Annotated in this window: 51 protein-coding genes (1 of these 51 only partly in view); 20 read left to right on the top strand and 31 right to left on the bottom strand. The window is 68.6% G+C overall.

All coding sequences use genetic code 11. The annotated features are described in order from the left end of the window. Positions 1-338 precede the first annotated feature (338 nt). Positions 339-1,589 carry a ricin-type beta-trefoil lectin domain protein gene (locus ACFQUZ_RS20085; RefSeq protein ID WP_377444377.1) on the top strand — a complete coding sequence of 417 codons (1,251 nt, stop codon included), beginning with the start codon at positions 339-341 and terminating at the stop codon, positions 1,587-1,589. A 192-nt stretch (positions 1,590-1,781) separates the two neighbouring features. On the opposite strand, the gene ACFQUZ_RS20090 is transcribed toward ACFQUZ_RS20085, so the two are convergent. The 3 genes from ACFQUZ_RS20090 to ACFQUZ_RS20100 are packed head-to-tail and all read right to left on the bottom strand — an operon-like array spanning position 1,782 to position 4,124. Continuing rightward, entirely contained in the window at positions 1,782-2,759 is a 978-nt protein-coding gene (locus ACFQUZ_RS20090) for an ABC transporter permease subunit (RefSeq protein ID WP_377444380.1), read from the bottom strand. Positions 2,760-2,808: 49 nt separating this feature from the next. Beyond that, positions 2,809-3,708 (bottom strand): ABC transporter ATP-binding protein, encoded by a 900-nt coding sequence (locus ACFQUZ_RS20095; protein ID WP_377444383.1) that lies wholly within the window; start codon positions 3,706-3,708, stop codon positions 2,809-2,811. Continuing rightward, entirely contained in the window at positions 3,705-4,124 is a 420-nt protein-coding gene (locus ACFQUZ_RS20100) for a GntR family transcriptional regulator (protein ID WP_377444385.1), read from the bottom strand. The genes ACFQUZ_RS20095 and ACFQUZ_RS20100 overlap by 4 nt, the downstream gene beginning before the upstream one ends. A gap of 476 nt (positions 4,125-4,600) precedes the next feature. Here ACFQUZ_RS20100 and ACFQUZ_RS20105 point away from each other — a divergent pair, with 476 nt between their 5' ends. Further along, complete coding sequence (locus ACFQUZ_RS20105; RefSeq protein ID WP_377444387.1) at positions 4,601-5,149, top strand: dihydrofolate reductase family protein; 549 nt, start codon at positions 4,601-4,603, stop codon at positions 5,147-5,149. A gap of 378 nt (positions 5,150-5,527) precedes the next feature. Here ACFQUZ_RS20105 and ACFQUZ_RS20110 read toward each other — a convergent pair whose 3' ends face one another. After that, positions 5,528-6,370, bottom strand: a complete 843-nt coding sequence (locus ACFQUZ_RS20110) for an EamA family transporter (protein WP_377444390.1) — start codon at positions 6,368-6,370, stop codon at positions 5,528-5,530. Between the two features lie 273 nt (positions 6,371-6,643). Here ACFQUZ_RS20110 and ACFQUZ_RS20115 point away from each other — a divergent pair, with 273 nt between their 5' ends. From ACFQUZ_RS20115 to ACFQUZ_RS20130, 4 genes are all read left to right on the top strand, one after another. Beyond that, positions 6,644-8,191, top strand: coding sequence for an MFS transporter (locus tag ACFQUZ_RS20115; protein WP_377444393.1), 1,548 nt, complete (start codon positions 6,644-6,646; stop codon positions 8,189-8,191). Between the two features lie 262 nt (positions 8,192-8,453). Next, entirely contained in the window at positions 8,454-9,497 is a 1,044-nt protein-coding gene (locus ACFQUZ_RS20120; protein WP_377444396.1) for a hypothetical protein, read from the top strand. Then, complete coding sequence (locus ACFQUZ_RS20125; RefSeq protein ID WP_377444399.1) at positions 9,485-10,669, top strand: sensor histidine kinase; 1,185 nt, start codon at positions 9,485-9,487, stop codon at positions 10,667-10,669. The genes ACFQUZ_RS20120 and ACFQUZ_RS20125 overlap by 13 nt, the downstream gene beginning before the upstream one ends. After that, entirely contained in the window at positions 10,666-11,271 is a 606-nt protein-coding gene (locus tag ACFQUZ_RS20130) for a response regulator (protein ID WP_377444402.1), read from the top strand. The genes ACFQUZ_RS20125 and ACFQUZ_RS20130 overlap by 4 nt, the downstream gene beginning before the upstream one ends. 262 nt (positions 11,272-11,533) lie before the next feature. On the opposite strand, the gene ACFQUZ_RS20135 is transcribed toward ACFQUZ_RS20130, so the two are convergent. Both ACFQUZ_RS20135 and ACFQUZ_RS20140 read right to left on the bottom strand, forming a co-directional pair. Next, entirely contained in the window at positions 11,534-11,884 is a 351-nt protein-coding gene (locus tag ACFQUZ_RS20135; RefSeq protein WP_377444405.1) for a DUF1330 domain-containing protein, read from the bottom strand. Between the two features lie 96 nt (positions 11,885-11,980). Continuing rightward, a complete protein-coding gene (locus ACFQUZ_RS20140) occupies positions 11,981-12,655 on the bottom strand; it encodes a winged helix-turn-helix transcriptional regulator (protein ID WP_377444408.1) in 675 nt (224 codons plus the stop codon). Between the two features lie 224 nt (positions 12,656-12,879). On the opposite strand from ACFQUZ_RS20140, the gene ACFQUZ_RS20145 reads away from it, so the two are divergent. Together ACFQUZ_RS20145 and ACFQUZ_RS20150 are read left to right on the top strand one after the other, a co-directional pair. Continuing rightward, a complete protein-coding gene (locus ACFQUZ_RS20145) occupies positions 12,880-14,289 on the top strand; it encodes an MFS transporter (protein WP_377444693.1) in 1,410 nt (469 codons plus the stop codon). Between the two features lie 213 nt (positions 14,290-14,502). Continuing rightward, positions 14,503-14,937, top strand: a complete 435-nt coding sequence (locus ACFQUZ_RS20150; protein ID WP_377444411.1) for a VOC family protein — start codon at positions 14,503-14,505, stop codon at positions 14,935-14,937. A 1,138-nt stretch (positions 14,938-16,075) separates the two neighbouring features. On the opposite strand, the gene ACFQUZ_RS20155 is transcribed toward ACFQUZ_RS20150, so the two are convergent. Both ACFQUZ_RS20155 and ACFQUZ_RS20160 read right to left on the bottom strand, forming a co-directional pair. Then, positions 16,076-18,013 carry a BTAD domain-containing putative transcriptional regulator gene (locus tag ACFQUZ_RS20155; protein WP_377444414.1) on the bottom strand — a complete coding sequence of 646 codons (1,938 nt, stop codon included), beginning with the start codon at positions 18,011-18,013 and terminating at the stop codon, positions 16,076-16,078. A gap of 247 nt (positions 18,014-18,260) precedes the next feature. Beyond that, on the bottom strand, positions 18,261-18,725 hold the full coding sequence (locus tag ACFQUZ_RS20160; protein WP_377444417.1) for a MarR family winged helix-turn-helix transcriptional regulator: 465 nt from the start codon (positions 18,723-18,725) through the stop codon (positions 18,261-18,263). Between the two features lie 84 nt (positions 18,726-18,809). Here ACFQUZ_RS20160 and ACFQUZ_RS20165 point away from each other — a divergent pair, with 84 nt between their 5' ends. The 3 genes from ACFQUZ_RS20165 (at position 18,810) to ACFQUZ_RS20175 (ending at position 21,748) form a co-directional block, all read left to right on the top strand. After that, complete coding sequence (locus ACFQUZ_RS20165; protein ID WP_377444420.1) at positions 18,810-19,691, top strand: alpha/beta fold hydrolase; 882 nt, start codon at positions 18,810-18,812, stop codon at positions 19,689-19,691. A gap of 495 nt (positions 19,692-20,186) precedes the next feature. Beyond that, positions 20,187-21,137, top strand: a complete 951-nt coding sequence (locus ACFQUZ_RS20170; RefSeq protein ID WP_377444422.1) for an ArsR/SmtB family transcription factor — start codon at positions 20,187-20,189, stop codon at positions 21,135-21,137. A gap of 296 nt (positions 21,138-21,433) precedes the next feature. After that, positions 21,434-21,748 carry a hypothetical protein gene (locus tag ACFQUZ_RS20175; protein ID WP_377444425.1) on the top strand — a complete coding sequence of 105 codons (315 nt, stop codon included), beginning with the start codon at positions 21,434-21,436 and terminating at the stop codon, positions 21,746-21,748. 287 nt (positions 21,749-22,035) lie between these two features. On the opposite strand, the gene ACFQUZ_RS20180 is transcribed toward ACFQUZ_RS20175, so the two are convergent. The 9 genes from ACFQUZ_RS20180 to ACFQUZ_RS20220 form a co-directional block, all read right to left on the bottom strand. Further along, the gene (locus ACFQUZ_RS20180; protein WP_377444427.1) at positions 22,036-23,457 is read right to left on the bottom strand and encodes a serine hydrolase domain-containing protein; all 1,422 of its coding nucleotides are present in this window, start codon (positions 23,455-23,457) and stop codon (positions 22,036-22,038) included. After that, positions 23,447-24,625, bottom strand: coding sequence for a glycosyltransferase family 4 protein (locus tag ACFQUZ_RS20185; RefSeq protein WP_377444430.1), 1,179 nt, complete (start codon positions 24,623-24,625; stop codon positions 23,447-23,449). Before ACFQUZ_RS20185 ends, ACFQUZ_RS20180 begins: the two co-directional genes overlap by 11 nt. Then, a complete protein-coding gene (locus tag ACFQUZ_RS20190; RefSeq protein ID WP_377444433.1) occupies positions 24,610-26,001 on the bottom strand; it encodes a TfuA-like protein in 1,392 nt (463 codons plus the stop codon). Before ACFQUZ_RS20190 ends, ACFQUZ_RS20185 begins: the two co-directional genes overlap by 16 nt. A gap of 7 nt (positions 26,002-26,008) precedes the next feature. Then, complete coding sequence (locus ACFQUZ_RS20195; protein WP_377444435.1) at positions 26,009-27,154, bottom strand: YcaO-like family protein; 1,146 nt, start codon at positions 27,152-27,154, stop codon at positions 26,009-26,011. A 31-nt stretch (positions 27,155-27,185) separates the two neighbouring features. Further along, positions 27,186-29,012 carry an asparagine synthase (glutamine-hydrolyzing) gene (asnB, locus tag ACFQUZ_RS20200; protein ID WP_377444438.1) on the bottom strand — a complete coding sequence of 609 codons (1,827 nt, stop codon included), beginning with the start codon at positions 29,010-29,012 and terminating at the stop codon, positions 27,186-27,188. A 41-nt stretch (positions 29,013-29,053) separates the two neighbouring features. Beyond that, on the bottom strand, positions 29,054-30,394 hold the full coding sequence (locus ACFQUZ_RS20205) for a SagB family peptide dehydrogenase (protein WP_377444440.1): 1,341 nt from the start codon (positions 30,392-30,394) through the stop codon (positions 29,054-29,056). A gap of 107 nt (positions 30,395-30,501) precedes the next feature. Beyond that, positions 30,502-32,472, bottom strand: a complete 1,971-nt coding sequence (locus ACFQUZ_RS20210) for a hypothetical protein (RefSeq protein WP_377444443.1) — start codon at positions 32,470-32,472, stop codon at positions 30,502-30,504. Further along, complete coding sequence (locus tag ACFQUZ_RS20215) at positions 32,469-33,116, bottom strand: TOMM precursor leader peptide-binding protein (RefSeq protein WP_377444446.1); 648 nt, start codon at positions 33,114-33,116, stop codon at positions 32,469-32,471. The genes ACFQUZ_RS20210 and ACFQUZ_RS20215 overlap by 4 nt, the downstream gene beginning before the upstream one ends. A 32-nt stretch (positions 33,117-33,148) precedes the next feature. Next, a complete protein-coding gene (locus ACFQUZ_RS20220; protein WP_377444449.1) occupies positions 33,149-34,501 on the bottom strand; it encodes a YcaO-like family protein in 1,353 nt (450 codons plus the stop codon). A 278-nt stretch (positions 34,502-34,779) separates the two neighbouring features. Here ACFQUZ_RS20220 and ACFQUZ_RS20225 point away from each other — a divergent pair, with 278 nt between their 5' ends. From ACFQUZ_RS20225 to ACFQUZ_RS20240, 4 genes are all read left to right on the top strand, one after another. Continuing rightward, positions 34,780-35,022, top strand: coding sequence for a hypothetical protein (locus ACFQUZ_RS20225; RefSeq protein WP_377444452.1), 243 nt, complete (start codon positions 34,780-34,782; stop codon positions 35,020-35,022). Between the two features lie 86 nt (positions 35,023-35,108). Further along, positions 35,109-36,653, top strand: a complete 1,545-nt coding sequence (locus ACFQUZ_RS20230) for a class I adenylate-forming enzyme family protein (protein WP_377444454.1) — start codon at positions 35,109-35,111, stop codon at positions 36,651-36,653. Between the two features lie 138 nt (positions 36,654-36,791). Next, the gene (locus ACFQUZ_RS20235) at positions 36,792-37,358 is read left to right on the top strand and encodes an acyl carrier protein (protein ID WP_377444457.1); all 567 of its coding nucleotides are present in this window, start codon (positions 36,792-36,794) and stop codon (positions 37,356-37,358) included. Positions 37,359-37,460: 102 nt separating this feature from the next. Beyond that, on the top strand, positions 37,461-38,549 hold the full coding sequence (locus ACFQUZ_RS20240; RefSeq protein ID WP_377444460.1) for a serine hydrolase domain-containing protein: 1,089 nt from the start codon (positions 37,461-37,463) through the stop codon (positions 38,547-38,549). Between the two features lie 360 nt (positions 38,550-38,909). Here ACFQUZ_RS20240 and ACFQUZ_RS20245 read toward each other — a convergent pair whose 3' ends face one another. From ACFQUZ_RS20245 to ACFQUZ_RS20260, 4 genes are all read right to left on the bottom strand, one after another. Further along, positions 38,910-39,713, bottom strand: coding sequence for a hypothetical protein (locus ACFQUZ_RS20245; protein WP_377444463.1), 804 nt, complete (start codon positions 39,711-39,713; stop codon positions 38,910-38,912). Continuing rightward, a complete protein-coding gene (locus ACFQUZ_RS20250) occupies positions 39,710-40,168 on the bottom strand; it encodes an RNA polymerase sigma factor (protein WP_377444466.1) in 459 nt (152 codons plus the stop codon). Before ACFQUZ_RS20250 ends, ACFQUZ_RS20245 begins: the two co-directional genes overlap by 4 nt. A gap of 281 nt (positions 40,169-40,449) precedes the next feature. Then, positions 40,450-41,901 carry an MDR family MFS transporter gene (locus ACFQUZ_RS20255; RefSeq protein ID WP_377444468.1) on the bottom strand — a complete coding sequence of 484 codons (1,452 nt, stop codon included), beginning with the start codon at positions 41,899-41,901 and terminating at the stop codon, positions 40,450-40,452. A 567-nt stretch (positions 41,902-42,468) separates the two neighbouring features. Continuing rightward, positions 42,469-43,683 (bottom strand): Tm-1-like ATP-binding domain-containing protein, encoded by a 1,215-nt coding sequence (locus tag ACFQUZ_RS20260; protein WP_377444470.1) that lies wholly within the window; start codon positions 43,681-43,683, stop codon positions 42,469-42,471. Between the two features lie 52 nt (positions 43,684-43,735). On the opposite strand from ACFQUZ_RS20260, the gene ACFQUZ_RS20265 reads away from it, so the two are divergent. Then, positions 43,736-45,283, top strand: a complete 1,548-nt coding sequence (locus ACFQUZ_RS20265; RefSeq protein ID WP_377444473.1) for a PLP-dependent aminotransferase family protein — start codon at positions 43,736-43,738, stop codon at positions 45,281-45,283. 10 nt (positions 45,284-45,293) lie between these two features. Here the strand turns inward: ACFQUZ_RS20265 and ACFQUZ_RS20270 are convergent, their stop codons facing one another. From ACFQUZ_RS20270 to ACFQUZ_RS20315, 10 genes are read right to left on the bottom strand one after another with little or no spacing between them, the layout of a single operon-like run. Then, positions 45,294-46,553 (bottom strand): amidohydrolase family protein, encoded by a 1,260-nt coding sequence (locus ACFQUZ_RS20270; protein WP_377444476.1) that lies wholly within the window; start codon positions 46,551-46,553, stop codon positions 45,294-45,296. Then, positions 46,546-46,668 (bottom strand): hypothetical protein, encoded by a 123-nt coding sequence (locus tag ACFQUZ_RS20275; RefSeq protein WP_377444479.1) that lies wholly within the window; start codon positions 46,666-46,668, stop codon positions 46,546-46,548. Before ACFQUZ_RS20275 ends, ACFQUZ_RS20270 begins: the two co-directional genes overlap by 8 nt. Further along, on the bottom strand, positions 46,665-47,564 hold the full coding sequence (locus ACFQUZ_RS20280) for an alpha/beta fold hydrolase (protein WP_377444482.1): 900 nt from the start codon (positions 47,562-47,564) through the stop codon (positions 46,665-46,667). The genes ACFQUZ_RS20275 and ACFQUZ_RS20280 overlap by 4 nt, the downstream gene beginning before the upstream one ends. Further along, complete coding sequence (locus tag ACFQUZ_RS20285; RefSeq protein ID WP_377444485.1) at positions 47,561-48,415, bottom strand: NAD(P)-dependent oxidoreductase; 855 nt, start codon at positions 48,413-48,415, stop codon at positions 47,561-47,563. Before ACFQUZ_RS20285 ends, ACFQUZ_RS20280 begins: the two co-directional genes overlap by 4 nt. A gap of 40 nt (positions 48,416-48,455) precedes the next feature. Next, the gene (locus ACFQUZ_RS20290; RefSeq protein ID WP_377444488.1) at positions 48,456-48,758 is read right to left on the bottom strand and encodes an NIPSNAP family protein; all 303 of its coding nucleotides are present in this window, start codon (positions 48,756-48,758) and stop codon (positions 48,456-48,458) included. Then, positions 48,755-49,426 (bottom strand): cysteine hydrolase family protein, encoded by a 672-nt coding sequence (locus tag ACFQUZ_RS20295; RefSeq protein ID WP_377444491.1) that lies wholly within the window; start codon positions 49,424-49,426, stop codon positions 48,755-48,757. Before ACFQUZ_RS20295 ends, ACFQUZ_RS20290 begins: the two co-directional genes overlap by 4 nt. After that, positions 49,423-50,070: an MmgE/PrpD family protein gene (locus tag ACFQUZ_RS20300; protein ID WP_377444493.1), complete on the bottom strand. Its 648-nt coding sequence runs from the start codon at positions 50,068-50,070 to the stop codon at positions 49,423-49,425. The genes ACFQUZ_RS20295 and ACFQUZ_RS20300 overlap by 4 nt, the downstream gene beginning before the upstream one ends. Then, on the bottom strand, positions 50,067-51,407 hold the full coding sequence (locus tag ACFQUZ_RS20305) for an MmgE/PrpD family protein (RefSeq protein ID WP_377444496.1): 1,341 nt from the start codon (positions 51,405-51,407) through the stop codon (positions 50,067-50,069). The genes ACFQUZ_RS20300 and ACFQUZ_RS20305 overlap by 4 nt, the downstream gene beginning before the upstream one ends. Then, complete coding sequence (locus ACFQUZ_RS20310) at positions 51,404-51,772, bottom strand: cupin domain-containing protein (protein WP_377444498.1); 369 nt, start codon at positions 51,770-51,772, stop codon at positions 51,404-51,406. Before ACFQUZ_RS20310 ends, ACFQUZ_RS20305 begins: the two co-directional genes overlap by 4 nt. After that, positions 51,769-52,686 (bottom strand): phosphoenolpyruvate hydrolase family protein, encoded by a 918-nt coding sequence (locus ACFQUZ_RS20315; RefSeq protein WP_377444501.1) that lies wholly within the window; start codon positions 52,684-52,686, stop codon positions 51,769-51,771. The genes ACFQUZ_RS20310 and ACFQUZ_RS20315 overlap by 4 nt, the downstream gene beginning before the upstream one ends. Before the next feature lie 329 nt (positions 52,687-53,015). On the opposite strand from ACFQUZ_RS20315, the gene ACFQUZ_RS20320 reads away from it, so the two are divergent. The 4 genes from ACFQUZ_RS20320 to ACFQUZ_RS20335 all read left to right on the top strand — a co-directional run. Continuing rightward, complete coding sequence (locus ACFQUZ_RS20320) at positions 53,016-54,296, top strand: ABC transporter substrate-binding protein (protein ID WP_377444504.1); 1,281 nt, start codon at positions 53,016-53,018, stop codon at positions 54,294-54,296. Positions 54,297-54,386: 90 nt separating this feature from the next. Further along, a complete protein-coding gene (locus tag ACFQUZ_RS20325; protein WP_377444507.1) occupies positions 54,387-55,235 on the top strand; it encodes a carbohydrate ABC transporter permease in 849 nt (282 codons plus the stop codon). Beyond that, positions 55,222-56,073, top strand: a complete 852-nt coding sequence (locus tag ACFQUZ_RS20330; protein WP_377444510.1) for a carbohydrate ABC transporter permease — start codon at positions 55,222-55,224, stop codon at positions 56,071-56,073. Before ACFQUZ_RS20325 ends, ACFQUZ_RS20330 begins: the two co-directional genes overlap by 14 nt. Then, positions 56,070-56,709, top strand: the 5' portion of a protein-coding gene (locus tag ACFQUZ_RS20335; protein ID WP_377444513.1) for an NAD(P)-dependent oxidoreductase. It continues 239 nt past the right edge of the window; the window shows 640 of its 879 coding nt (coding positions 1-640); it begins with the start codon at positions 56,070-56,072; its stop codon lies beyond the right edge, outside the window. The genes ACFQUZ_RS20330 and ACFQUZ_RS20335 overlap by 4 nt, the downstream gene beginning before the upstream one ends.

Here is a 56,709-nt window from a genome sequence, read left to right on the forward strand (position 1 = left end):
ACCAGACCATGACCATTGACCCCTGCAACCTGCAACTGCTCTACCAGGGACGCAGCCCCAACTCCGGCGGCGACTACGGCCTCCTGCCGTACCGGCCGGGCCTGCTGACCCTGCAACGCTGACGATCGGACAACGCTGGGGCGGGCGGGCTCGGCAAGAAACCGGGCCTGCCCGCCCCTCACTCACCCCATCACCAGGAGGTACCGACAATGCGACGACAGGCGAATCACCCCCCGCCCTCGGGAAACACCCATCATGACCGAGCACCCCGCCGGTTCCGGGGACGGCTGTTCACGCTCGCCGCGGCCGGGATCGCAGCCGCAATCGGGTTGTTCACCATGACGGTGGCGACGGGGTCGGCGTCGGCCGCCGACAACCCGTACCAGCGGGGCCCGGACCCGACCCGGGCCAGCGTCGCCGCCGAGAACGGCCCCTTCGCCAACACGTCGGTAAGCGTCCCGACCGGATACGGCTTCAACGGCGGCAGAATCTACTACCCGACCGACACCAGCCAGGGCACGTTCGGGGCTATCGCGATCTCGCCGGGTTACACCGCGTTGTTCTCCGTCGAACTGGCCTGGATGGGACCGTGGTTGGCCTCCCACGGTTTCGTCGTGATCGGCATCGAGACCAATAGCCGCAACGACTTCGACACGGCCCGGGGCACCCAGTTGCTCGCCGCGCTGGACTACCTGACCCAGCAGAGCCCGGTACGCGACCGGGTCGACCCCACCCGGTTGGCGGTCGCCGGTCACTCCATGGGCGGCGGCGGCGCGCTGAGCGCAGCCATCCGACGCTCGTCGTTGAAGGCAGCGGTCGGCATCGCGCCGTACTCGCCGTCGTCGAACCTGGCCAACGACCGGGTACCCACGATGATCTTCTCTGGACAGGCGGACACGGTGGTCACCCCGTCCTACGCCAGCGGCCTGTACAACAGCCTGCCGGCCACGACGGAGAGCGTCTACCTGGAGGTCGCGGGTGCGGATCACGGGTTCATGGTCGGACGGTCGAACCCGGTGATGATCCGGACCATGCTGCCGTTCGTGAAGATATTCATCGACAACGACGCCCGGTACAGCCAGTTCCTCTGCCCGCTGATGGACTCCAGCGGCGTGGTCACCTACCGCAGCACCTGCCCGCTGCTGCCCTCGACACCGACGGACCCCACCCCCACCAACACGCCGACACCCACCGACCCGCCCGGCTCCGCCAGCGAGATCGTCGGCACCCAATCCGGCCGCTGCATCGACGTACCCAACGCCTCCCGCGACAACGGCACCCGGGTACAGCTCTACGACTGCAACAAGCAAACCAACCAGGCCTGGACCTACACCGCCACCAAACAACTACAGGTCTACGGCAACATGTGCCTCGACGCCGCAGGCACCGGCAACGGCACCGCAGTCCAGATCTACAGCTGCCACAGCCAAACCAACCAACAATGGAACATCAACTCCAACGGCACCATCAGCGGCGTCCAATCCGGCCGCTGCCTCGACGTCTGGAGCACCAACAACGGAGCACGGGTGCAGCTCTACGACTGCCACGGACAACCCAACCAACAATTCCGGCTCGCCCCCCTCGCATGATGACCATGACCGCCTCGACGGGTGCCACGTTCACGGGCGCACGGATCTACCAGCCGCAGGACGAGACCCACCGAAGCTGAACCGGCCGGACTGGAACGGGCGGGCACGGGTGTTACGCCGTGCCCGCCCGGATCGTCCGGGCTGATACCGGAGAGGGCACACCCACTGACCAGCATTCAACGACTCACGACACTAGACAGTACGGCGCCGTACCCGCCACACCACCACGCCGATCAGGACCGCCGCGACGGCCACGAACAGGGCCGCTTCGATGAGCTGGAACGTCCAGAACCGGTCGGCCGGGTGGTAGACCCCGAACTGTTGGATGCCCCGCGCGTGCAGGAACTGGTTGAGGTTGGTGCCGGCCCGGTTGGCGGCGGCCTCCAACTCGTCGAACTCGGTCCAGCTCAGCCTGCGCCCGCTGGCGTCCGCGTAGCCGTGTTCGATGACCCAGGACGCGTCGCTGATCACGGACCGGCGCCCCGCCTGGTCCGTCGAGCCGCCGCCGGGGACCGGCTCCATGGTGGTGAGCGGCGTGGCGTACGCGGGACGGGCCAACAGCGCCACCGCCATCCGAGCGGCGAGGAACGCCCCGAACGCGACGCCGAACGCGGGCAGGCTGCGCCGCAGGATCGCCCCGGCGGCGGTGGCGACGCCGAACGCGAACAGCGCGTACGCCACCGGAACAAGTCCCTCCAGGTCGAAGGCGTCGTACTGGAACCGCCCTTCCCACGCGTCGAATGGCTGACGGAACCAGGTGAGCACCGCGGTGAACATCCCGGTGAGCGCGACGGTGACGCCGGCCAGTGCCGCGAGCTTTGCCGCCAGCCAGCGCATTCGCGGCACGGCCTGCGTCCAGGCGAGCTGCCAGGTGCCGTCCTCCAGTTCCCGCGCGAGCAGCGGCGCGCCGAGGAACGCACCGATAACGACGGGGACCAGATAGAAGCCCGCCAGGAGGTTCTCGACGTACCCGTACTCCTCGTCGAGCCGACGGAAGGCGGCCGCGCAGTCCTCGTTGACACCGGCCTCCCCCGCACACCGGGCTGGACCGCCGGGGAACAGGTCGTGGGCCTGCGTCCCGAGCACGAGCAGGGCAACGCCGAACATGCCGACGAGCAGACCGAGGACGCAGACCTCGGTCCGATGCTGGCGCCAGATCAGCCACGTCATGCCGCCCTACCCTTGCGTTCGCTGCGGGGCTCGCAAGCTCGCTCCTCGCTCACCCGGCCACCGCCGACGTGACCGCGGTGCTCGGCTCGGACGGCCGGCGCAGGTACGCCAGCACCAGATCCTCCAGCGCGACCGGCTGGGCCTGCCACCCCGGCGCGGCCGGGATCGCGCCGTCGCGTACCAGCAGGGTCGTGTGCCGGTCGCTGTGGACGGCCTTCACGACGGTGCCGCCCCGGTCGAGGTCGGTGGCCGTGCGCGGACCGACGAGCAGCCGGTGCTCGGCGAGGAGGGTGTCGATGTCACCGGTGAGCGTGACCCGGCCCTGGTTGAGCACGACCAGGTGGTCGCAGACGCGCTCCAGTTCGTGCACGACGTGGGAGGAGAACAGGACGGTCACTCCACCTTCGGCCACCGCGCCCATGAGGACCTGCAGGAACTCGTGCCGGGCCAGCGGGTCGAGGCTGGCCACCGGCTCGTCGAGGACGAGCAGGTCCGGCCCCTTCGCCAGGGCCAGAGCCAACGCGACCTGGGCCTGCTGTCCGCCGGAGAGCGTGCCGGCCCGGCGGTCGAGCGGGATGCCCAGCCTCGCCAACCGGCGCTCGGCCAGCCCCTGGTCGAACCGCAGGTTGCAGGCGCGACCGAAGCGGAGCATCTCGGCGACGGTGAAGCGCTTGTACAGCGGGTGGTCCTGGGCCAGGAACCCGACCCGGGACAGAGTCCGCGGGGGGCTGGCGGTGACGTCGTGACCGAGGACCTCGACCGTGCCGGTAGTCGGTGCCAGCAACCCGACGACCAGGCGCAGCAGCGTGGTCTTGCCCGCGCCATTCGGCCCGACCAGGGCGATCACGCCGCCCGCCGGCAGCGCCAGGGTGCAGTCACGCAGCGCCCAGCCCTTCCGGTACCGCTTGCCCACACCGTCGGTGCGCAGCGCGAACTCGGTCGCTGTCACGCCACGTCCTCATCCCTCGTCTGCTGGCGGACGGAATCCCTCGTCTGCTGGTGGACGGACGTAAAGAGCGCGTTGACCGCCTGCTCGTCGAGGCCGGCCGCGTAGGCGCGGCGCAGCCAGGTCGCCAGCCCGCGACCCAGCGACGTGTACGTCGATGCCGACATCGCCGCCGACTGCTGGTCGTTGACGAATGTGCCCTGGCCGGGTCGGCCGATGACCAGGTTCTCCAGCTCCATCTGCCGGTACGCCTTGGCGACGGTGTTCGGATTGATCGCCAGGTCCTCGACCACCTCGCGGATGAGCGGGAGGCGGTCGCCGGGTTGGAGAAAGCCCAGCAGCACCGCCTGGCGGACCTGCTGGACGAGTTGCAGGTACGGCGGCACGCCGGAGTGGGTGTCGAGCCGGAACACGAACACGGTAGCTCCTTACTGCTTTCCTAGTGCCATAGTAAAGCAGGAGGTTGGCGTCCAGCGAACCGACGCGCCCGCACGACCGCGACACTGGATCCGGGCACACGCCTGCCCCGACCGCCAGCGGCAACCCGCGCGATCGGTGACAACGGACCGGTGATGAGGAGGCTGGGTGCGTGGACCCAGCGTCGGCAATGAAGCGGTCGCTGGAAGGGTCGCAGCCGGGACTTATGTCATGGGCAACGGATTACATCCTCACCTGGCGGCGCGCTGCCGAGACGACAAGAGTGTTGGTGACAACGCGGGTGATGACGACGACGGCAGAATCGAGGACATGGGCGGTATGCGCCTATGTCCTGCGCCTGCGAATCGCGCTGAGCCAGATTTGAGTATCGCGCTGAGTGTGCCTACAGGAAATAGCTGAAAGCACGCTGGGCGGCCAGATCATCGCCGGAGTTCACCAGTACACGCAGGAGGCACACGTGCGCAAGATTGTCAATTCGACCTTTGTCAGTCTCGATGGCGTCATCAATCACATGGAGGCGTGGCACTTCACCTACTCAGACGGCGACGCCGAGCGGGTCGCCACCGAGCACCTCATGGCGGCCGACGCATTGCTGATGGGCCGCAAGACGTACGAGGTGTACGCCGGTTCGTGGCCGAACCGAGACGGAGACTATGCCGACAAGATCAACAGTATGCAGAAGTACGTCGTCTCCGGAACCCTCGACAAGGCCGACTGGGCAAACACCTCAATTCTGAGCGGGAACGTTGTCGAGGAGATCGCTGACCTGAAGAGCCAACCGGGCGGGGACATCGTCATGCATGGCTACGGTCCGGTGGCGAAGGCCCTGGTCCGCGATAATCTGCTCGACGTACTGCACCTCTGGGTTCACCCGGCTCTGGCCGGCGTCGGCACCCTCGAGGAGGACATGGTGTTCGCCGACGGACTGAACGTTCCGTTCAAGCTGCTCGGCACTCGGACACTGGATTCGGGCATCGTCATTCTTACTTACTCGTGCGTCCGGTAGCACCGGTTGGTGCGTGATGCGGGCGTGGGCCGAGTCGAGGACTCGGCCCACGCGCCTGCCCGAGGGTGGCGGCTCGGTAGGCAAGGCCTGCGACGCCGTTCATCGCAGGTGGAAACCCATGAGGCACTCGCGGCGGCGGCGCGGCGACCGCAACGCCGCACCGCAGACCAGGCGGGTGCGGTCCGCTTGAGATTGTCCCGGAAGAGCTACGACGGTACGCCCCGCGATGATGGCGAACCCGTCCAACGGTGCCGTCGACCACGGCGTGTCCGGCACCATGCTCGGGGGTGCCAGTACGGTGGCCCGCACGTCCGCGTACTGCCGTGCCGATCCGTCCCCGCAGTCGTAGAAGCGGGCTGTTCCTCGGTGGCGAATACCTCAGCCCGCGGCGATGCAGGCGACGGCGATGCCGCTGAGCACCAGTCCAACGCTCTGTGGACGGCCGACGCGTTCGCGTAGGAACAGCATCGACAAGGCGACGGTGAAGACCGGGTAGAGCGACACGACGACACTCGTGACGGAGAGCTGGCCTGCCTGTGTCGCGACCATGAACACCGCGGTGCCGGTCGCGCCGAGCACGCCGATCGGCAGGCCAACCCACGCCCGCGCGGTTGACGGCACCCACGTCTGGCCCAGCATCACGGCTGCGACGACGGTGAACAACCCGGCGGCCACGTTCTGCAGAGCCAGCGGAAACATCCCGGCCGAGGACGGAATCTGGCCGACTGCGGCGAACAACCCCCCAAAGCCCATCCCCGAGAGGATGCCGTCCCGCAGCGCCGAAGCGTGACCAGCCGGCCGCGGCGCCTTCCCGGACGAGGCTGCCACCAGCCAGATGCCGGGGAGCGACAGCGCGATACCGGCCCACACCATCATCTGCGGTCGCTCCCCACCCACCACCGCGGTCATCACGGGAACCGTGGCGGCGACCACGGCCGATGACGGTGCGACCAACGCGCTGTGACCGGTGGATAGGCCTCGGTACAGGAAAACGGTGCCGGCCGCGCTGCTCGTTCCGGCGAGCACGGCCCAGGCGAGGTGTGCGACCACCATGGTGCCCGGCGAATTGGCCGCGACGATCAGCATGGCAAGACCACCGCCGACCTGGCCGGTGAGGACGATGGCCCAGGGGGTCACCAGCCGGGAGGCGCAGCCTCCGACGAAGTCGCTGACGCCGTAGGCCATCGCGGCCACGAGGGCGAGCCCGACTGCGAGCGTCATGACGCTACACCGATCTGATGGGTCGGCCGGACAACAACGGCACACCGGGTGCTCGTCGCGGTCCGGCCCCGGTGTCGTCCGCGAGGCTTCATGGTTCCCCCTTCTCCGGCGTCGATGCTGCGGCGAGACGGTGCCGGCTGGTAGGTCCACATGTCATGGGTGCACCACTCGAAAACGTCCCGGTGACAATCGTCATCTCCGGCGGATGACAATGCGCTCTGCCGGCAATGGCGCCTTCGCAGCAGGGTGGTGGTTCATGCGAAAGGAATGCACATGAGCGTGACCAACCATGCTGTCGGCGGAGTACGGGCCACCCGCCGTGAATGGCTCGGCTTGGCCATTCTGGCCCTGCCGACGCTTCTGCTCTCCGTCGATGTCAGCGTGCTGTACCTGGCGCTGCCGCAGCTCAGCGTTGAGCTCGGCGCTGACAGCACCGAGCAGTTGTGGATCCTCGACATCTACGGGTTCCTGCTTGCCGGTTTCCTGGTGACCATGGGTAACCTCGGCGACCGCGTTGGTCGCCGACGGTTGTTGCTCATCGGCGGGGGCGCGTTCGGTGTGACCTCGCTGATCGCCGCGTACTCGACCAGCCCGGAAATGCTCATCGCGGCTCGGGCACTGCTCGGCGTCGCCGGTGCGACACTCATGCCGTCGACGATGGCGTTGATCAAGAACATGTTCCGGAACCCGCAGCAGATGGGGGTGGCGATCTCCGTCTGGATGAGTTGCTTCATGGGGGGTATGACCGTCGGGCCGTTGGTCGGTGGCGTGCTGCTCGAGAACTACTGGTGGGGGTCGGTCTTCCTGCTCGGCGTACCTATCATGCTGTTGTTGCTGGTAGCCGGGCCGGTGCTGCTGCCGGAGTACCGCAAGGCGTCCGCCGGTCAGCTCGACCTCATCAGCGTGGCGCTGTCCCTTGCAGCGATCCTGGCCGTCATCTACGGCTTGAAGGAGCTGGCCCGGTCCGGCTGGGATCCCACGCTCGGCCTGATCACGGCGACCGGATTCGGGGTCGGCACGCTGTTCGTGCGGCGGCAGCGCGCCCTCGCCGATCCGTTGCTCGACCTCACGCTGTTCCGCGCCCGAACGGTGAGTACCGCGCTCGCGGTCATGCTGTTCACCGGCGTGGTGATGGCTGGCGTGGCGCTGTTGTCGACCATCTACCTGCAGGTCGTCGCCGGGCTGTCACCGCTGGCCGCCGGGCTGTGGCTCATTCCGCAGAACATCGCCATGGTGGCCGGCATGACTGTGGCGCCGATCCTCAACCGGCGCTGGTCCACGTATGTCGTCATGACCGTCGGGCTGATCGTGGCCACCTGCGGCCTGCTGATGCTCACCCAGGTCGATGGCGGCGGTGGCCGCGGGACACTGGTCACCGGGCTCGTCGTGGCCTGCTTCGGCGTCGGCATGCCGATGGTGCTCACCATGAGCCTGATCATGAGCGCTGTGCCGGCGGACCGCGCCGGGTCTGCCGCATCAGTGTCCGAGACCGCCGGTGAGTTCGGCGTCGCACTGGGTGTCGCCACCCTCGGCACTCTCGGTGCGGCCCTGTACCGCACGCGGCTCAGCGATGCCCCGCTCCCCGGCGTCCCGGCGGAGGTGACCGCGACCGCGGGAGAGGGCATCGGGGTAGCGAAGGCCCTGGCGGGTGAGCTGCCGCCGGAGACCGGAGAAGCCCTCTTCGCCGCCGCGCGGGCCGCGTTCGCGGTGGGCCTCAACGGCGTGGCGATGACCGGCGTCGTGATGCTGGCGGTGCTGACAGTCGTCACCGGCACGGTGTCCGCCGCGCCGCGGGCCTGGGCGGCCGGCGCCCACCGATGACATCAGACTCAGGATGACGGCATCTGGTTGTCGCGGTCAAAGCGGACTAAAAGGGCGTTAGTGACGTGGAGCGGAGATGGGAGTAATGGCAACCCGTACCCGGTCTCGGCTCACCGCTCGGTGCATCGAATCGCCGTTGTCGGCCCGTCGGAGGACCCGCTACGCTGCGCCGATGCGACCGCGGCGCGACCAGGATGGAGGGCGGCTCGCCGAAGGTCCGGCGGGCGGTCCGGTCCGTGCACCGGGGTACGGACCGGATCCCATGCCGTCGTCGCCGAACGTGCTGTGGGGTCGGGTGGGCGGTGGCTTTCCGGCGCCCGCCCGGCTCGACCGGCTGCTGCGACACGCCCCGACGGCGGCAGTCCTGTTCACCTCGATCCTGGTTGCCGTACAGCTGCCGTGGGTGGTGCTGCCCGTGGACGGGGCCGGGGCCGACCCACGGCGTGGCGTCTGGGCCCTCGCCTCCGCCGTTCTGCTGCTGGTCCCGCACTGCGCGCAGGTCAGGGCCGCTACCGCAGGCGTTCGTCTCCGCGGCGGTCCGTGGGCCCTGGCGTTCATGGTGGCGGTGGTGCTGGCGGTGTTGCCCGTGGTTGGCGCCCACTGGCTGCCGGTGCTCTACGCGCCGGCGGTCTCGGCGCTGCTCGTCCTGTCCCGGCCGTGGGCCGTCCCGGTGGCGGTGGCGTTGCTCGTCGGGGTCGTCCCCCTCGGGCTGCTTATGGGCGTCGACGGATTCACGGCGATCTGGTACGTCTTCGCAGCGGTCTTCCGAGGCATCGCGGTGTACGCGCTGATCAGCCTGTCCGGTTCCGCCACCCGGCTGCAAAGCGCACGCACGGCGCTCGCGTCGGAGGCGGTGCTTGTCGAGCGACAGCGCCTCGACTGGGAGATCCGCCGCCGGCTCGACGTCGCGTTGCAGCAGATCGCCCATCGAGGTGGGCGGGCGGCCAACGAACGAGACCCGGCGTGGCGGGCGGGCGAGTTGCGGGCCGTGACCGCCGTCGCCCGCCGGACGCTCACCGAGACACGGCGGCTGGTCGGCCGGCATCACGTCACGTCGTGGCGCACGGAACTGGATACCGCGGTGTCGCTGCTCGCGGCGGCCGGGATCAGCGTCGCCGTCAGCACACCCGCGAGCCTGCCCGACGCGGACGACGCCGAGTTCCGGGCCGCCCTCCGGGAGTCGGTCGCGCGCCTGCTGGACGACCAACCGGCCGGTGCCTGCCGGATCGAGGTGACGGTGCGGGATGACCGTCCCAGGGTCGAGGTACGCGGGCTTGCCGGAGGGGAACAGCCATGGTCCGGGTGAGTGCGGCGGGTGCCGTCAGCGGAGAGGGCAGCCTGCCTCCACTGACGCGCCGGCAGAGCCGGTTGCTCCTGTTCGGTATCCACCTGGCCGTCGCTTTCGTTCACGTCGGTCTGACGGCTTCGATCATGATCGAAGAAGGAGCGCCGTGGTGGACGCCGACATCGGCCCTTGTCCTGGGCGTTGTGCCGATGCTGCTCAACCTGCGGCACAGTCTCGCGTTCGCATCCGGCCGGCGCCCCGCGGGCTGGTACTGGACGTTGACGGCAATGATCGTGATTCTCGCGGTGCCGATACCGTGGTGGCCGTACATGTGGACGTACTCCGGTGTCTACGTCATCGCCTCCGCAGGGCTGCTGTTGCCCGGTTGGGCGGCCGTGGCGACGACGGCCGTGGCGCTCACTGTGAACGTCGGGTGGTACTTTGTGCACTTCCACGATCTGTGGATGGCCGCGGGTGGTTGGCTATGGGTCGTGGCTTACGGGCTGTACGCGCTCGGGGTGTCCGTTGCCGGTGCCGCCGCTCTGTTCTTGTCTGCGTGGCTGACCCGCGCGTTGGCCGAGCTGTCGGCGGCCCGGGCGGCGCTGGCTGAGGCCGCGGTGCAGGGTGAGCGACGGCGCATCCTCCGCGACCTGCACGACCTGCTCGGCCAGAGCCTGTCGGCGGTGTCACTCAAGGGCGATCTGGCGCTGCGGCTGCTGCCCAGGGACCCGGAAGCGGCCCGTGCGGAGATGATCGGGCTGGTGTCGGTGGCCCGCACCGCGATACGCGACGCGCGTACCGTCGCGCGTGACACCCGGCGGGTCTCGCTCCGCACGGAGATCGACGGGGCGGTAGCCCTGCTGGCGGCGGCGGGAGTCCAGGCCGACGTACGGCTGGCGGAGGAGCCGATGTCGAGCCAGGTGGAGGAGCTGCTCGCCTGGGCGGTACGGGAGGGGACGACGAACATGCTTCGCCACAGTGAGGCCCGCCGGTGCTGGATGCGTGTTGACCGACAGGGCGACCGCGTCCGGCTGGAAATGGTCAACGACGGCGCCCGGGCCGGTGGGGGCGAGGGCAGCGGACTGGCCGGGTTGTCCGACAGGGCCCGCGCGCTGGCCGGTTCGGTGCGGTCCGGATTGATCGGTGGCGGCCGTTTCCGGCTGGCCGTTGAGGCTTTCGGCGGTGACCGGTGATCCGTCTGCTGGTCGCCGAAGACATGGCGATCCTGCGCAAGGCACTCGTCGCGCTTCTGTCGCTCGAGTCGGACTTCGAGGTGGTGGCGGAAGTCGAACGAGGAGACTTGATCCTGCCGCGGGCGCTGGAGACCCAACCCGACGTCGCACTGCTCGACATCGATCTGCCCGGCCTCGACGGACTCAGCGCCGCCGGCCAACTCCATCAGCAGGTGCCCAACTGCCGGGCAATCGTGCTGACTGGGCTGAGTCAGCCCGGCAACCTCCTGCGCGCCTTAACCGTTCACGTCCGGGGTTTCATCGTCAAGGACGCGCCGGCCGACGCACTGATCGACGGCATCCGCCGGGTGATCGCCGGCCAACGGGTCATCGATCCCGATCTCGTTGCCATCGCCATGGAAACCGGCGCCAGCCCGTTGACACCGCGTGAAGCCGACGTGCTGCGTGCCGCAGCCGACGGCCTGTCCACCGCCGACATTGGCGAGCGGTTGTTCCTTTCTCCAGCGACCGTCCGCAACTACCTATCCAACGCGATAGCCAAGACCGGCACGCACAACCGCATCGGCGCGATTCGCACGGCCCGCGACGCCGGCTGGATCTGACGAGAGCCGGCGGCGTCGTTTCATCCATCTCCCCCGTCAGCGCACCCTACGGCCCAATATGGCCGAACGTGCAGGCCGGGAATGGTAAGCGACTGGCGATTGGCTGCCCGGCTAGAGGCACTTATGCGAAGCCTCGGCCAAGCCGCCGTCGAGGCCGGCATGACCGTCGCCTGGTTCACCATCGAAAGGCTTCGGCGTCATGGTTCGCCGACACCGCCCAGGTGACTCCGTCGCACGAGCCATGGCGCCTTCGGCTCGGGCTTCAGCGTGCACCGTTGATCTGGGCACGCATTGTGGCAGCCGTCATTGACGCGTCGTAGCCCGGCTCCACACCCGCGACGATCACCGCCTCGCCCTCGATGTTGCCGGTTCGCAACGGCAGAATCGTCTGGTACTCGGCCGAGTCGTACCATGCGTGAGCGCTGTCGGTGTCGGGGAACTCGATGATGACTATCGTGCCTGGCCACGTTCCTTCCAGGACGTCGACCGTTCCGCCGTGCACCAGGAAGCGACCGTTGAAGGGGTCCAACGTCGCCTGGATCCGCTCGAGGTACTCGAACACCTCATCGTTTCCGGTCGGCGTTCTCAGGTGGGCGATGGCGTAACCAGCCACGTCTGGTCCAATCCTGCGTCGGTGAATCCGTCAGTCCGCGAGGCGGCGGCGACAGACGCTAACCCGGTCCGCCCTCACGATGACGACAGCCGCGCGTCACGGCCGCTTCCGCTGCATGGCGGGCTCGGGCGATGGGAACAGCCGGAGGAATCGCTCGACGCGCTCGTGACTGCCCGACAGCCGCACATCGCCGGAGGCTATCGCGTCGTCCAGGCCGCGATCCTCCCAGAGCAGCGCGTTGAGCGTTGCTGGCGCGGTCTCGACGATGGCGTCCGGCTGGTCCGTCTCGCCCCGCCGAATCTGGATCACCCCGGCGGACAGCTGAACGCGGAACGTGTCCTCTCCCATTCGCAGGCCCAGGTCGATGGTGAGCCCGTCAGCCAGTTCCGGGTCGAACATCGTCTTCAGCGCCAGCATGAGTGAGTCGGAACTCAACGCGGCGTCGTGGCGCAGCGATGGCGATCGGACCCCCCACCGACCCAGGGCCGTGATCACCGGCTCAAGCTCACGGCCCCACGTGGTCAGCTCGTACACCCAGGTGGCGGCGGGCGGGGGAAGCTTGCGGCGACGCGTCACGCCGGCCTCCTCCATCTCGCGGAGCCGTTGAGCCAGCACATTCGGGCTCGCGCCCGGCAGGCCCATCCGCAGGTCGGTGAACCGTTTGGGACCGAACAGCAGTTCGCGGACCACCAGCAGCGCCCAGCGCTCGCCCACGAGGTCGAGAGCGTGAGAGGCGGCGCACCCGTCGTCGTATCTACGCTTTCTGGCCATCCCCCCACCCTATCAGCGAAGGTCCTCGATTCAATGCTGGAAGTTGTAATTTAGGACCTACTACTAGCATAATGCTACTTCCAGAGATGATTCAAGGATCACCGGAACTGGGAGAGCAGATGACAGGTGCGCGGAACGATCGAACATCCCAGCCGGCGACAGCGACCGGGCCGCCCGATCCACGACGTTGGAAGGCGTTGGCGCTGCTTGGCACGGCCTTCTTCATGGTCATCCTGGACGCGACAATCGTGCTCACCGCGATCCCGTCGATACAGGAGGACCTGAACTTCACGGTGGCCGGCGTCCAATGGGTGCTCACGGGGTACGCCGTGACCTTCGGCGGCCTCATGCTGTTCTTCGGCCGCGTCGCCGACCTCGTCGGACGACGCGGTGTCTTTCTTGTGGGCGTCGCGCTGTTCGTCGTTTCGTCGTTACTGTGTGCTGTCGCCTGGACCGGCGGCTGGCTTCTCGCGGCCCGCGCGGCACAGGGCGTCTCGGCCGCCATCATGGCCCCGACCGCGCTGTCCATCGTCGTGTCGGTGTTCCGCGACCCGACCGAGCGCAACCAGGCGTTGGGCGTGTGGGGCGCGTTGGGCGGCATCGGCGCCACGGCTGGTCTGCTACTGGGTGGCGTCATCACCGCCAGCCTTGGCTGGGAATGGCTCTTCTATATCAACGTCCCGATCGGCATCACCATCCTTCTGCTGGTGCCCGCGCTCATCGACACGAGTCGCACGAAGAGCACCTCGCGCCGGTTTGACGCGGCCGGCGCGGTCACGAGTACGTCGGCGCTGGTCCTGTTGATCTACGCCATCATCAACGCACCAGAGGCTGGCTGGGCGAGTGTCCAAACCATTGTCGAACTCGCTGTCGCGGCGTTGCTGATCACACTCTTCCTCGTGATCGAGGCCCGATCGACGGCACCACTGGTGCCGCTGCGGATCTTCAAGCTGCGCGGCGTAGCGGCCGGCAACCTGACGATCCTTGCGGTCGGACTCTCGGTCGACGGCATGCTGTTCCCGTTGACGCTGTACGTGCAACAGGTTCTCGGCTACTCGGCTCTTCAGTTCGGCCTGACCAGTGCGCTGATGACCGTGATGTCCATCCTGGGCGCGTTCGCCGGCCAGGCGTTGGTGACCAAGCTGGGTTTGCGGCCGATCGCCGTGCCGGCCCTGCTGCTGATCGTGATCGGCAGCTCCCTGCTGACTGCGGTCTCGGTCAACGGCACGTTCTTCGGCGACCTTCTCTGGGGCCTGCTGATCTTCGGACCGGGCTTGGGCGCCGCGTTCGTAGCATCCCAGATCGCCGCCCTGAACGACGTCGCCGAGGAGGAGTCCGGACTGGCCGCGGGCCTGGTCGACACCTCGTTCAACATCGGTAGCGCCCTCGGCATCGCCATCGTGATGTCGGTGGCTCTGTCGGTCGCTGGCGGGGTGGCAACCGACGATCCCGCCGTCGCCCTGACGGAAGGCCTCCAATCCGCCTTCCTCGTCGCGACGATGTTCGCGATCCTCGGCTTCCTCGCCGCGTTCGCCCTGCCCGGACGACCCGCCGACCCGGCGAGCACGAGCGCGGGGTCGGCGGTGAGCTTCGACAAGGCTGCCTCCAGCGTGGCGGGGTCGACCCAGCGGTGATGATCGCTGGCGGCGGTGGAACTGACGCCAGCTGGGCCCTGAGCAGGGTCGTTGCCCTTGGCTCCGCTCCGGGCGGTTCATTTCGGGTTTCCTCGAATCGATGGTCCCTCGCCCAGGCGGTCACGGATGCTCGACCCGACCCGACCCGACCCGACCCGACCCGACCTGACTTGGAGTCGCGGTGACATTCCACGCAGGGAGAGGATCAACGCCATGCTGACCAGCTTCTATCCGGTGCTCGGCTCGCACGACGTCGCGACCGCCAAGGACTTCTACACTCGACACTTCGGGTTCGAGGTCACCTTCGAGGCAGACTGGTACGTCAGCTTGCGCCGCGCCGACGCACCGCAGTACGAACTCGGGCTGCTCGATTTCACCCACTCGACAGTGCCCACGGCCTACCGCAAGCCCGTACAGGGCATGCTGCTCAACTTCGAGGTCGACGACGTCGATGCCGCGCACCAACGCCTCGTCGGGGAGGCCGGACTGACCGAGGAACTCACGCTGCGTAGCGAGGAGTTCGGGCAACGGCACTTCATCGTCGCCGCCCCGGACGGCGTACTCATCGACGTCATTACCAACATCCCGCCGGCCGGCGGCTACGTCGACCAGTTCGCACCCGGCATCGCCGAACAGCACTCGCCCTGACCTGGGCCGCCGACCTCGCAGCGCCGTGCAGGACGAACGAGACGTGGTCGATGGCGAGGGATCACCACCGGCGATGCGTACGGACGTCCGCACCCCCAGGTCGAGATTCGCTCTGTGCCAATGGCGCGTAGCGGTCGTGCCGGTTGCGGGCACACCTGGAGGGCGTCGCGCCCACGAGCGGAGCGGCCCGTCCCAGTCCATAGAGCAGTAATGTGTTCCAAACATCAGGCTTCCACCGCCGGATCGATCGTTCGAATTTTTGTGTAAGCAAGGCTGCGACGAATGCCGGCCGACGATTACATGGGATAACCTGCCAAGTGGCCAGGAGTCGAGTAGCCGGAAAGACAATACGGAACAGAATCCTTGCCGGACTTGACTCGCTCGCCAATCTACAGGCTCATCCAACCAACATCTGAAAGGTTTGACATGCGACTCGTGCGAGTGGCCATAGGGGGCGCAGCCACCCTCGCCACTGTTATCGGACTCGGTTTGGTAACCGCCAGCCCCGCCGCCGCAGGCGGGACCTGGCGGGCGTACGGCAACACCAATCCGATAACCTCCAGCTCCAGCACATGGCGTTGCACCGTGAGCAAGGTGGTGGACAACAGCGCCGTATACGGCAAGGTCATCGCGCAGGTTTGTGCTATCAGGTCGTCGAGTGGAACCGGCGTGCAGTCAGCCGTGATCGTACGCAACAACAGATCCAGCTCGTGGTACCCGTGGGCACAGTCGGACCTTATGGCGTACCCAAGTCGATCGTCTGAAGACAGGCTGGGCCAATGGCGGTGTTCGTCGTCCGGGATCGCGCCGAACACCTGGTCAGTCTGCTTCGGGGACACCATTATCCATAGCGGTCCGGTCAACTCGGGCGGAAGCGTCGAGAGCGTCTACCTCGGCATTTCTCCGTACGTCTGAGCCTCATTACAGCACGTGATCCGCAAGCCGGCGGGCGCACGCATCCATTTACCTGATTGCTGACCGACAGCCCCGGTTGAGATCCTCTTCAGGAGAAGAAGATCTCGACCGGGGTTGTCGTGGGTGGTCGATGCGCTAATGGTTGTGCCGCACACCGGGTACGCCCTACACGGCTCAGGCGGCCGGTGACGTTGAATCGGTCGACATGGAGAGCCGGCCACCATTACTGACGGCAGGTCGGAGCCTGGTACGAGGTGCGTCCGAGAGCCTCGGCCTCCTGATCGTGATCAGCCAGCCGTTGGCCGGCCACCTGGCCCGGACCTGCACTGCCGGTTGCCGCCCGCGTTAACCAAGCCACATGACCGTGACGGGCGGGCTGCTCCTTCTCACGCCGTTGTCGTGCAGGGTCCGACGTCGTCAGGTGCGTCACCGGTACCGGTAGCGACCCGGACGATGGGTCCATGTCAACGGCCGCGACACGCACCAGCGGGGAAAGACGGTAACGGTTATGACCTTCCAGTCCCAACAGATTGTGGGCGACCAGCCGGTCGAGGGAACGACGGACGGCCGTGGGCGGTATGGCCGTCAGTTCTGCCACCGTGTTCGATGAGAACACCTCCCCCACCTCGACCGCCAGTCGCCGCAGAAGCAGCGTAGTCTGCGGATCGAGCGACCGCGTCGACCACAACTGGACCGTCCGGAAGTCGACGAGGTCGACGTCAACGGCGGCGGCATCGAGCCGATTCTCGTCCTCGATGAGGTCCCGCACCAGGAGGGGTACGTCCACTTGGGGCAGACGCGCCACCTTCTCCGCGACGATCCGTAGCGCCAGTGGGGTCCGGTCGCACAGTTCGACGAGTTGTCGGACCTCGTGCGAGTCGGGGTCGATCCGGCTGCCGATGACCGCGCCGAGGAGGGCACTCGCCTCGCTGGGGCCCAGCCGTGGCACGGCCACCCGCCTGACGGCATGCCGGGTGGCCAGCCCTCTCAACTGGTTGCGGCTGGTGACAATCGTCAGGCAGCTGGCGCCGGGTAGCAGTGTGCGGATCTGGTTCGAGCTCGCGGCGTTGTCGAGCACGATCAGCATCCGCGGCCCGCTTGTGCGCAGCCGAAACATCGCGGCCCGGGCCTCCGTGCCGTCCGGGATCTGGTCGACAGGAATCCCGAGGCTCTGTAGCAGGACACGGAGCGCGTCAACCGGCTCCACCGGGTTCGTGGGACCAAATCCTCCCAGGTCGACGTGCAGGTGCCCGTCGGGGAACCGATGGGCATTCAGCGTGGACCAGTGCAACGCCAGCGCGCTCTTACCGATTCCGGCCGGCCCGTCGATGACGATGGTGCGCGGCGCGGCAGGGGCAGCCGAGTCGATGCCATTCATGACGTCGTCGATCGCGGTCATCTCGTGGTCGCGTCCGGTGAACTGTGGGTCGTCCGGCGGAAGGCTGCACGGGTGGGCGGGAGGGAGCCCGTGGACGGTGAGGTTCGCGCGTGCCGACAGCAACTCGTGCAACCCGCGGCCCGTGAGAATCTGCTGGTGGATCTTCCGGAGTTCGACACCCGGGTCGATGCCGAGACCATGCGCGAGCTGGTGCGACACCGCGTGATAGGCCTCCAGAGCCTCGGCCTGCCGTCCCTGCCGGTGCAGCGCCGCCATCAGCAGTACCCAGAAGTGCTCGCGCAGTGGGAACTCAGCGGTCAGGGCGCGCAGCTCCGCCACCACGCCGTCAACGTGACCCAGCGACAGGTCCACCTCCAACCGTCGCTCCACGGCGCGGAGGCGTTGTTCGGTAAGTGCCAGGACGTCGTACTCCTGGATGATCGCCGAGGACACATCGGCGCAGGCAGGACCACGCCATAGGTGCAACGCCCGACGCAGCAACTCACCCTCTCGCTCCAGATCCGTCGTCGCGGCCGCCTCGGCGAGCAGGCGCCGGAACACGAGCAAATCAAGATCATCAGACTCCACCCGCAGGAGATAACCCGCGGGCATCGTGACGACGGAGCCGTCCCACGGCACCTCACGCCGGAGCCGGACGATATTCGTCTGCAACGCGCGGCGCGGTGAGGCCGGGGCCTCACCATTCCACAGTCGGTCGGTCAGCTGGCTCACGCTCATCTGCTGGTTGGGATGCAGTAGTAACGCCGCGAGCAGGGTCCGCACCTTCTCCGAAGGGATGGCACACATCCGACCGTCCTGCATCGTCGCGACCGACCCGAGGATCACGTAACGCATGCTTCTCCTACCAGGCTGCACCCGGCACGGCAGTGGTGGAAAGCCGGGTCGAGCAACGGTATGAATCAGGTGTACGAACGCGCAAAGACTTCTGGAACTCTCGAAATGTGTGCCGGCCGTTCAGTGCGGTGCCCGTCGCCGGATTTCGCCTGACGTTTCCGGTGGTCCTGCCCACTCAGCTGTCGCGGTTTGCTGTCGAACGGTCCATGAGGATCCTGCACAGGTTGGCGAAGGTCGTGGCCTGATCGTCGTCGAGGAGGTCGGCGAAGTGGGTGTGCACCAGCGCCAGGTGTACCGGTGTGGCCTTGTCGATTGCCCGGCGACCGGCCTCGGTGAGCACGATGTCGTCGCCGCGTCCGTCCAGCTCGCAGCGCTCCCGCGTGATCAGGCCCCGCTGTCGCATCCGGCCGAGTTGTCGGGACAGTCGGCTGTTGGACCAGCGCATGCGTACGGCGAGGGCGTTGACCCGTACGCAGTGCTCCGCCGGGTCGCGCAGCACCGCGTCGGTCTCGGCGAGCACCTCGAAGTCGGCCACGGAGAGGCCGGTCTCCGCTTCGAGATCGTGCGCGACCTTGGTGTCGAGTGTCAGGCGCAGTGCGCGGTAGGCGGTCCAGGCCGACTGCCAGGGCTCTTCCTGCATGAGCTGCAACGTACCAACTCGTTGACATGTAAGCGAAGGCGCCTTTACGGTATCGCTTACATGTAAGCGATCTGGGGAGATGATATGCAGAGCATCCACGTCAACGGTGTCGACCTCGGAGTACGGACCGACGGCGACCCCGCACATCCGGCACTGCTACTCCTGCACGGCGCGGGCCACTCGAGCGCCGCCTGGGATGAACGGTTCTGCGCCCGCCTGGCCGCCGGTGAGCGGTTCGTGATCCGCCTCGACAGCCGCGACGCCGGCATCTCCACCACGTACCCACCGGGCCAGCCCGACTACGCCCTACGCGACCTGGTGGCCGACGTCGTCGGGACGCTCGACGCGCTCGACGTACGCAGCGCGCACGTTCTCGGCATGTCGCAGGGTGCCGCGACAGCCCAACTCCTCGCGATCGAACACCCCGAGCGCGTCACGTCGCTGGCGCTGCACGCCTCCACCCCCGGCGGCCCCGGACACCACAATCCCGACCTACCCGGCCCGACCCAGGAGATCAACGCCCTCTTCACCGCGACGCCGGCCGAGCCGGACTGGTCCGACCGCACCGCCGTGATCGACCACCTGGTCGCCGCCGAACGCCCCTTCGCCGCCGCCAGCCGCCCCTTCGACCTGACCGCCACCCGCGCCCTGGCCACCAGGCTGTACGAGCACGCTCGCGCCATCGCCGCTCAGGTGAACAACCCGTTCCTCATCGACGCCGGCGCGCCGTGGCGCGACCAACTGTCCTCGGTCCACGTCTCGACGGTCGTCTTCCACGGCAGCGACGACCCGTTCCTCCCACCCGCGCACGGCGAGGCGCTCAGCCGCGAGATCTCGGGCGCACGCTTCGTCAGCCTGCCCGGGACCGGACACGAGATCTTCCCCGAGCACACCTGGGACACCGTCCTCGCGGTTCTCGCCGACCTGCACAGGCTCCCGTCTCGTCCGCGTCCGCGGAGAGGGTGAACCGGTCGGCGTAGTGGATCTCAGGCAAGGAGGTGAGCGGGCGAACGGGTCCGGGAACAGTGCGTGTTCCCACGACACTGTCCACAAGACCGATGGTCAATCTGACCGTCTCCGATCATGTCTACGGCACCGGACAAGCTGCGCGTTCGAGCTGGCCGTGTCTTGCGGCGTCGGACACGATCGCGGGCCGATCTGGCCCATCGTGCGTCGGGTCGGCGTCATTGTCCGCGCGGGGCCCCATGCAGTCCATCAGTTCGAGGATCTGCGAAACGACTTGACCAGCACGTCCAGACGAAGGATGCTCTGGTGCCGTCAGCCTGAAGCAGGGCGGGCGCTTACCTGACGATAACCGCCACCATGGTGGAAGTCGTGCCGGCCCTGCCGCGCATCGTTGGCGTCATGCCGGCGGACGTGGAACGCCACAAGCGGCCGAGGGGGGTCGCACTGAATATGATCAAGACAGCGCAGCCGCGCAGCGAGGTGACCTTCGGATGTTTGGATGATCTCCGCGTCGACGTGAAGATCATGCCGATGGCGAGTGTCCTGTCCCTGTTGGCCGATGCCGCAGGCCGGCCGCAGGGAGTCCCCCCACTCCTCCGGTCGGCAGTACGATCCAACCTTCCCTACGAGGCGACGCGGCTGCTCACTCCCATGTTCGGCCCCTCGGCGTCGAGCATCCCGCACTGCCTGACACCGTCGGTTTCGGTCCGTGACGTGGACTTCGAGAGCCACCTCAACCAGATCGCCACTGCCGCCCACGAGCGGCTCCCCGATCAGGTTACGGCTCTTTACGGCGAAGCGACCCCCGGTCACTGGGATTGGGCGCTGCGCCGTCCGGGCCGATGGGTGGACGCATACATCGCCATGCTGCGGTCTGCGTGGGAGGTTCTCCGTCCGCACTGGCAGCGGGCGCAGCCTCTGCTGGAGCGGGAGATCGTCCGGGTGGGGACCGCGTCGGTGCGCGACACGTTCGACGGTGTCCTCGCACACATCAACCCGCGGTGGCATTACCGCGACGAGTCCCTGTTGATTCCCGACCGCCACCCGGAGCGCTTCGCTCTGGACAACAGACGGCTGGTCCTGACCCCGACCGTGTCAGGCGTCGGAGCCTCGGTCTTCGATCCCGACATGGCGGACATGTTGTGGCTGGGCTACCCGCTACCGAACCTCTGGACCGTCTGGAGGTCGGAGCCGGCCGGCTGTGGGCAGGACCCCCTCGTCCTCGTGCTCGGCCCCATGCGGGCCTCCCTGCTGCGTCACGCCGGCTCGGGGCTGGGCATGAGCCAGCTGGCCGACCTGCTTCACTGCGCCCCCAGCGTCGTCACCTACCACTGCACGTCACTCGTCGACGCCGGTCTGCTCTACCGCGAACGTCGGGGTCGCCACACGCACGTCCGTCGCACCGAGCGGGGCAACGCCATGCTGGACCTCCTGGCGGGCGGATAGCCCCGGCTGTGACAGTCCCGGGCGGCAGGGGTCCGCAATCGCCTCATGCGGTTCGAGCGCCAGATCGCGCCCGTTGTTGTCGTCGGCTCCGGGGTAGCCCGCCGGTAGCAGCGATGGCCGAACCGCCACCGACGGCCTGGTCCAGGTGAGCTACGCGCCGTTCCTCCGAGACGTCACCAATGGAATTGGCGGGACGCATGAACTGACGTCGTGGTGACAACACGCCGAAGCCGCACTGAAGCGGTGCAGTGCTTCGATATCTGGCGAGACGGTTCCTGAGGAACGGAGAAATTGCCATGCATATCCGCCAAGTCAAACGCACGATGTGGCACCTTGCCATGAGCGCACTGGCCGGGGTTGCGCTTCTTGGGATGGCGGCAGCGCCTGCCCATGCCGCCACGGCTGCGAGCCCTGGTTCTGCTGCCAGCACGACCCTACAGGCGGCCGACTACTCCACCTCGGCGTACACGCTCTACGGTGGCCGCTGGTCGGACATTGACGGCTGCTTCCGGGCTGGCGAACGTTGGATCAACTATGAGGGCGCGGACAACTATTCGTGCCTGTACGACAAGCAGTACAACTACTACGACCTGTGGGTCTACTACTACTGAGACCCGCCTACTGACAAAGGTGTGAGGAGTTCGGGCGGGGTGTGTCGCCGCCGCCTGTAGCGAAGTCTCCGGCGACGGTTGGGCGAAGGTCGACCTGACGCCGGAGACCTCGTAATCATGTTGGCGGTGATGAGACGGGCCGACAAGCGGCGAGTGAAAGGGATCCTCGCGCTCCGGAACCGGTGACCGGCTGGCCGCCACTCGCGAATGTCGGCACCTCGTTTTGACGGCGGCGCCATTCTCTCACGTCGCCGACACCTCGCCTGGCTGGCCAGCGCGCGGCAATGTCAGTGCTGTCCCAGACGCTGATACGGAAGGCCGTTGAGAAGGACATGGGTGGGCGTCTGCGCCGACCCGACTATCGACAAGGTGGACCGGGTGGAGTCCGGGTCGGGCGCCCACGGGATGTGATTCGGTGCACCGGTGGGTGCGACGTAGACGTGGCCGGCGAGGTGTGTGTAGCGCACGCTGGCGACACCGTCGGTCACTCGCAGCCCGTTCGCCTCGGCGCTGATCGTGATCGTCCGGCCCGCTGGCCGGCCGTAGATACCCGCCGCCACAGCAGCCTCCGCGGCGACGGCGAGGTCCGGCGTACTCCCCAGGCCGTTGTCGCGAAGCCATGACCGTCTGCCCGCTCCGAGCAGATGAAGGAGCTGGTCGAAGTACTTCTGCCGCCGCGGTCGCAACGCGGGATCCTCACCCCGGTTGTCCAGCCACGCTGCCCCGATTCCCAGGTCGGGTATGAGCTGCAGCTTGCTCCAGTTGCCATCGTAGTGGCCTTCGTGGCCGACGCTCAGCGCGTTGCCGTACCGGGGTCCGATGGCTATTGCCATGCCGTATCCCCGCACGATGTCCAGGCCCACGTCGACGCACGGCTCATGAAGTTGCCTGGCGGCGGTGGCGGTGAGCAGGGGCCGACCGCGGTTTCCTGGGTCACCGCCGAGGTGGACGACGCCGAGGCGAGCGAGGTCCTCGACGCAGCTGAAGGCACCGGAACTGGGCGCCGTCATCAGGTTGGCGTCGAACCTTCGCCGTACGGCCAGGCGTCCCGATGGGGTCGCGACGTGCTGCTGGCAGAGTGGGAACGTCATGGCGGCGAATGGATCCAGTGTGGTGCGACGCATACCGGCCGGCTCGAACAGCAGCTCGCGCATCGCCTGGACAAAGGGTTTCCGCATGATGCGCTGGATGACGTAACCGGCGACCACGATGCCGAGTTCGCTGTAGCCGAAGACCTGTCCGGGTTCGGCGAATCGCGGCGCACCGAGACAGGCTCCGAGTACGTACTGCTCGAGCGGGTCGCGCCACGTCGCTTCCGACAGGAGCGGAACGGGTCCGCGGACGATGCCCGCGGAGTGGCTGAGCAGATGTCGCAGCGTGGTGTGTGCGAAACGGTCGCGTCCGGGAACGTCCGGCAGGTGGCGGGTGATCGGCTCGTCGATGTCGGCGTGGCCCCTCGCCACGAGTACGCCGGCGGCGGTTCCGGTCATCACCTTCGACAGGCTGTGTACGACGCCGACCGTTGTGGGCGTCATGGCCGTGTCGGGGCTCTCGATCGAGCTGACGCCTCTCGCGGCTCGCACTGTCACGCCCTTCGACGTGAAGAGGCTCACCGCGACGCCGGGAACATCAACGGACTTCAGGAAGTCATCGAGGATCGCTTGCACGTCGCGCGTGTCGACGTGGCGGTGCGGGGGATCAACGGTCACCGCGACCGACCGTCCCGTGGTTCGCGCCCGCGTCAATCGTCGCGCGGTAGGTCCGCTCCAGCCAATCGACGTATGCGGCGTTGTCGAAGCGCTCCGCGCGCAGCAGCCCTTGACGCACGAGTGTCGCCCGCAGGGAGGCGTCTGACAGGATGCGTCTGGCGGCGGATTCCAGCGCGCCCGGGTCGCCGGGGGGCACCATGAGCCCGGTCTCGCCGTCGACCACGGTTTCCCGCATTCCACCGGACCGAGACACGACAAGTGGAACGCCGCACGCCATCGCCTCCAACGGCACCAGGCCGAGCGGCTCCGCGTCGGAGGTCGGATACCAGACCAGATCCGCCGCCCGGTACGCGTCCGCGATGCGCTGCCGGTCGAAGTCGGTGAACCGCACCGCGTGCGCCACCCCCAGGTCCTCGGCGATCCTCACCAGTTCTCGCCGGAACGCGGCCACCTCCCGCGGGTCGTCAACGATGTTCTCCGAGGCGCAGAGCACAAGCGTGCCGCCGAACTCCCGGTGTATGCCGGCGAACGCTCGCACTCCGCTTTCCACACCCTTCCAGCGCAGCAGGCGCGCCGGGTGGAAGATGACCGGCCGTTCGAGTTGTTCGATGCGGTTGTCTCGGGGCCCGTTCGGCCGGAAGGTGTCCATGTCGATTCCGAGCCAGCGGGTGACCGCCGGGCGCTCGGTCGGGAGGGCATCGCGCAGATAGCCGCTGACGAATACCACGAGCGACCACGGCCAGTCGAGCAGCTCCGGGTACAGGTACTCGCCGACCCGGTCGTGGACGCCGTTCACCACCGGCACGTCCGCGAGATCCAGGCAGGCGCGGGCCAGTTCGGGTCCGAAGTGATGCGCGTTGTGGACATGGACGATGTCGGGTCCGAAGCCGACGAACTCGCCTGCCAGGCACGACCGGATTTCCGCGAGCAGGCCCGGGTCGGGCGGGGAGGTGCGGGGTAGGTTCGCCCTTGCCCGCAGGATCGACTGGGCCGACAAAGCCGGGTGCCACCGTACGGGCACCGATCCGAGGGCCGGCAGGTCCTCGCCACCGGCCAGGACGAGCACCTGATGTCCGCGGTGTAACAGCTGATGGCACACGTCCCACACATGGCTTTCGGTGCCGCCGAAGGTCGGCGGGTAGGCGTGAGTGATCATGAGGATGCGCACGGCTGCCGCCTCTCGTTCCGCACGCTGAAGTCGACAAGCTCCGGTCTGATTCTGGTGAGCAGGTAGTAGCTCTTGGCGACACCCAAGAACGCGTTCATTGACTCGAATCCGCGGTCCAGCGCGGCGATCTCCACGTCGTCCGGATCCACCCGCCAGTGCTTCGCGAACCACGCTGCCACCCGCGCGGGCGGGAGGGTGGAACTGTCCCGGTTGGCGATACGGAGCCGGGACTCGACAAGCGATGCCACCCGGGCGATCTTGGCGGCGCGGGTCCACGCCTTGGTATCTCTGAGCAGTGCGATCGCCTCTGCCTTGGGAGCGATGCCAGGCTTCACCCGGAACGCTCGGGGCACGAAGATGGCGATGAGTTCCTCCGTTGATCGTGTCGCACGCTCGGATCTGGTCGTCCACCGCGTGAGGAACGTGAAGTCGGCCCCGTCTGGCCGGTCGGAGTAATGCCCGCGGTGCCGGCCGTGCGCGACGACGGTCTGCTCCGGGGTCAGGCCGGGACGATGGTCCGGGCAGCCGTCCGCGCACTCCTGCCCGATGACTCGGAAGACCAGGTCGCGATGGATCGTCGGGTAGTCGTGGGCGAACAGTTGACAGATATTGACGAGCGAGACGGCGCTCAGCGTCGGCAGGGCGCCGTCGGGTGACTCAGCGCGCGAGGCCAGCTCCAGGTTGGCGGTGAAGGACGTTCGGTGGAGGACAGGCCGTCCGGTTCTCCCCCGGGGATCGCCCTGCGTCAGCTGGTCCAGCAGCCGCAGAGCGTCCGAACGCTTGACATCCACGACGTTCGTCCGGCAGTACCGCTCGATTCTTCGTGCCTGGCCAGGAGGGAGATCCAGCGCTTCGATCGTCTCGACGAGGGTTCGGTGGTTGCGCCGGACATAGGGCATCGTGGCCATGGCGTCGATCAGCTTGTCCGCGTGCGTCTGCTCGATGATCCCGTCCCGCACGGCGGTCGCGATCGTGGCGCGGATGTTCACCAGCGGCTGGGAGAACGCCGGATAGCCCGCCTCAGCGGGGCCGTGGAGCAGCGCCACCTCGTCGTCGCCCACGAGGCGACCGGAGCGGTAACCGGCGAAGACGTAGCCGACGCCTCCCATGCCGTACCGGTGCATCTCCGCGGCCCGCAGTGCGCCCATGCTGCTCGCACCGAGGACCCGAACACCGTCCGCGAGGGCAGCGAAGATCTCCTTGTGGCGAACCGCCGCGGTGTGGTGGAAATAGCCATCGACGATCCCCACGATGTCGCCCGCGGAGAGCGGCACCCGGAACAGGTCACCGGCGGCGATGGGCGGCAGGACCCGCACGGTGCCGTCAAGATGATCCCGTACGTCCGGGAGGCTCGGTCCGATGAACAGGTAACGCATAGGCACCTCAATGGGAGAGAACGTCGTACCTCAGGCCAGGACACACGACGTGCACGACCGGAATTCCCAGGTCGGCTCGGGTGTGGTCGACATATGTCGGCTCGCGGCCAGTGGCGGCCACCACGCGGTCAGCGGTGATCTTCAGGTCCGTTGCGAGATCCGGTTGCCGGACCGTGCCGATCCGGGCGTAGTCGAGACCGACGGTGGGGGTGTCGAACTCGGCGGGCCGCTGCTGGCCAGCCTTGGCCGCCCGGGCATAGTCCAAGGGCTTGATGTCGTCCCGCGCGCCGGCGATGACGGTGGCTCGCGACTGTGCCGCCTCGGTCAGCGCGCGACACAACGCGACATCGCGGTCAAGATGGCAGCCGGTGCCACCGAACGGCAGCGGCAGATTGTCGCTCCAGATCCGGGCCCGGAAAACCGGTAGCCCCACAGCGCTCGGAACAACCGTGACCGCTACGGCGACGCCGGCTCGGGTCATGGTGTCCAGCAGTGAGGCGGCCGGCCCGGTCACCGTCTCCAGGTCGACGACGTGCGCGGCCCGCGGCTCGGGATGACGCCGGGCGAGGGCGTCCCGTTCGATCACTTCGTACAGGCCGTGCAGCAGTGCCTCGGTGAGGTTGTTGCCGCTTGCCAGACCGTTCGTGGTGGTGTCGAATCGCGGTACGGTCCATCGACCGTCGACCACGCCGTCCATGTTGAGCAGCTCGGTCGGCAGCCACGTCGGCGCCCCGGTGCGGATGACTATCGCGGGAGACCAGTCCAGCACGCAGTCCTGGTTGACGGTGCTCTTGTACCCGAGGTTGAGCTCGTCCACCTGGTACCCGATCTCGCCGGTGAGCTGGCGCGGTGAGGCGGTGCGTGGCCCGGCCGGCATCCGTTCGGCGTGCCAGAGTTCGATCGATTCCATGGCGGCGGACACCTTTGCCAGGTCCGGTGTCAGTCCCTTGCCCTGCGAGACAGACAGGGAGCGGGAGTCCGGCCGGATCGCCTGGTAGACCGGGATTCCGATCTCGTCGAGCCAGGTGACGTCGGCGAGCCGGGTGATGCCCACCTCGGTGAACACGGGTTCGATCCAGCGCAGCGTCTCGTCCGGCTGCCGGGCGCGATGGGTCCCGTCGACGCATGCTTTCAGCTCTTGTACTGACTTCACAGCGACCGTAGCCTTTCGTCACGAGCGGAACTCACGTCATCTCCGGCCGGTACCGGCGGAGCCAGTCGTTCATGGTCACGATCCGCTCGAGTTCGAGCCGCTCGTGCTGCATGCTTGTCTGTCCCACGGGGCGGGCGAGAGCGTCGCGCGCCGCGGCCAGGTCGAGCATCGGCCGCACGGGAGCGTCCCGGTCAGCGATGATGGCGGCGAATCGGCGCCGGATCGCGTGTTCGTAGCCGGGATCCTGGGTCGCCGGGTACGGGACCTTCACGCGCTGTGCCACCACCTCGGGAAGCAGATCGGCCACCGCGGAGCGAAGCAGACTCTTCTCCCGCCCGTCATGCGCCTTCAACCCCCAGGGCGCGTTGAACACGTAGTCGACGAGTCGGTGGTCGCAGAACGGCACCCGTACCTCCAGGCCGACGGCCATGCTGATCCTGTCCTTGCGATCGAGCATCTCGGGGAGCATGCGGCTGAGAAACAGGTACGACACTTCCCGCATCCGACGCTCCCCCGGGCTGTCGGACGGCAGCCGGGGCACCTCCGCGAGCGCCTCCTCGTACCGCTGGCTGATATGGGGGAGCACGACCCGCCGCATGAACGTCGGATCGAGCACGGTGCCCCCGCTCGCTGGCGTCCATCCCCTGAGCCGGGCGAACCACGGGAACGTGTCGGCCGCGACCGCCTCGCGATTGTGGAACCATCGGTATCCGCCGAAGAGTTCGTCCGCGGCCTCACCCGACAGCGCGACCGTGGCGTCCTGCCGGACCCGGTCGAGCAGGAGGTAGAGCGAGCTGTCGAGGTCACCCCAGGCAGGTAGATCACGGGCCCGCAGGACCGCGTCGAAGACCTCCTGGGCGGCGAGCTGGTCGGCGCCCACCTCGATCGTGCTGTGCCGCGCGCCGAGATGTGCGGCCATGAGGGCGGCGATCGGGGCGTCCGCGCTCGACCGTACCGGATCGGGTGTGAACCCGGCCGGCGCGGTGACGTCGAGCGCGAACGAGCGGACCGGCGTGTCGAGCGTGCGGGCGGCCAGGGCGGTGAGCGCGCTGGAGTCGAGTCCTCCGGACAGCAGCGTGCACAGGGACACGTCCGCCATCACCTGACGGCCGACGATGTCCGTCAGCAGGCTGCGGACCGTGCGGACCGTCGTTCCGAGGTCATCGGGATGGTCGTGTGCGTCCAGGCTCCAGTACCGGTGTTCGGTACAGCCACTACGGGACACCCTGACGAGGTGACCCGGCCGCACCTCGCGCAATCCGCGCAGCGGTGACTGTCCGGGGCTCCGCAGGTTCGTCAGCAGGTCGGCGAGACCGTCCGGGCCGACAGCCGCGGAGAACTCCCGGTGGGCCAGGATCGCCTTGGGTTCCGATCCGAACAGGACGCCGTCGGCAAGCGCGGTGTAGTACAGCGGCTTGACGCCCATCCGATCGCGGACCAGGAGCAGGACCTCGGTACGGAGATCCCAGATCGCGATCGCGTACATGCCGTTGAGGCGGCTGACGAACCCGGCGCCCCACTCCAGGTAGGCACGCAGGAGCACCTCGGTGTCGCTACGGGTGTGGAACGCGTGTCCGGCGAGTTCCAGCTCCGTCCGCAGTTCCCGGTGGTTGTAGATCTCGCCGTTGTAGGTCGCCACCGCGACGGTGTGACCGTCGGCGACCACCGGCATCGGCTGCGTCCCACCGTCGAGGTCGATGACCGCGAGTCGGCGGTGACCGAGCGCCGCGTGCCTATCGGTCCACAGGCCCTCGCCGTCCGGGCCGCGGGCGGCAAGGGTCCGGGTCATCGCGAGCACGATGTCGCGCTCGGCTGTCAGGTCGGTCCGGTAGTCGACCCAGCCGGTGATCCCGCACATCTGTCGAAGTCCTCTCGTCGAGCGGTACCGGGCGGTCGGTATCAGGTCCGCACCGGTCCGACAATGAATTCGCCGACGGGCGACTCCACGTGTGGCCGGACGCGGGTGGCGGTGGCGAAGGCGACCGCGTCCCCGGTGCCGAGCGCGCAACCGGCGAGGCCCATGGCGGTCGTCGCCAGGTACAGGGCGCTGTAGGCAACGCCGACGTTCTTCAGCGTCGCCGCGTAGGCCATGCCTTCGTACTTCCAACCCAGCCGGGCGAACCGGGACGCGAGGACGACGACCAGGGGCGGCTCCGCCATCGCGGAGGCACTGTGCTGCGCCGACGCGAGAATCGTGGACAACGTCCGCGGGTCGGCGGTCACTTCCGTCACGGTGTGCCGCATCGGGTCGTAGTGGAACAGGCCCCTGCCGACCCGGGTGACCCGGCCGGCGGCGAGGTAGACCTCGAGATCGTGTGCGGCACCCGCGCTGGGCAGCGGTCGCATCGACACCTCGTAGCTGTGGGGATCGGCGGGATCGCGGGGCACCAGGCGCCGGACGCGGAAGACCCGGTAGAGCAACTCGCCCACGGCCTCGACGGTCAACGGCTGGTCAGCCCACTCCCTACCGGAGGCGCGCCGCTCCATCGCGACGACAAGCGGCGGGTCGGTGCGGGCCAACCGGTGCAGGTCTGGACGGGGCAGCGGGAGCTGCCGGCCCGGCCAGGCCGGACGCAGCGCGGGCAGCGGCGGGACCACGCTCGCGTGTCGGAAGGTCGCCCCCACCGGCAGCGGGCTGAGCCCACGACGGCTGCGACTGTGGATGAGAAGGTCGTGGGGATCGCGCATCGGGAGTACCGGCTCACGATCCTCCGGCAGCAGCCCGTCCTCGTCCACCGGGGCGATGACGCCGCCTGCGGCCATCAACCGTAGGCATGCTCGCAGGACCGACGCGGCCCTCGGCCAGACGGTGCGGACGACGTCGGCCTCCTCGGCTGGCTCGTGCAGTGCCGCGAGGACCGCGCCGAGTTCGGCCGCGCGGATCCGCAGACAGGTCCCGGCCACCAGGCTCTCCGCCCGCAGTCCGCGGTCGGCTCGGCGGACCAGGGTGAACCGGGAAAGCCGGTAGCGCGTCACGGCGTCGTGCAGAGCGAGGTCGAAGCCGCTCAGGGTGCTGTTCGAGGCGAGGTCACACAGGATCTCCCCGGCGTCGTGGACCGCGAGGGCGATCGCCCCGCGGACGTGCAGCCGGCCGATCTCCCGAACGAGCCGGCCGGTGTCGGCTCCAGGACAGCGGTCGCGTGCGATCCGTAGCAGGTCCGCGATCGATGCCCAATCGGTGGCGCTGTCCGGATCCAGGGCGAGCAGCGCCGCGTGAACGCCGGCGTCGAGACGCTTCATGGTCACTGTGGAGTGTCGCAGCGCGAAGGTCACCGTATCGTCGGACCTCGGTGATGCGCCCAGGGGGTAGTGCGGTCGGAGGACGAGGTGGTCCTGCCAGCTGCCGTTCACCACAGCACCGCCGAGCCGGCACCGTCACCGAGCGAGCCGCGTGCGGCCAGCCCCACCGCGGCGAAGCTGCGGTACCCGCTCCGCCACCCCTTGCCGTCTGGTACCAGCGCGGTGGACTGAAGGTCCGCGAAGACCATCGCGTCGTACCCGCGCTCCCGGGCCGCCTGGTGTAACTCCTGCGCCGATTGGGCCTGGGCCATCGCGCACGCGTCGATGGAGTCCGGCCCGGTTTCGGCGAGCGCGCGACCGATGTCGGTGGTGAAGACGACGAGTGCGTCGGGGTCCAGCTCACGCTCGCGGAGTGCGGCGTCGACGTCGGTGCCGGTGAGCCGGATGGGATCGAGTCGGCCGTCAGCCCACCGGTAGGTTCTGTGCTCGGCCTCCCGACTGCCACGCCAGCGGATGACCACCTCTCCCCCGTGGCCGGCGCGGGCCGCGAGCATGGCTGCGAGGTCTGCCCGGCGTACGGCTCGACGGGTGCGCCGCACACGTCGGTGTGGGAGTGGCTTTGGAAGGTCCTGTCGCAGCGGAACGTCGACGACCATGGTGACAACATCCCGGGAGGGGTCGAGTCCTAACTGGTGCAGGACATCGGTTGGCAGTGAACGCTCAGGGCGCGCTCGGAGGCTGAAGCCCTTTCGTGCCAGGACGGTCCGCAACGCGCCGAGTGCGTACCCGGTGTCCTGGCGCACGGTGAGGAATGCCCGGCTACCGAAGAGTGCCTCGGCTCGGTTAAGGGTGGCGGCGACGATGACCGTCAGGTGACCGTCCGGCGATGGGAGGCGTTGCGCCAGCGTCGCGGCCGGGATCGGCCGCACCGCGCCCCGGCGCCGATCCAACAGATAGGCGTGGGCACCATTACCGTCGCGATGACACAGGAACACGTTGAGCAGGTTGGCGCCAGCGACTGACAACAATGGGTTGTGAGCCGTCGACCGTGGCGCGAACAGGTCGGCAACGACGCCGAAGGCGCCGGTTCGCTCCGGGGGGCGAACGTCGAGCGGCGGCACCGGGTACACCGTGATGGTGCTGTTCGCGGTGGACGCCCGTAGGGCCCGGATCGGTCGGGACCAGTTGGCTTTCAGGGGTACGTCGGTGGTCTGCAGCGACTGGTAGGTCTGGACCGCGTCCGGGGACAGGGTCTCTCGGATGCCGCAGTGGACGCAGGCCGGATCCCGCAGGACCGCGGTGAATGTCTGGTCGCTGCCGCCGCCCTTCACGTCGACGGCGCCACCACTGGTGCGGCAGTACCCAGTGCCGGCCAGCCACCGGACCACCTCGCCGGCGGCGACGGCGAGGCCGACGCCGAACGACGGGGTGTCGTTGACGGCTGCCGGTGACCGGCTGTCGTCCGTGGACGGGCGGCAGCAGTGTGAACACCGACCGCCGGGAACGTTGCAGAGCGGCCCCACCCGCATCCCGTCGGCGGTCGGCGTGACGAACAGCGTCGGCACCGTGCCTGCGGTGTCGTTCTGGGGTGGGGTCGCACTCCCATGAACAAGCATCACGTCGCCGGTCGGCTCGGGCGGCAGATCGCCGACCGTCGCGATACCGCAGTCCCGCAGCAGTCCCCCCATGGCACGGCGGAATCCCAGGTCCCCCCGGAGGCAGATCGTGGCTGTCGCGAGGCGGTGGAGTGCTGTCGCAGCGGCCCGCACGCCCAGGGTGCGTTCGAGGTATCGGGCCATCTGTCGGGGAGCAGCGGTGTTCGGGGAAGCGGCGAGCGTCAGCACGCCCAGTCGCACCAACGGTGCTACCCACCCTTCGATCGTTTCAGCGGGTTGGTCGAGGATCGCCGCCGCCTCGTCGAGCGAGTGGCCGCCGCGGATCAGTTCGACCACGGCCAGGGTTTCGGCGAGCGCGGGTGGCCTGCTCAGCCGCACGGTGACGGGACCGCCGATGACGTCGAGGCCGGCCGCGTGCGCCCGGAGGCCGAGACCGTCCACGTACCGGTGCTTCCGGATCATCGTGTCGCTCCGTTCAGACCGGTGTGGAGCGGCGGACCGGGTGGGGTCGGAGCGGCGCACTGCGGGCACCCGTTGACCGGGATGACCGGCAGGGTGCGGATGGTGAGCAGTGCGGTGTCGACCATGGTGACCTCGTTCCGACGTGCCGCTGGATCGGCCGTCAGCCGTTCCAACCCGGCGAGGACCAACGTCACGACGATGGAGGTGACGTAGGGCGGGAAGCCATCGATGCTGACGGAAGGCAGTGTCCGGAGAGGCGGCCCGCCTGTCGTCCCGGACCCGTGCTGGCGAGCCCGCATGCGGAAGCAGGAACCGCACGCCGATGTGCCGGAAATATCCCATGGCCCGATCCGGATGTCCGGATGCTGGTGGACAACGTCCAGCAACGGTCTGCCGCTGCGGCGCCAGCGGGTGCGGAAGCCCGGAATGGCCGGGTCGTCATGGTCCGCCACGAGGATGCCGACCGACGGGCCGGTGGGAACCTCACCGCGTTCGGGGTTGGCGGGCGCGGTCGGTGCGACGGATACGGCGTACCCACTCCGGTTGAGCGCGGGCTCGAGCTTCGTGATCAGAGCATCGGCGAAGGCGCCACTCACGGCGCAGTGTGCCGAGGTGACGGCATCCACCGCCTCCCGTCGCGTCATAAGGGTGTCACCCACTTTCACGATTGACCGGATCAGGAGATCGGCAGTGGCCACCGGTTCAGGTCACGTTGCCGTGGCACGCCGTCGGCGGCCGGGTGCGGATGTCGGAGCCGGGGGTGGCCGCGGTACTGCATCTGCGGTGCGAGCGAAGCCGGCTGCAGGGCGGGGACCTGCACCTGCACCACGGTGTAACCGGCCGCCGCCACCTCGGGCGGGGTCAGGTCGGTGGCGTACGCCGTCATACCGAGCGAGCGGAGCACGTCGAGCACGTGGGCCAGTTCCGCGTCCGGTGACCCGAAGGTGCGGTCGTACGGGCGGCTCGTGGCACGTTGGGCGGCACCGTCGATCAGGAACGAGAACGCCCGTCGACGTGACGCCCGGGCCATGTTCGCGGCCCCCGCCATCGGGTCGGTGAAGTCGCGGTACCGGCGCGGAATGCGGATCCGCCCGGACAGCGGTGCGATCATTACCGTCGCCTCCAGGACCGCCTTCAAGGCGGTACCGGGCACGTCGAAACCCGCCGCGCTGCCGATCACCTGTGATACCCGCCGGTCGTTCGGCGACTCGACGACACACAGCACGGCCGGGACCGCCACGTCCGTCGTCGCGTCGAACAGGTGCAGGGTGACGTGGCGGTCACCGAACCATGCAACGATCTCCGCCACGTCGGTGGAGACGGCCGCGGGATCGAGCCTCGGCAGCGGGAGCCGCCGAAGCCAGGCCACCGAGATACTGTCGCGTTCGATCACCTCGTACAGGCCGCCCAGCAGCGCACGGGTCGGGGTGCGGTGGAGCGCGCAGCCGGTGGACATGGACAACCAGAACCGTTCGGCGGGCATCACCGGCGGGCACATCCGCGCCATCATCAACGGGATCAGCCGATGCTCCTGGCTGGTCAACTCCATGGCCTCGGTCCAGCGGATCGGCGCGTCCAGGTCCGGCGCGACCACCGGACAGTCCGATCGCCGCGACTCCGCCGCCGAGCAGCGAGCCACCTCGTCCAGCGCCAGGGCCCGGCTACCGAGTTCCCGCCCCGTCGCCGTGATCACTGGTGCCGGCCGCGAGTACAGACCCGCGTACCGTTCGACCGCCTCGCAGATCGAGATCCGACGTGCCAACTCGGGATCCCGGTACGTGCGGCCCGCCCCGTCGCTGAACTCCGGCACCGGAGCACCACGTAACCACCCGACGTCACCGATCGAGCAGACGTAGACGGAGACATCGGGAGGCAGCCAACCCCGCGTGTCCAGTGATCGCGGCTTGGCGGCGATCCCGTACGCGCCGACCAGGTCCTCGATGGGCCATCGGTCCGTGGGCGCCGGTTCCGGCACGGTCACCCGAATCGCCGGCCCCAACAGCGGCGACCTGTTTGAGGTCGGCGGCATTCGTTCCCCCTTTACGTCGTCGTTCTCGCAACACCGCATGGCGAGGTGCGACCGCGGAGACTCTGGCATGGTCCGCCTTCGCGCAGGCTTCACCTGGGTGTCAGGCGTGTGTGGTTTCCGTCGACCTAGGGCCGGCAAGCCGGTCGGGCGTGGCGACGGTTCCACCGGGGCGTGCCGTCGGCATGAAGGCGCGACGAAGGCGGGCCCTGGCAGGGTTCACCGGGGCCGCGCATTCCCCGCGGTCGTGGATGAACGACGAACGTGAGAGGTGGAGACGAATGCCGCCAACCCCCAACCAGCTCGTCGCCGGCGAGGATGTCGAACTCATCGCCCTGGAAGGTGGACCACAGCTGGACTCGATCTTCGAGGAGGAGTTCAGCCTCGGCCCAGACGAAATTGTCGCAGGAGGGTCTTCCGGTTCTGTGAGCACCTGCGGATCCAGTGTGTGCACGTTCGGTTACAGCCCCACCGAGGAGATTGGCGACCCGATCGCCTACGTGACGTCTCCGGCCGAGATGTAGCGCATCGCCCGAGACACGAAGGCTTCCGTGGCGGGCGGCGTTCCCGCTCACCACGGAAGCCCGCCATGAGCCGGACAGGAGTGGCAATGGCAGAGCCGACAGCAGCGGACGCCACCAGCACAGACCCTGGTGGCAGTCGGTACGACCGGGATACGTCCAGGACAGCCGCCCTCCTCGACGCGCGGATCCGGGAGCACGCCCGCCGGCATGGCGAGCGGCCCGCGCTCGTCGTCGTCAACCGACATGGCTCCGTCTCCGTGTCCTGGGCCGAACTGGACGCGGCGAGCGGGCGACTGGCCGACCACCTGCCGTCCACAGCCGGAAGTCCCTTCTGTTCCGTTACCCCGCTGGTGAACCATGACGCGACCGAACTCGTGGCGCTGGTTGCCACCATGCGGGTGAGCGCTCCGACCGCGGTACTCAACGCACGCCTACCCGCCGCGTTGCGGGACGCCCACCTGTCTCGCGTCCGTGAGACGGGGTACGTCCCCGTGGTGTCGCGGACGGCTGCGGCGCCATGGCCGCACGCGCAGCGGCCGACGGCGACGAAGCCGCCGGTTGTCGCGTTGCCGCCGCATGCCGTCCTGCTCGCGTCGGGTGGGTCCACCGGGCACTCCAAACTGGTCATCGATCACCTCATCCGGTCTGCCCCGGCCCGCCCAGAGGCGGTCCGGCCGTTCCTGAACACGGGATGGCGCGCGGGGCAGTGCCAACTCGTGTGCAGCCCGCTCTACCACGCGGCCGGGCTGGCGCCCTTTGTCGAAGGTCTGGTGGCGGGTAACACCACGGTGGTGGCGCACCCGTTCGACGGGTCGACGGTCGGAACGCTGATAGCGGGACACGCCGTCGACTGGGTGCAGATGACCCCGTATCACATGGCATCCCTGCTGACGGGTAACGCCGGTCCGGACAGCTGGAAACACGCGCCCACCCTGGTGCACCTGGCCGATCGGTGCCCGGCCCGGGTCAAGCGGCGGTTCCACGCCGCGCTGGGTGCCCGGAAGGTCTTCGAGATGTACGGCGCCAGCGAGGGAATCGGGATGACGATGGCCCGCGGCGACGAGTGGGAGGAACGACCCGGCACCGTCGGCCGAGGGTTCTTCACCCACCTGCGCGTCATGGACAACACCGGCAGGATCCTCGGCCCGGACGAGGTGGGCGAGGTGCACATGCGGGCCGGGGTCCGGCAGCACGGGACCTACCTGGGCGCGACAGGTCGGCTCCGGGTCGGTCCCGACGGCTTCGCGACCCTGGGCGACACCGGTCACCTCGACCATGCCGGTTACCTGTATCTGGCACCTCGCCAGCTGGCCACCATCAATGTGGCCGGGGTGACGGTCAGTCCGTCGGAGGTGGAAGCCGAACTGAGCGAGCATCCGCAGATCGCCGATGTCGCGGTGTGCGCACAACCCGACGCGGCCTTCGGTGAGCGGGTGGTCGCGATCGTCGTACCCGCCACTGCGCTGACAGCGGACGAGGTACGCCGCTGGGCCATCCCGCGGATGGCCCCGGCTCAGGTGCCCTCGCGGTATGTGTTCACCGCCGCGCTTCCGCGCGCCGATACCGGCAAGCTCGACCGGACCGCGCTGCCTGCGCTGGTCCGTTCGGACAGCCCTCGGCAGAGGGAGTGAATCTGAGGCCAGGGCGTCTGGAACGACTGGGGCGGCCGTACTTTCCGAGTCACCTCGCGGCAGACGCCGTATCAGCCACACCCCATCGTCCCGGGCATCCGGGCATCAACCCCAAAATCATCAACCTTAGGGAAGCCCATGTGGCAGGTAGTCGACCTTGGTGGGACCGAACAGCGTCTCCGGGAGCGCGCCGAGATCAACGATGTCGCGGCCGTCCGGTCACCGGACGGCCGTCTCTATGTCCTTCTGGAGCGGCAGGGTCTTGTCTATGGCCCGTGGGCACGTGATCTCGTGCTGGACGAGATCGACGAGGACCACGCGAACGTGTGTGTCGTCGTGGTGGGCACCGTGCCTCGATGCGCGTCCACAGGCGCGCTGGACCACACCATGTGCATCACACTCAGCGAGCGGGCTGCCGAGAACCCGGCATGGGTCTTCAGCCTCGATCCGCCCGTCACCGCAGCGGAGAAGATGCTCAGTGAGTTGATCACGGAGCTTCTGCCCATCCAGCGGCTGAGCATGACAGACAGCTTGCCCATGGTCGGAGCGGACTCACTGGTTCTGGCGGAGCTGAGTGCGGCGCTGACCGCACGGTTCGGCGTTTCCGTGGACGCGATGCGGCTCTTCGAGACGGACACTGTCCGAGAACTCGCTGTCGTTGTCTTCGGCGACAGGACGAACGAGCGCGACGATGTCACGGGTTGACCGGGGGTCTGCGAGTTGGCGATCGTCCATTCCGCCAGTCGTGGACCGGATGGCAGACCCTCGTTCGGGCACGAGCAGCCGTATCGGCGCCCGGAGAGTATCGTGAGGATCAGCGGCGGGCAGCTGAGCGGTGCGACGGACATTCTCGAACGCGCTACCCAAGAGGGACGAATCCTCGGCGCTCACCTGTACGTCAGTTACCGCAACGAGGTCATTGCCCACGTCGGATTCGGCAATGTCGTGCCCGGACAGCCGGCACAAGCCGGCGATGTCTGCGAGATGCTCTGTGCGACGAAGCCTTTGATCACGGTGAGCGTCGCCCGTGCGGTGGAGACAGGTCTGGTGGGTCTCGACGATACGATGGCCAGGTGGGCGCCGGCTGGGACGGCCCCCAAGGTCGCCGCCATCTCCCTCCGTGAGCTTCTCACGCACTCGAGCCGACTCCCCAATCACCTCGGACCACGGGTGTACGACCTGACATTCGACGACTACATCGCCGCTGTCCTGAAGCCCGAGTTCCCCGACGGCTTCTGGGAGGCGCACCCGGTCTACAACATCGCCCAGGGCTGGCATCTGCTCGGATGGGTGTTGCAGCAAACGTACTCCCGTCCGCTGACCGATGTCGTGTGGGAGATGGTGCTTCAGCCCCTGGGCTTGTCGAGAACCCTCCTTGTTGACACCGACCAGGTGGCGAAGCCTTTCCATCGCCGTTCGATCGAAGGCGGCTGGGTCGCCGTTCGGGATTCGGCGGAGAGCGCCCGCGCCAACAGGCTGAATCCCGCATACGGTGGGTCATCGACGATCGGTGACCTCGGACGCCTGTACAACCACCTCGGACGCTGCCTGGCCCATGACGGGATTCTGCGTACCCGGACGATGCGCCAGCTGATCACCGACCACGGCGGCGTCCGGTTCTGGCACGGTGACGAGACCCGGCCGTTCGGGCTGGGTTTCTATCTGTCCGGAGGCGGTGGGGGCCTCGGATCCGCCTGGGATCCCGGCAGCTTCGGACACCCGGGAACAATCGCGTCGCGGTGTGTCGTGTCCGCGGTGTGTGACCCTGCGTCAAATACGGTGGTCGTCCTGCGGGTGTCCAATGTCGGCACCGCAAACAACGCGTTGTTCGACAAGGTGGGGCGGGCCATCCGAGCAGACCTGCGACTTCCCATTGCCGACCCGGCTCGTGTGTAAGAGGGTTGAGGCAGTGGTCGATGGTGATCGGCTGACGAGATCTTGCCACGCAGGATGGGCATGGTTAGCACCGGCCGCCAGTCCTCGGTAACCACGACGATCGCTCCGGTAGCGAGGTCGTCGGCGGCCGGAGGAGCCGTTCGCCGGAGGATCGCCACGATCAATGCGGCTGGCAACCGCTGACCCGCCGTACCGACAACGCGGACGATTCGCCAGTCCTGGAGATGCCGATAGTGCCGCCTTCCGATGGCGCAGGAGTCCTGACTCGTCACCGTGCCGGTAGGGAGACTGGCCCACGGAGATCCTCAGGCAACGTGAGCCAGCCTGGTAACCACTGGAGACGTGTCGCGTCGCTGGTGGTTACTGGTTCGCCAGGTTGATCGTGATGGGGTCGGTGGTTACGGGCTGGCTGTTCGCGGCCAAGAGGTGTACGGAGAGGTTGACCTCAGGCTTGCGGGCGGGGGTGGTGAACACCGCGTACCGGGGGCCGTCAGGCTGGTTGGGCAGGGTGTGCGTGTGCACGTCGCGGGTGGCCCGTGCATTGTCGGCGATGCGTAGGGTGGTGACCCTCGGGTGGACCGCGATCAGGGTGATCCAGTCTCCGTCCTGGTCCTTGCCGCCGAGCCGCTGAGAGAGCTTGTCGACGCGGCCCGGATCGGTAAGCCACTGCGCCTGGTCGCTGACGTAGCAGCCGGAGCCGGGCGACCCACCCCTGGGGGCCTCGCCGTAGGCGACGCTGGCGGTGTTCCACCCCTCGCCGACGGTGTTGTTGTCCTCCATTACCAGCTCAGCGCCGCCGACGGTGTTTCCACAGGCGTCGCTGTGGAAGGACGGAACGAGCCAGTAGCGCTCGCCGTCCTCGGATCCGCTGATGAAGGCGTCCTTGGGTGGAATCTGATCGACGTCACCAGGGCCGATGGCCAGGGTGGAGGCAGCGGCCACCGGTACGACGGCGGCTGCCAGGCTGACCGGCAGCCACCGCCTGCGCCTGCGCCGCACCCGTCGTGGGTTCACTACCGTGGCCGACTGCGCCACGATGTGCGGCTTCACCGTCCCTTTGACGGGATCGGCGTCAGTAATCCTTGCTGCGACCGCGTTCAGCGTCCCACGCAGCCGGGCATCGAGGGCGGGATCAACCGCAAGGTCAACATCGTCGTTGCTCATGAGCCGAGGGCCTTCCGTAGATGCTGCAGGGCACGTTTCAGATCAGACCGGACCGTCGCTGGCGGGCGATCCATCACCGCGGCGATCTCCGCCAACGAGAGGTCCTCGTAGAATCGCAAGATCACAACCGTGCGCTGAACCAGCGACAACCTCTGGACCTGCTCCCACGTCTCATCGACCTCGGGCGGAAATGTCACCGATTCCGGCACACCCAGCATGCGTTCCCGCGCGGCGCGACGGTGATGATCCGCCGCCCGGTTCACGATCGCCCGCTTCAGGTACGGCAACGGCTGCTCGATGCGATCCCACCGCGGCAACGCGGTGACGAACACAGCCTGCACCAAATCCTCGCCATGCTCCCGCGATCCAGTCAGCAGAAACGCCAACCGCAGCAATGCCACACGATGATCCTGATAAACCCGCTCCAAGTCCGGCGGGCCGGTCTTCGCTTCCATCACACCTCTACGTCGCCCCGACGCCCCGAAACGTGGCACCGACGGCCGAAGAATCGGACCCGACCCGCGATCAACCGCCACGTCGACGACTAGACAACCCGCAGCCGCCCTCGCCGGGCGCATGCCACCCTGCCAATCTCGCTCCCCAACCGATCATGGCTCGGCCGCTGGGCAGAGGCGCGACCGCACCAAACCGCGTGTTTCTCCCGCTCGGGGTGCCGTACGCCTCGACGGTCCAGGCAAACTCGACGGCGGCGATCTGCGGAAGCGCCTCGGCTACTTCAGTGACCGTGTCCTACTTTTCCGGCGTTGCTGCCTGTTCTGGCGGGTAGGAACAGAGCGGTGGTGATCGCGGCGGCGGACAGCACCGCGCCGATGATGAAGGCCAGCCGCATGCCGTCAAGGTTGGCGAGTGCGGCGGCGACTCCCTTCGCCTCCAGTGAATCGGCTCGGGCGCTCATCACGGTGACCACGAGCGCGGTACCGAAGGCCGCCGCTACCTGTTGCAGTGTGCCCAGGATGGAACTGCCGTGGGCGTAGAGGGCCGGCGGAATCGCGCCGAGCCCCAGGGTGAAGACCGGGGTGAAGGTCGCGGCGAGAGCCACCATCATCAGCGTGTGCAGGGCGAGGATCTGCCAGTACGGCATGGACATCGATATCTGGGTGAAGCCGACGAGCGCGAGTGTGATCACGATCGTGCCCGGGATAACCAGGACCCGGCCGCCGAACCGGTCGAACAGACGACCTATGCTCGGTCCGAGCAGACCCATCGCCAGACCACCGGGCATCACGAGCAGCCCAGTCTGCAGGGCGCTGAGCCCGCGAACGTTCTGCAGGTAGAGCGGCAGCAGGATCATCGAGCCGAGCATCGCCATGAAGGCGACCGACATCAGGATCAGCGCGATCGTGTAGGTGCGGTGCTTGAGGGTCCGCAGGTCCATGAGCGGCGAGCCGAGCTTCTGCAGCGACATCTGGCGGAAGACGAAGACGGCGATAGCGACCAGACCGGCCACGACGATCCCGGTGGCTTGGCCGATGCTGCCGCCCTGGAACCGGCTGAGCCCGTAGACCAGACCACCGAAGCCGAGTGCGGCCAGCACGACGCTGAACCAGTCGATGGTGCTGACCTCGGGTTCGCCGACGTTCTTGAGCTGCTTCATGCCGCCCCAGGTGATCAGGGCGGCAATGGGGAGCACGGCGGCGAACAGCAGGCGCCAGGACCCGAAGTTGAGGATCACGCCTGAGATCGCCGGGCCCATCGCGGGCGCGACCGAGATGGCCAGGGTGACGTTGCCCATCACCTTGCCGCGGTTCTGCTCGGGCACCACATGCATCAAGGTGGTCATCAGCAGCGGCATCATGACAGCCGTGCCTGAGGCCTGGATGATGCGGGCGCCGAGGAGTACCTCAAAGCTCGGCGCGACGATGGCCGATGCGGTGCCGAGCAGGAACAAGCCCATTGCCGTGGCGTAGGCGCTGCGGGTGGATACCCGCTGGAGGAACCACCCGGTGATCGGGATCACCGCCGCCATGGTCAGCATGAAGGCGGTCGACAGCCATTGGGCGGTCTGCTCGGTGATGTTCAACGCGCCCATCACGCGGGGGATCGCGTTGATCATGATCGTTTCGTTGAGGATGACGATGAACGTGGCCAGCACAAGCAGCCGAATCACGGGCGGCGTACCGACCGAGGTCGCGGACTTGGCAGGCGAGTCGAGCTGTTGGACGGGCACGCTACCTCGATCGGGTCGTGGGCAGATAGTGGTCATGGTCGGCTGTACTGCTGGCCATCGGCGTCACGCCAAGACTGACCGCCACCTCCGACAAATTCGTCGCAGCGACCCACATTGCGAGACTTCCCGCCGGATGTCACCCCGTTTTCGTCAGCAGCGGGCGGCCGGCTGGCTGTCGAGGGGATCCTTCCCCGGCCCGAGGGCGGCGTTCACCGCGTAGCGGGCCCGAGGGCGGCGTTCACCGCGTAGCGGACTGGCGCCTGGTTCGGCGTACCCGCGCCGCGGCCGCCGGACGCGGTCGGCATGAATGTGCACGGGATCGCCGGGTGCCTGGGCAGCCCGCTGCTTCGCGGTGGGAGCGGCGGACCCGCCCCACTACCCGCGCTACCTGGCGGCGGTCGTACTCGGGTACGCGCCATGCAGTCGACCGAATCTCGCTCTTGACCCGGGACGTCGACACATGGCCTAAATTGATCTTTAACCTGTGCGGCGCGGCCGGGCATTTGTCGATTTCTTCTTCGTAGAGGTTGTCTTCCCGGTTGCGCTGCCTCGGTGACCCGGCTTGGGTCATGCCGTGGTGCGTAGTTCCGCCAGCAGCATCGCGGCGGCGGTTTCGGCGAAGGTGTCGTCGTTGGCGGAGGCATCGACCTCGGCGGGAGTGATGTGGGCAGGCAGGTGATCGAGCAATGCCTCGCGCAGCGCACGGTCGGCGGCCGGGTGATGGAATGGCCCGCCCGGCACCGAGAGGGCGGACAGTCCTGCCGTCGGCAGGATCACCTGCACCGGTCCGCGTGCGGTTGCCAGCTTGGCTGCGATCTCGGCGCCGATCTGGCGGCATTCGTCAACCGAGGTACGCATCAGGGTGGCAGTGGGACCGTGTCGGTACAGCGTGCGGTGCTGGTAGCGGTCGGGCAGGTGGTCGTGCGTGCCGAAGATCGCGAGGTCGCACCCGCCGATCGAGACGAGTTGGGGGATGCCGTGGATGCCGGCGGCGGTGAGTCGGTCCGGGCCGGCGGTGGCCGTGCCGCCGACGACGTGGCTGGCGATCTCCGCGGTGGTGAGGTCCGCGACGGCGTCGACCCAGCCGCTGGCGGCCAGGGTTTCGAGAGATCGGCCGCCGACACCGTTGGCATGGAAGATGATCGTTTCGTAGCCGGCGGTAGACAGGTGCCGCCGGGCGGCCGAGACGCCGTCGGTGGTAACGCCGAGCATGGTTAGCGCGACCACCCGCGTGCCAGCTCGGTGGGTGTCCATGGACGTCCCGAGCAGCGCCGTGGTGACGGCCACGGCGCGGTCGATCGCGAAGCGGGAGAAGCGGTTGATGCCGGCGATGTCGACGACGGCGGGCAGTACGACGAGGTCGCTCGCGCCGATGACGGAGGACATGTCGCTGGCGGCCATGGTGGTGACGATGACCTTCGGCAGTCCCAGTGGCAGGGTGCGGAATCCGGGCGCGGCGGTCATGAGAGCGCCGGATCCGCCCATCGCGAGGACGGCGTGGAGTCGTCCGTCCTGGTGGAGGTGGCGCAGCACGTGGCCGAGGCCGTCGGCCATGATCGTCAGACTGGCTGCCCGGTCTGGCGCCGCGCGGACCGTGTCAAGGGTCGAACCGGCGGCGGCGCAGACGTCCTCCCGCGAGATATCAGGCGATACAACGGGACTGTCCCGGACGCCGATGTCGACAAGCAGTGGCGTGTGACCGTTCTGCGCCAGCAGGCGAGCGGCCAGCGCGTATTCCTCGCCTTTGGTGTCGAGGGCACCGGCCAGGACGACTGTGGCCAAACCGACCTCCTGGTTGTTTCGTTCTAGAACGATTTGTTCGTAGAATATTCGCATGGCAGATGGGGTTTGGGAACGTGCTCGGTCGATTCGACAGATCGACGATGGGCGGCCGTTGTACGAGCGGCTGGCGAACGTCCTCGGTGACGGCATCCGGGGTGGTGACCTGCCGGCCGGGCACCGGATGCCGACGGTACGGGAACTCGCCGAACTGCTCCAGGTCAGCGTCACGACGGTGATGAGCACGTACACCCATCTGCGCACCGAGGGACTTGTCACCGGTGAGGTGGGCCGCGGCACGTTCGTCACGAAGTTGGCGGGACCCGCGCCGTCGCTCCGCCAGGTGCGAGATGACGATCGCGACGAGCTTCGTCGTCGGCGACCGCCACGACCGGCGGCTCTGCCTGCCCTGGCCTGGCGCCGTGGCGCCCTCGCCCTGGCCGAGAGCCGGCTGCGGGCGGCCTTTCCGGGCGCGGCCGACCTCATGCGTGGCGGACCTGATCCGTCGATGCTCCCGACCTCGCCGATCAGGCGGGCGTGGCATGCGGCCGCCGAGTCGCTCAGCGCCGCCGATCTGCAGTACCCGACGCACCTCGACCCGGACCCGGTGCTGGTCGAGCAGCTGCTGCCCCGGCTGCGCCGGGACGATATCGAGGCGGGACCCGACGACATTCTGGTGGCGAGCTCCACCCAGCAGGTCCTGGCCCTGGTGACCGAGTTGCTGCGGGCCGAGGGAGGCCGCGAGCAGGTCATCGCGGCGGTCGAGGAACCGGGATATCAGACCGCGATGGACACGTTCGAGCGCGGGGGTCTGGCCCTTGTCGGCATGGCGATGGACGCCGAGGGCGTGCGTCCGGAGGCGCTGGAGGAAGCGATAGCTGCCGGGGCGCGGGTGGCTCTGTTCACTCCGCGAGCCCAGAGCCCGACCGGCGTGAGTTGGACCGTTCAGCGCCGTGCAGCCCTCGCGGAGGTGCTGCTCGCACACCCGTCGGTGTGGATCGTGGAGGACGACCACTTCGCCGAGGCCGCGTCTTCCCGCCCCGGCAGCCTGGTATCGGACCCCCGGCTGCGCGAGCGGGTCATCTATGTGCGGAGCTTCTCCAAGAGCATCGCCCCGGACCTGCGAATGTCCGCGGTGGTGGCCGGCGATGAGTTGCGCACACGGCTGGCACTCGCGAAGACGTACGCCGATGGCTGGACGCCGCGTGCCGCGCAGCGCTGCCTCGCCGCGCTGCTTGCCGATCCGGAGACCGATCGGGTCCTGGATGGCGCCAGGCGGGCCTACGAGCACCGGCGCGGCACCCTCGCCGATATGATCCGCGAGCGGACCGATGGTGCGATCTCCGCGACAGCCGGGCCGGACGGACTGCACCTGTGGCTGCCGATGCCATCGCGCTGGGGGGCGGGTGAGGTGGTCGCGGAGACGGCGGGCCACGGATTCCTGCTGGCCACCAGCGATCCGTTCTACCTGCGGCCGGGGCACGATCGGTTCATCCGGCTCAACGCAGGTGTCGCGGACCTGACAGTGACCTCGGCGGTGGCGGAGGCGCTGGCGCGGACCGCACGCAAGGTGCCGTCCGGTCGCGTCGTGTTGACCCCGTGAGCTGGTGGACTCAACCGCTGCGGACATCGGCCCAGACTCGCGACTCCGCGCCGCCCACCACGCGGCCCCGCTTGATGGTCGTTCGCCGGCCAGGCGCGTTTCGCAGGACATCGACGAGTGAGGCGGCGGAGAACACGACCAGGTCGGCCACCGCGCCCACCTGGACACCGTCTGCCGGCGCGCCGACATAGCGAGCCGCGCCGACGGTCACCATGTCGAACGCCTGCCGGATCTGCTCGGGTACGCGCAGCTGTGCCGCCAGCACCGTCGCCATCGCCACCTCGGCCGGATCGAGCCGCCCGAACGGAAACCACATGTCGTGCACGTTGTCACCGCCAGCGCAGACCTCGACCCCGCGCGCGATCAGGGTGCGCAGCCGGGAGGTGCCCCGACCACGTGGCGGGATCTCGTCGCCGACCAGCAGCTGGTTGCCCAGCGGACAGACGCAGATGTGGATAGCCGCGGCGCGTACGGCGGCGATCACCTCCTCGGCGGTCGCGTCATCGTAGGCGTCGAGCGCGCAACAGTGCCCCGCCCGTACTCGGCCCACCAGACCGAGCTCGACCGTGCGCCGAGCGAGCCGTTCCAGGTCACGCTGCCCAGGGTCGTAGCTGTAGTCGCAGTGGACGTCCAGCGGCACCCCGGTCTCGCCGGCGAGCGCGAGGACGGCCTCCAGGTGGGCGGCCCGGTCGTCGGGGTGCTCAACGTCGGGTGCGCCGGCGAGCACGTCGGCGCCTTCCGCCAGGGCCGCACGCAGCAGACCCCGGGCGCGCGGGTCACGGGCGATGGGCTGCTGCGGGAACGCCACGAGCTGGATGTCCAGCGCGGTGGCGTACCGGTCGCGAAGCTCCATCATCGCGTACAGCGCGGTAAGCCCGCCGATCGGATCGATGTCGACGTGGGCGCGGATGGTTCCCACGCCGTGGCCGATGGCGAGCGTGAAAGCCTGGCTGGCGCGAGCGATCAGGTCGTCGCGGGCGTAGTGGGCCTTGACCTGCCGCGTCCGCGCTGAGGCACGGTGGACCAGGGTCCCGGCACCGGGCGGGGGCAGACGCGGGTAGGTCAGGGCCTTGTCGATGTGCAGGTGGGGTTCGACGAACGCCGGTGTCACCAGGCCGCCGTCGGCGTCGAGCACCTCCCCGGCCGTGTCGCGAGGGTTGCCGTCGGTCGCCGGTTCGATGCGCTGGATCCGGCCGTCGGAGACATGGATGTCGACCGGGTCGTCCCGGTCGAGAAGCAGCGCGTCGCGGATCAGCAGCGTGTCACGCATCCGGCCGCCCGGGCTCGTCGGTGCCGAAGCCGGGCAGGGTGCCGCGTTCGGCGAGGCTGACCGTTTCCTCGGTCTCCACCACGAGCCTGAGCTGACACACCGGAAACATGCTCACGTGTTCCCTCCTGTGGTCATTCCGACAAGCCCTCGCCCGAGGGTGCCGGGGTCGCGGGGCACCCAACCGCCGCTGGTGACCGACGCGAGAAACGTCTCCAGCGTGTCGTTGAACGCCGCCGGTTCCTCGATGGTGATCGTGTGGCCGGTGCGCGGCAGTACGCACAGGGCGGCGGTGGGCATGACCCGCTTGAGCATCAGGTTGACATCGAGGCAGCCGTCGTCCTCGTCGCCGACCACGAGCAGCACCGGCGTGGCCACCCGGGACAGGGTCTCCCGCAGGTCATACAGCGACGGGCGCAGCGCCAGCACCCGGGTGAACGTCAGCGCCATGCCCAGCGGATCGTGGCCGGCCAGCCGGTCTCCGAACCGGTGCCACGCCTCGGGATCCTTGCGCTTGAGCTGCAACCTGGTGGGACCGTCGCGGTAGACCCGTGCCGCCGCGGCCACGTCGTGCCGGAACAGGTCCGCCGCGGCGCGCGCCTCCGCGGCGAAGCCGTCCCGCTGGTGGGGGGCCGACCCGTAACCGGCGCCGGCGACGGTCACGCTCAGGCAGCGGTCCGGGTGCGACATCGCCAGGTGCAGCGCGCAGAAGCCGCCCATCGACAGACCGACCACGTGTGCGGCATCGATGCCGAGGTGGTCGAGCACGGTCACCGCATCAGTCACGGCAATGTGCTGCCCGTACCGGGCGGGATTGGTGGGCACATCGGACGGCGGATAGCCGCGTGCGTTGTACCGCACGCAGGTGTACCGGTCGGCGAACCGGTCCACCTGTGCGGCCCAGTCGCGCTGGTCACCAGCGACCTCGTGGAGAAACAGCAGCGCCGGTCCGCTGCCCCGGACGGTGACCGCGAGTCGGGTGCCGTCGGCGCAGACGGCGAACGAGTCGGTCACGACGCGTCCTGCTCGCGCAGCGCCGACCAGGCCGGCCAGACGTGCCGCATCAGCTGGAACGACAGCGCCGTCATCGGCAGCGGCAGGATCTCGGCGTCGGCCTCGCGCAGTGCCGAGCGCAGGTCCTTGAGCAGGATGTCGAGGTCCTCGCCGGCGACGTACCGCTCCCACCACGGCTTCACCCGTGGCCAGTTCTCCGCCACCCAACTGCGTCCGACACTGACCGACAGCATCGCCATGAGTTGGTCCTCGCTCACGTCATGGCTGTCGACCAGGCGGATCGCCTCGAAGACCCCCATCATGTTGATGCCGAACGTGAGCTGGACGGCGAGTTTGGTCGCCTGTGCGGTGCCGACCCGCTCCCCGACGTGGAAGATGTTGCTGCCCATGAGATCGAGAAGCGGGCGCAGGCGCCCGAAGACGTCGGCCGGCGCGGCCACCATGAGGGTAAGCGTGCCCGCCTCGGCTCCCCACGGTGCGCCGGACATCGTCGCGTCGACCGCGGTCACCCCGTGCGGATCAAGTGCGTCGGCCAGCCCACGCATCGTGGTGGGGTCGAGGGTGCTGCACACGACGACGGTGCGCGGCACGGCGACGCTGGCCACGCCCGCGTCCCCGAGCAGGACGGCGCGGGTCTGCGCCGCGTCGCGGACGACCGAGAAGACGGTCTCGGACGCGTGCCGGGCGGCCTCGGCCGGTGAGTCGACGACGGTGATCCCGGCTGCCGTGGCCAACCCGCGGCGGCCCGGGTCGGGATCGTACCCATACACCCGGTGGCCGCCCCTGACCAGGTTGGTCGCCATGCCCAGGCCCATTGCTCCGAGGCCGATGAAACCGATCGACGCCGTCATCGGGTCGCCACCTCCACACGGTGACCGTAGGTGCGGGTACTCATCGGCTCAGTGTCAGGATCTCGCTGCCGGCGATGTGCGGTTCGGCCGCGGCCCGGGCCCGGAGGACGGCCTGCCACCGCGGGTCCGCGCGGAACGCCGCCCACCGCTCGTCGCGGGCCTGCTCGTCGGCGAACTCCAGGACGTACACCAACTGCTCGCCCTTGGTCAGTTGGCGGCGCCACGGCCCGTACGCGGTGATGCCGTGTGTGGCGAACAGCTTGAGGGATACGGCGGTGAACTCGTCGAACAGAGCTTCGCTGTGTCCCGGCGTGATGGTGTAGAACCGCAACTCGGCGATCATACGGTGCCTCCTGACTGGGCGTGGTCGGTTTGGTTCCAGGCGGCTCGGATGTCGTCGACATCGGCGACGACAGCGAACCGTTTGGCGGCGGTCGCCAGCGCGGCGGCGTGCAGGTCCATGTCCCAGGACGCGCACGCGTCGGCGGCGATCGTCACGAAGAAGTCGCGGGCGAAGGCCTCCCGCACGGTGGTGTCGACGCAGACGTTTGTGGAGACGCCGCAGCAGACGACGGTCTGCCGGCCGAGGCTGCGCAGCACCAGTTCCAGGTTGGTGCCGGTGAAGCCGCCGTACCGGTACTTGTGCACCACGTGGTCGCCGGGCTCGGGCGCGAGCGCCGCCACCGCCTGCTGCCCCCAGGTGCCGAGACGGCAGATGTCGGGAGCCGAGAACGCTGCCCGGGACCGCGCGTCCCGCCAGGCCGGCGAATCGCTGGCGCCGCCCGGCAGCGTGGTGTGCAGGACGTGGATCACGGGTACGGCGGCGCGCCGCGCGGCAGCGGCGAGGCGGGCGGCGGCAGGCAGCACCCGCTGGGCGTGGCTGACGTCGCGACCACCCACCACAGCGGTCTTCCCGGCGGGGTCGACGAAGTCGTTGCAGAAGTCGACGAGCAGCAGAGCGGTCGTCGACGGGCGGACCCGGGCGGACAGTGGAGCATCGGTGGCGGTCACGGCAGCACCGCCCGCGCATACTCCGTCGCCCCGTCCCAGGAGTGTTCACGGTTCAGGGTCGACCGACCGGCGAGGAGCCAGCGTCGACCGAGGCCGTCGACCAGCGCACCCGGGTCGGCGGTGGGCGCCATCACCGGGTACAGGCCGCGGCGGCCTTCCAGGGGCGCGTCGGGCGTGGTCATCCCGGCGCGGGCGAGGTCGACTGCCTGGCGTCCGTTCTCGGCGGCTCGCCGGCGCTGGAAATCACCGAGCGGTGTGCCGACGGCCTCGGTCAGGCCACCTGCCTGCGTGGCGGCGATCGCGAGCGCTCGGGCGGTGGCCGCCGCGTCCAGCCCGTCGAGCCGGGCGACGGCCGCCGCCACGCCGAGGGTCACTGCGGGGCAGGCCGGGTCCCAGCCCTCGGTGAGGTGCCCGTCGAGGCTGGCGTGGACCCGGAGGGCGACCTCCATGCCCACGGCGGCGGCCACCGTGAGGGCGACCCGGTCACCGCCGTGGCGCAGCAGCACGCACACCACCCAGAAACCATCCGGATCGTGTCGAGGGTCCGTTACCGGCAGCCTCGCGCAGCACGCGCCGGCGACCGCGGACACTTCCGGCGGCACGGATGCTCGGGCGACGAATGCGGCGAGCGTAGGGGTAGTCATCGGCCCACCTCGATCCGGTCGCCGGCGAGCAGATCCGGCAGGCTGCCGCGGCTTCCCGGCGCCGCGAGGCGACCGACGCCGGTCCAGATCGCGTGGGCCCGACCGGGGACCAGGGCCTCCGCCTTGTCGATGAGTTCTTCGTCGGTCAGTGGCCGGTCGCGGCTGCCTCGCGCGTGCGTCACGGCGACGTCGACGGCCCGGCCGTCATCGGTCTCGATTCTCAGGACCGCGGCGTCCCGGGCGATCGTGTCGGACGGTCGCAGCGTGACGCGGTCACGCATCGCGGCCAGGACGGGGTCCACGGCCGCCGCGTCGTCGAACTGCGCCAACCCGCCCGCGCCGGTGGCCAGGCCGGCGGCGACGCCGTGCACCGCGGAGAAGCGGGTCTCCAGGCCGGTCCGCGGCGCGGTGCGTCCCATCAGCTCGGGCACCAGCGGGTGGCAGTGGTAGTCGACAGCGACGACGCGTGTCGGGGTGATCCCGACGCGGTGTGCCTGGATAGCCGCGTCGATGCCGGGATGGGCCACGATGCCGCAGGGGTACGGCTTGAACGTGTTGGCGAGCAGTTCCCACCGCCGGCCGAGGCCGTCGAGCAGTTCGTCCGGGTCGGACCGGTCCGGGGCGAACGCGGCCAGCAGAGGACCGAGGTCGACCGGAGTGCCGTAGCGGGTCGACGCGGCTTCGCGGGCGGCGACCATCCCGTTGGCCGCCGCCTTGCCCGCGTGGAACGGCTTGACTTCTGTGCCGAACGCCTCCCGGTGCCCGAGGATCTGCACCGAGGCGAGCCGCAGCGCGTCAGCCATCCGGTCCGGAGGGAGCCCCAGGAGCAGCCCCGCCGTGACGGCCGCGCCGAGCACTCCGCAGGTGCCGGTGATGTGCCAGCCACGGTCGTAATGCTCCGGGCTGACCGCGTTACCCAACCGGAGCTGGAGTTCGGCGCCGATGGCGTAGGCGGCCAGCAGGTCCGGCCCGCTTCGACGGGCGGTCCAGCCGGCGGCCCAGGCCGCGCCGAGGCCCGCGGCTCCCGGATGGATGACGGTGCGCAGGTGGGTGTCGTCGTAGTCGTCGAGGTGGGCGGCGAAACCGGTAAGCAGTGCGGCGTTCGCCTCGCTGGCCCGCTCGTCGATGCCGGGTGCGGCCGGTACGCCGTCCGGCACGGCGAGGGTGGCGGCGAGCCGGGACACCTGGGGTGTACGGGCGGCGCCGAGCGCGACCGTGAGGACGTTGAAGAGGGTGCGGCGGGCCGCGTGCGTCACGTCGTCGGGCAGTGGGCGGGCGGCGAGGCCGGCCAGCGCGTCGGCGACCCGCTCATAGGTGGGTGCCGCGGAGTCACTCATCTGCTCGGTTCCAGCCAGGTGATGGCGCCGAGGGAGAAGGCGATCTGCGCGAGGCCGGCCTCGGACGCGCCGTGCCAGTGCTCCTCGCCAGGCTCGATCCAGACGGTGTCGCCCGCGGTGATCTCCAGGGGTTCGGCGTCCCGGCGGCCCACATAGCCGGAGCCGGCCACCACATGGATGACCTGTCCGTCGGCGTGGCGGTGCCAGTGGCCACGGGTATGCGGTGCCATCCGGATCAGCGCGGTCGTCACCTTGCTCGGTGTCCCGCTCTGGATGGCCGCGCTATAGGCGGGGCCGAAGAAGCGTTCCGGTTCGGGTACAGGTGTGGGGTCGGCCAGCAGGTCCGCCTCGCGGTGCAGCCTCACGCCACGGCCCCCGTCTGCTCGGCGTGGCCGTCGAGAACGGGGTCGGCGTGCGTGCCGTGACCGCCGAGGGAGGCGTCGACGTGTGTGCCGTGACCGATCGTCACCTCGGTGAACCGCCGCATCGTCTCGATCAGCGCGCGTTCGGCCGGGATCCGTTCCATGCTTGACGCGCCGAGGAAGCCGGCCGCGCCGGGCACGAGCCGCAACACGTCCTGCGCGTCCTGCGGGGTGGCGATGGGCCCGCCGTGGCACACCACCAGCACGTCGTCACGGACGCTCGTGGCGGCGTCGTGGATGGCGGCGGTCCGCTCGGCGGCCATGTCCAGCGACAGGGCGTCGCGGGCGCCGATGAGCCCGGCTGCGGTGAGTCCGACGTGGGCGACGACGATGTCGGCGCCCACGGCGGCCATCGCGCGGGCCTCGTCCTCGGTACGGACGTACGTCGCGGTGAGCAGCCCCATCCCGTGGGCGATCCGGACCATGTCGACCTCCTTGTCGAACCCGTAGCCGGTCGCTTCGAGGTCGGCGCGGGCCGAGCCGTCGAGCAGGCATACCGAGGGGAAGTTCTGCACGCCGGCGAACCCGAGTTCGGTGAGCTGCCGTAGGAACAGTGGGATGTTCTTGAACGGGTCGGTGGCGCACACGCCGGCCAGGACGGGCGTGTGGGCGACGACCGGGAGCACTTCGGCGGCCATCTCCACGACGATGTCGTTGGCATTGCCATACGGCATCATGCCGGCCATCGAGCCGCGGCCGGCCATGCGGAACCGGCCGGCGTTGTAGATGACGATGAAGTCGACACCGGCCAGCTCGGCGCACTTGGCCGAGAGCCCGGTGCCCGCGCCGGCGCCGATCAGGGCATGTCCGGAACGGACCTTGTCGTGAAACTGCTGGACGCGCTCTGAGCGGCGCATTTGCTGGTACCTCCGGTGCGTGGGGTGGGCGGGGGTCGTCACAGGGTCGTCACAGGTGGTCCTCCGGTGGCGGCCAGCACGGGAACCACGGCTCAGCCTCCTGCCGAGATCGGGCCGGGCCACCAGGGTCACACCGCGCCAGCATCGTGTCAATATATCCGCAGAACATTCCGCTACACGCCCGACGTGCAGCTCAGGACCGAAGCAATTGACCGGTTCAATAGCAGAACATTCGCTTGACATGGGGTGCGCGTCAGCGCACAATCCTCGGTCAACGCATCCACTCGATCGGCATGAGGCCGGTCCAGCGAGACGGGCGGTGCCTGCTCATGCGAATCACCCACGCCGCACGGGGGCTTGTGGCACTCATACTGTTCGTCGCGATATCCGGATGTACCGTCGGTAGCGGCAGCACCGGCGGCTCCGTCTCCGGCGACGGCACGGTCGACTTCCCCAACTGGGTCTGGGGCACGCCAGACAACGCGCCCTTCTGGAAGGCGCTGAAGGCCGACTTCGACGCGGAGAACCCCGACCTGCGGCTCACCGACGAGGTCGTGCCCGGCGGCGAGTACCAGGACAAAATGTTCACCCTGCTGTCCGCCGGCAATCCACCCGACCTGGTCACCCCGTTCGACCCGCAGATGCGGGCGTGGGCCGACGCCGGACTGCTCGAGCCGCTCGACCCGTGGTTGGAGAAGGCGGGATACGACCTCGACAGCTTCATCCCGCCCAACCAGATGGCCAAGGGCAAGGACGGGAAGATCTACGGCGTCATCTACGTGTCCAACCCCCGGGTGCTCTTCGTCAACCGCGGCCTGCTGCAGAAGTACGGATTGCAGCCCCCGACCACGCCCGAGGAGCTCTACACGATGGCCAAGACGCTACGGGACAAATCGGCTCAGCAGTTCGGCTTCGCCACCATGTCGGCATCAGCGGCGGCCTTCCCCACCTACGGCGAACTGGCCCCGATCGTGAAGAGCTTCGGCGGCGACTTCGTCAAGGACGGAAAAGCGACCGCCACCTCACCGCAGACCGTCGAAGCGCTGCGGTACATCGAAAAGCTGCACGCCGAGGGCCTCATCCCGGCCGGCCAGACCGAGGTGGAGTACCGGGAGGGGTTCGCCCAGGGCAAGGTGGCCAGCATCGTCTGCGGCGCGTTCGTCATGTCGATCGTCAAGTCGAAGAACCCGACGAAATTCGGCGACTACGACGCGGTCCCCATGCCCTTCGGATCGCCGCGCACCACCGCCGCCAACGGCTTCCTGGCCATCCCGAAGAAGGCCACCGACAAGGAGGCCGCCGCGAAGGTGATTCTGAAGGTCCTCGAGACGGAATGGCAACAAAAGCTGATCGAGACATCCTGGCAGGTCCCGGCGCGACCCGACATGATCCCGGCGGGCTTCCTGGACGCCAATCCGTGGTTCCGCACCATGATCGAGGCGGTGCCGCAGGCGGAGTCGCTCGCGCCGGTCGGCAACGAGTCCGACGCGCCGAAGATCCAGGACGCGGTGACCCGAAACTACCAGCAGATGCTGCTGTCCAACCGGCCCGCCGCAGACGCCGCCGCCGCGCTCCAGACCGACCTCACCAGTATCCTCACCGAGTCCTGAGCCATGGTGGACACGAGAACCAGACTCGCGGCGTCACCACCGCCCACCGTCACCGCACGGCCGACACGGCGACCGCGCGACACGGACCCGGTGCGCCGTCGCCGCCGGACCGCCGCCGCCTTCCTCCTGCCGACATTCCTCGCCATGGCGGTGCTGTTCCTCTGGCCGCTGTGGCAGGCCCTCGGCATGAGCCTGTCCACCGAGGAGTCCAGCCTCACCGCAGGCAACTACATCGATCTGCTCACCGACACCCGGTTCCAACACGCGGCCTTCGTATCCCTGATCTACACGGTCGCCGTGGTGGGCGGCAGCCTCGCCGTCGGTATGGGCACCGCCCTCCTTCTCAACCGCAAGGTCCGCGGCGTCGCCGTACTCCGGTCGATGTTCATCATGCCCTGGGCGATGCCGTTCGTCGCCACGGCACTGATCTGGCGGTGGATGCTCGACTCCCAGTACGGAGTGCTCACCTACGGAATCGACGCGCTGGGCGGTGGCACCCTGCCCAACCCGTTCAGCTCCAACCTGGCCCTGGCCACCGTGTCCGTCATCGAGATCTGGAAGACCGCACCCCTCGCCGCCATCATGCTGCTCGCCGGCATGCAGGCCATCCCGAAAGAGCTGTACGAATCGGCGGCGATCGACGGAGCGAACGTATGGCGGCGATTCCTCCATGTGACCCTCCCCGGACTACGGTTCACCACCCGGGCGGTCACCCTATTGCTCACCCTCTGGATCTTCGGCCGAGCCTTCATGGTCATCTTCCTCACCACCGGCGGCGGCCCGGGCGGAGCGACGGAAACACTCGTGCTGTTGACCTACCTCAAGGGGTTCAACCAGTTCGACCTGCACAGCGCCACCGCGACCGGAATGGTCACGCTCGCGATCGCGCTCATCCTGACCGTCGGATACCGAAGGGCAGCCAACGATGGCGACGACTAGCGTACGCCGCGACACCGTACGACGGCTGGGCTCGACGGCACTCACCACACTCACCTGGGTACTGGCGCTCGCCGCCGTGTTCCCGTTCCTGTGGATGCTGATCCAGGCACTGCAACCAGAGGCACTGAGGTTCGCCTCCCCGCCGACAGTCGACCCCGGCTCGTTCAACCTCGACGGCTTCCGCGCCGCCACCCGAGACGGCGAAATCCTGGTCTGGCTCCGCAACTCCGCGATCGTCGCCGTCACCAGCACCCTCATCTCGCTCGTACTGGGCTCCGGCGCCGCGTACGCGATCGCCCGCTTCCGCACCCGTGCCGTCACCGCCACCACCCTGCTCATCCTGGCGAGCCAGATGGTGCCACCGGTCGTCCTGATGGTCCCGCTGTTCTCCCTCGTCACCGCCTTCGGGCTCTTCGACACACTGACCGCTGTCGTCCTCGGCAACATCGTCTTCACGCTGCCGGTCGTCACCTGGATGCTGTCCGCCAGCGTCCGCACCGTGCCACCCGAACTGGAGGAAGCCGCCATGGTCGACGGCTGCGGCCGAGTCAACGTCCTGCGGCGGATCACCATCCCGGTGGCGCTACCAGGCGTCGCCGCCGCCGCCGCCTTCTCCTTCACCTGGGCCTGGCAGGAGTTCCTGTTCGCCCGAATCATCGTCTCCCGGAACGACAACTGGGTCGGCGGCGTCGGCATCGCCTCCTTCTTCGGCGTGTACGAAACCCCGTGGCACGTCATCATGGCCGCCACCGTCATCTTCACCATCCCACCCGTGATCTTCTTCCTCATCGCGCAGCGCCGCTTCGTCGACAGCGTGGGCGGGGCGGTGAAGGGATGAACCCAGACGACAGCACGGTAGGTGTGGTCGGACTCGGCGCGATGGGAATCGGCATCGCCGCCAACCTCGTCCGGGCCGGCTACCCGGTCATCGGATTCGACCCGTCGACCGACTCCGTCACCACGGCACAGCAGCACGGCGTCACGGCCGCGACAGACGTCAGCACCGTCGCCACCCAAGCCCGTACCGCCATCCTCGTGGTGGTCCGTACCAGCGAACAGGTCGAATCCGTCACCACCGACCTGGCCGCGGCCGGCCGCCCCGGACTACCGGTGATCCTGGCCAGCACCATCGCGCCGGCCACCGCACGAACGGTGACCGACCACCTCACGGCCGCCGGACTGCGACCGATCAGCGCCGCGCTCAGCGGCGGACCCTGGGGAGCGAAGGCGGGCACCCTGACCTTCATGGTGTCGGGTCCCCCGCAGACCGTCCGCGACTGCGAACCCCTGTTCGCGGCCGCCGGCTCCCGCACCTTCGTGGTCTCCGACCGACCCGACGTGGCGCAGGCGGCCAAACTGGCCGTCCAGCTCATCTACGGCGTCAACATGATGGGCCTGTTCGAGGCGTTCCGACTCGGCGCGGCATACGGTATCGACCACGCGGACCTGGAACAGATCTTCCGGCACTCGGTTG

Source organism: Plantactinospora sp. GCM10030261, assembly GCF_042666615.1.
Classification (GTDB): domain Bacteria; phylum Actinomycetota; class Actinomycetes; order Mycobacteriales; family Micromonosporaceae; genus KBS50.

What these genes read in the sequence shown, in the direction of transcription:
- ACFQUZ_RS20085 (WP_377444377.1), top strand. Translation starts at nt 339, where the DNA reads ATGACGGTGGCGACGGGGTCGGCGTCGGCCGCCGACAACCCGTACCAG.
- ACFQUZ_RS20090 (WP_377444380.1), bottom strand. Translation starts at nt 2,759, where the DNA reads ATGACGTGGCTGATCTGGCGCCAGCATCGGACCGAGGTCTGCGTCCTC.
- ACFQUZ_RS20110 (WP_377444390.1), bottom strand. Translation starts at nt 6,370, where the DNA reads ATGACGCTCGCAGTCGGGCTCGCCCTCGTGGCCGCGATGGCCTACGGC.
- ACFQUZ_RS20115 (WP_377444393.1), top strand. Translation starts at nt 6,644, where the DNA reads ATGAGCGTGACCAACCATGCTGTCGGCGGAGTACGGGCCACCCGCCGT.
- ACFQUZ_RS20120 (WP_377444396.1), top strand. Translation starts at nt 8,454, where the DNA reads ATGCCGTCGTCGCCGAACGTGCTGTGGGGTCGGGTGGGCGGTGGCTTT.
- ACFQUZ_RS20125 (WP_377444399.1), top strand. Translation starts at nt 9,485, where the DNA reads ATGGTCCGGGTGAGTGCGGCGGGTGCCGTCAGCGGAGAGGGCAGCCTG.
- ACFQUZ_RS20140 (WP_377444408.1), bottom strand. Translation starts at nt 12,655, where the DNA reads ATGGCCAGAAAGCGTAGATACGACGACGGGTGCGCCGCCTCTCACGCT.
- ACFQUZ_RS20145 (WP_377444693.1), top strand. Translation starts at nt 12,880, where the DNA reads ATGGTCATCCTGGACGCGACAATCGTGCTCACCGCGATCCCGTCGATA.
- ACFQUZ_RS20150 (WP_377444411.1), top strand. Translation starts at nt 14,503, where the DNA reads ATGCTGACCAGCTTCTATCCGGTGCTCGGCTCGCACGACGTCGCGACC.
- ACFQUZ_RS20160 (WP_377444417.1), bottom strand. Translation starts at nt 18,725, where the DNA reads ATGCAGGAAGAGCCCTGGCAGTCGGCCTGGACCGCCTACCGCGCACTG.
- ACFQUZ_RS20165 (WP_377444420.1), top strand. Translation starts at nt 18,810, where the DNA reads ATGCAGAGCATCCACGTCAACGGTGTCGACCTCGGAGTACGGACCGAC.
- ACFQUZ_RS20175 (WP_377444425.1), top strand. Translation starts at nt 21,434, where the DNA reads ATGCATATCCGCCAAGTCAAACGCACGATGTGGCACCTTGCCATGAGC.
- ACFQUZ_RS20190 (WP_377444433.1), bottom strand. Translation starts at nt 26,001, where the DNA reads ATGCGTTACCTGTTCATCGGACCGAGCCTCCCGGACGTACGGGATCAT.
- asnB (WP_377444438.1), bottom strand. Translation starts at nt 29,012, where the DNA reads ATGTGCGGGATCACCGGCTGGGTCGACTACCGGACCGACCTGACAGCC.
- ACFQUZ_RS20205 (WP_377444440.1), bottom strand. Translation starts at nt 30,394, where the DNA reads ATGAAGCGTCTCGACGCCGGCGTTCACGCGGCGCTGCTCGCCCTGGAT.
- ACFQUZ_RS20210 (WP_377444443.1), bottom strand. Translation starts at nt 32,472, where the DNA reads ATGATCCGGAAGCACCGGTACGTGGACGGTCTCGGCCTCCGGGCGCAC.
- ACFQUZ_RS20215 (WP_377444446.1), bottom strand. Translation starts at nt 33,116, where the DNA reads ATGACGCGACGGGAGGCGGTGGATGCCGTCACCTCGGCACACTGCGCC.
- ACFQUZ_RS20220 (WP_377444449.1), bottom strand. Translation starts at nt 34,501, where the DNA reads ATGCCGCCGACCTCAAACAGGTCGCCGCTGTTGGGGCCGGCGATTCGG.
- ACFQUZ_RS20225 (WP_377444452.1), top strand. Translation starts at nt 34,780, where the DNA reads ATGCCGCCAACCCCCAACCAGCTCGTCGCCGGCGAGGATGTCGAACTC.
- ACFQUZ_RS20230 (WP_377444454.1), top strand. Translation starts at nt 35,109, where the DNA reads ATGGCAGAGCCGACAGCAGCGGACGCCACCAGCACAGACCCTGGTGGC.
- ACFQUZ_RS20235 (WP_377444457.1), top strand. Translation starts at nt 36,792, where the DNA reads ATGTGGCAGGTAGTCGACCTTGGTGGGACCGAACAGCGTCTCCGGGAG.
- ACFQUZ_RS20245 (WP_377444463.1), bottom strand. Translation starts at nt 39,713, where the DNA reads ATGAGCAACGACGATGTTGACCTTGCGGTTGATCCCGCCCTCGATGCC.
- ACFQUZ_RS20250 (WP_377444466.1), bottom strand. Translation starts at nt 40,168, where the DNA reads ATGGAAGCGAAGACCGGCCCGCCGGACTTGGAGCGGGTTTATCAGGAT.
- ACFQUZ_RS20265 (WP_377444473.1), top strand. Translation starts at nt 43,736, where the DNA reads ATGGCAGATGGGGTTTGGGAACGTGCTCGGTCGATTCGACAGATCGAC.
- ACFQUZ_RS20270 (WP_377444476.1), bottom strand. Translation starts at nt 46,553, where the DNA reads ATGCGTGACACGCTGCTGATCCGCGACGCGCTGCTTCTCGACCGGGAC.
- ACFQUZ_RS20285 (WP_377444485.1), bottom strand. Translation starts at nt 48,415, where the DNA reads ATGACGGCGTCGATCGGTTTCATCGGCCTCGGAGCAATGGGCCTGGGC.
- ACFQUZ_RS20290 (WP_377444488.1), bottom strand. Translation starts at nt 48,758, where the DNA reads ATGATCGCCGAGTTGCGGTTCTACACCATCACGCCGGGACACAGCGAA.
- ACFQUZ_RS20300 (WP_377444493.1), bottom strand. Translation starts at nt 50,070, where the DNA reads ATGACTACCCCTACGCTCGCCGCATTCGTCGCCCGAGCATCCGTGCCG.
- ACFQUZ_RS20305 (WP_377444496.1), bottom strand. Translation starts at nt 51,407, where the DNA reads ATGAGTGACTCCGCGGCACCCACCTATGAGCGGGTCGCCGACGCGCTG.
- ACFQUZ_RS20315 (WP_377444501.1), bottom strand. Translation starts at nt 52,686, where the DNA reads ATGCGCCGCTCAGAGCGCGTCCAGCAGTTTCACGACAAGGTCCGTTCC.
- ACFQUZ_RS20320 (WP_377444504.1), top strand. Translation starts at nt 53,016, where the DNA reads ATGCGAATCACCCACGCCGCACGGGGGCTTGTGGCACTCATACTGTTC.
- ACFQUZ_RS20330 (WP_377444510.1), top strand. Translation starts at nt 55,222, where the DNA reads ATGGCGACGACTAGCGTACGCCGCGACACCGTACGACGGCTGGGCTCG.